The 57671-nt window shown below is 72.2% G+C and carries 42 protein-coding genes and 1 other RNA gene (2 of these 43 cut by a window edge); 17 read left to right on the top strand and 26 right to left on the bottom strand.

Annotation, left to right across the window (positions count from 1 at the left end):
- The 9 genes from CP975_RS13280 to CP975_RS13320 form a co-directional block, all read right to left on the bottom strand.
- On the bottom strand, window positions 1-2125 hold the 5' portion of the coding sequence (locus tag CP975_RS13280; RefSeq protein WP_055533309.1) for a HelD family protein. 278 nt of this gene lie to the left of the window's left edge; the window shows 2125 of its 2403 coding nt (coding positions 1-2125); the start codon lies at window positions 2123-2125; its stop codon lies off the left edge, out of view.
- Window positions 2126-2233: 108 nt separating this feature from the next.
- Window positions 2234-3031 (bottom strand): anti-sigma factor family protein, encoded by a 798-nt coding sequence (locus CP975_RS13285; RefSeq protein WP_055533300.1) that lies wholly within the window; start codon window positions 3029-3031, stop codon window positions 2234-2236.
- A complete protein-coding gene (locus tag CP975_RS13290; protein WP_078594902.1) occupies window positions 3028-3603 on the bottom strand; it encodes a sigma-70 family RNA polymerase sigma factor in 576 nt (191 codons plus the stop codon). Before CP975_RS13290 ends, CP975_RS13285 begins: the two co-directional genes overlap by 4 nt.
- Window positions 3604-3936: 333 nt before the next feature.
- The gene (locus CP975_RS13295) at window positions 3937-4524 is read right to left on the bottom strand and encodes a CGNR zinc finger domain-containing protein (RefSeq protein WP_150476900.1); all 588 of its coding nucleotides are present in this window, start codon (window positions 4522-4524) and stop codon (window positions 3937-3939) included.
- A 159-nt stretch (window positions 4525-4683) separates the two neighbouring features.
- Window positions 4684-5838: a uroporphyrinogen-III synthase gene (locus CP975_RS13300; protein WP_055533216.1), complete on the bottom strand. Its 1155-nt coding sequence runs from the start codon at window positions 5836-5838 to the stop codon at window positions 4684-4686.
- A 140-nt stretch (window positions 5839-5978) separates the two neighbouring features.
- Window positions 5979-7328 (bottom strand): MFS transporter, encoded by a 1350-nt coding sequence (locus CP975_RS13305; RefSeq protein WP_150476901.1) that lies wholly within the window; start codon window positions 7326-7328, stop codon window positions 5979-5981.
- Between the two features lie 189 nt (window positions 7329-7517).
- Window positions 7518-8552: a hypothetical protein gene (locus CP975_RS13310; RefSeq protein WP_246201495.1), complete on the bottom strand. Its 1035-nt coding sequence runs from the start codon at window positions 8550-8552 to the stop codon at window positions 7518-7520.
- On the bottom strand, window positions 8552-9211 hold the full coding sequence (locus tag CP975_RS13315) for a hypothetical protein (protein ID WP_167532692.1): 660 nt from the start codon (window positions 9209-9211) through the stop codon (window positions 8552-8554). Before CP975_RS13315 ends, CP975_RS13310 begins: the two co-directional genes overlap by 1 nt.
- Window positions 9212-9288: 77 nt before the next feature.
- The gene (locus tag CP975_RS13320) at window positions 9289-9843 is read right to left on the bottom strand and encodes a MarR family winged helix-turn-helix transcriptional regulator (RefSeq protein ID WP_055536441.1); all 555 of its coding nucleotides are present in this window, start codon (window positions 9841-9843) and stop codon (window positions 9289-9291) included.
- Window positions 9844-9960: 117 nt separating this feature from the next.
- On the opposite strand from CP975_RS13320, the gene CP975_RS13325 reads away from it, so the two are divergent.
- On the top strand, window positions 9961-10926 hold the full coding sequence (locus CP975_RS13325; protein ID WP_150476902.1) for an EamA family transporter: 966 nt from the start codon (window positions 9961-9963) through the stop codon (window positions 10924-10926).
- Between the two features lie 47 nt (window positions 10927-10973).
- Window positions 10974-11648, top strand: coding sequence for an NAD(P)-dependent oxidoreductase (locus CP975_RS13330; RefSeq protein WP_425474249.1), 675 nt, complete (start codon window positions 10974-10976; stop codon window positions 11646-11648).
- A 40-nt stretch (window positions 11649-11688) separates the two neighbouring features.
- Here CP975_RS13330 and CP975_RS13335 read toward each other — a convergent pair whose 3' ends face one another.
- From CP975_RS13335 to CP975_RS13350, 4 genes are all read right to left on the bottom strand, one after another.
- A complete protein-coding gene (locus CP975_RS13335; protein ID WP_055535682.1) occupies window positions 11689-12291 on the bottom strand; it encodes a hypothetical protein in 603 nt (200 codons plus the stop codon).
- Between the two features lie 274 nt (window positions 12292-12565).
- The gene (locus CP975_RS13340; RefSeq protein WP_150477876.1) at window positions 12566-14593 is read right to left on the bottom strand and encodes a bifunctional polysaccharide deacetylase/glycosyltransferase family 2 protein; all 2028 of its coding nucleotides are present in this window, start codon (window positions 14591-14593) and stop codon (window positions 12566-12568) included.
- A gap of 524 nt (window positions 14594-15117) precedes the next feature.
- Window positions 15118-15909 carry a hypothetical protein gene (locus tag CP975_RS13345; RefSeq protein WP_150476903.1) on the bottom strand — a complete coding sequence of 264 codons (792 nt, stop codon included), beginning with the start codon at window positions 15907-15909 and terminating at the stop codon, window positions 15118-15120.
- 174 nt (window positions 15910-16083) lie between these two features.
- Entirely contained in the window at window positions 16084-17037 is a 954-nt protein-coding gene (locus tag CP975_RS13350; RefSeq protein WP_281292884.1) for a LysR family transcriptional regulator, read from the bottom strand.
- A gap of 159 nt (window positions 17038-17196) precedes the next feature.
- Here CP975_RS13350 and CP975_RS13355 point away from each other — a divergent pair, with 159 nt between their 5' ends.
- Window positions 17197-18462 (top strand): MFS transporter, encoded by a 1266-nt coding sequence (locus CP975_RS13355; protein ID WP_150476904.1) that lies wholly within the window; start codon window positions 17197-17199, stop codon window positions 18460-18462.
- Here CP975_RS13355 and dacB read toward each other — a convergent pair.
- From dacB to ftsE, 6 genes are all read right to left on the bottom strand, one after another.
- Complete coding sequence (dacB, locus tag CP975_RS13360) at window positions 18386-19978, bottom strand: D-alanyl-D-alanine carboxypeptidase/D-alanyl-D-alanine endopeptidase (protein ID WP_055535772.1); 1593 nt, start codon at window positions 19976-19978, stop codon at window positions 18386-18388. The two genes, CP975_RS13355 and dacB, sit on opposite strands and share 77 nt — an antisense overlap.
- 80 nt (window positions 19979-20058) lie before the next feature.
- Window positions 20059-20447: a transfer-messenger RNA gene (gene ssrA / locus CP975_RS13365) on the bottom strand.
- 154 nt (window positions 20448-20601) lie between these two features.
- Entirely contained in the window at window positions 20602-21123 is a 522-nt protein-coding gene (gene smpB / locus CP975_RS13370; RefSeq protein ID WP_051819846.1) for an SsrA-binding protein SmpB, read from the bottom strand.
- An 18-nt stretch (window positions 21124-21141) separates the two neighbouring features.
- Entirely contained in the window at window positions 21142-22338 is a 1197-nt protein-coding gene (locus CP975_RS13375; protein WP_199783204.1) for a S41 family peptidase, read from the bottom strand.
- A gap of 78 nt (window positions 22339-22416) precedes the next feature.
- Window positions 22417-23334, bottom strand: a complete 918-nt coding sequence (gene ftsX / locus CP975_RS13380) for a permease-like cell division protein FtsX (RefSeq protein WP_030788116.1) — start codon at window positions 23332-23334, stop codon at window positions 22417-22419.
- A 61-nt stretch (window positions 23335-23395) separates the two neighbouring features.
- On the bottom strand, window positions 23396-24085 hold the full coding sequence (gene ftsE, locus CP975_RS13385; RefSeq protein ID WP_030788113.1) for a cell division ATP-binding protein FtsE: 690 nt from the start codon (window positions 24083-24085) through the stop codon (window positions 23396-23398).
- A 240-nt stretch (window positions 24086-24325) separates the two neighbouring features.
- On the opposite strand from ftsE, the gene CP975_RS13390 reads away from it, so the two are divergent.
- Complete coding sequence (locus CP975_RS13390; protein WP_055535777.1) at window positions 24326-24511, top strand: hypothetical protein; 186 nt, start codon at window positions 24326-24328, stop codon at window positions 24509-24511.
- Between the two features lie 169 nt (window positions 24512-24680).
- Here the strand turns inward: CP975_RS13390 and CP975_RS13395 are convergent, their stop codons facing one another.
- The 4 genes from CP975_RS13395 to CP975_RS13410 form a co-directional block, all read right to left on the bottom strand.
- A complete protein-coding gene (locus CP975_RS13395) occupies window positions 24681-25346 on the bottom strand; it encodes a hypothetical protein (RefSeq protein ID WP_150476905.1) in 666 nt (221 codons plus the stop codon).
- Between the two features lie 277 nt (window positions 25347-25623).
- Window positions 25624-26730 (bottom strand): peptide chain release factor 2, encoded by a 1107-nt coding sequence (prfB, locus tag CP975_RS13400; protein WP_150476906.1) that lies wholly within the window; start codon window positions 26728-26730, stop codon window positions 25624-25626.
- A 66-nt stretch (window positions 26731-26796) separates the two neighbouring features.
- Complete coding sequence (locus CP975_RS13405; RefSeq protein ID WP_150476907.1) at window positions 26797-28029, bottom strand: serine/threonine-protein kinase; 1233 nt, start codon at window positions 28027-28029, stop codon at window positions 26797-26799.
- Window positions 28030-28191: 162 nt separating this feature from the next.
- Window positions 28192-29886, bottom strand: coding sequence for a serine/threonine-protein kinase (locus tag CP975_RS13410; protein ID WP_055534137.1), 1695 nt, complete (start codon window positions 29884-29886; stop codon window positions 28192-28194).
- Window positions 29887-30318: 432 nt separating this feature from the next.
- Here CP975_RS13410 and CP975_RS13415 point away from each other — a divergent pair, with 432 nt between their 5' ends.
- Window positions 30319-33822 (top strand): FHA domain-containing protein, encoded by a 3504-nt coding sequence (locus tag CP975_RS13415; RefSeq protein ID WP_150476908.1) that lies wholly within the window; start codon window positions 30319-30321, stop codon window positions 33820-33822.
- A 185-nt stretch (window positions 33823-34007) separates the two neighbouring features.
- Here CP975_RS13415 and CP975_RS13420 read toward each other — a convergent pair whose 3' ends face one another.
- On the bottom strand, window positions 34008-34457 hold the full coding sequence (locus tag CP975_RS13420; RefSeq protein WP_055533329.1) for a PPOX class F420-dependent oxidoreductase: 450 nt from the start codon (window positions 34455-34457) through the stop codon (window positions 34008-34010).
- A 193-nt stretch (window positions 34458-34650) separates the two neighbouring features.
- Here CP975_RS13420 and CP975_RS13425 point away from each other — a divergent pair, with 193 nt between their 5' ends.
- The 5 genes from CP975_RS13425 to CP975_RS13445 all read left to right on the top strand — a co-directional run bounded on the left by CP975_RS13425 (window position 34651) and on the right by CP975_RS13445 (window position 42247).
- Window positions 34651-36048 (top strand): ABC transporter substrate-binding protein, encoded by a 1398-nt coding sequence (locus CP975_RS13425; protein ID WP_055533333.1) that lies wholly within the window; start codon window positions 34651-34653, stop codon window positions 36046-36048.
- A gap of 4 nt (window positions 36049-36052) precedes the next feature.
- Window positions 36053-37399 (top strand): carbohydrate ABC transporter permease, encoded by a 1347-nt coding sequence (locus CP975_RS13430; RefSeq protein WP_199783109.1) that lies wholly within the window; start codon window positions 36053-36055, stop codon window positions 37397-37399.
- A complete protein-coding gene (locus CP975_RS13435) occupies window positions 37396-38277 on the top strand; it encodes a carbohydrate ABC transporter permease (RefSeq protein WP_055533327.1) in 882 nt (293 codons plus the stop codon). The genes CP975_RS13430 and CP975_RS13435 overlap by 4 nt, the downstream gene beginning before the upstream one ends.
- Window positions 38278-38360: 83 nt before the next feature.
- Complete coding sequence (locus CP975_RS13440; protein WP_055533325.1) at window positions 38361-39413, top strand: hypothetical protein; 1053 nt, start codon at window positions 38361-38363, stop codon at window positions 39411-39413.
- Window positions 39410-42247, top strand: a complete 2838-nt coding sequence (locus CP975_RS13445) for a stealth conserved region 3 domain-containing protein (RefSeq protein ID WP_055533323.1) — start codon at window positions 39410-39412, stop codon at window positions 42245-42247. The genes CP975_RS13440 and CP975_RS13445 overlap by 4 nt, the downstream gene beginning before the upstream one ends.
- A gap of 23 nt (window positions 42248-42270) precedes the next feature.
- Here the strand turns inward: CP975_RS13445 and CP975_RS13450 are convergent, their stop codons facing one another.
- Window positions 42271-44355 carry a bifunctional glycosyltransferase/CDP-glycerol:glycerophosphate glycerophosphotransferase gene (locus CP975_RS13450; RefSeq protein WP_055533321.1) on the bottom strand — a complete coding sequence of 695 codons (2085 nt, stop codon included), beginning with the start codon at window positions 44353-44355 and terminating at the stop codon, window positions 42271-42273.
- Between the two features lie 118 nt (window positions 44356-44473).
- On the opposite strand from CP975_RS13450, the gene CP975_RS13455 reads away from it, so the two are divergent.
- The 4 genes from CP975_RS13455 to galE all read left to right on the top strand — a co-directional run bounded on the left by CP975_RS13455 (window position 44474) and on the right by galE (window position 52428).
- Entirely contained in the window at window positions 44474-48082 is a 3609-nt protein-coding gene (locus tag CP975_RS13455; protein WP_167532693.1) for a bifunctional glycosyltransferase/CDP-glycerol:glycerophosphate glycerophosphotransferase, read from the top strand.
- Window positions 48079-49635: a hypothetical protein gene (locus CP975_RS13460; RefSeq protein WP_055534871.1), complete on the top strand. Its 1557-nt coding sequence runs from the start codon at window positions 48079-48081 to the stop codon at window positions 49633-49635. The genes CP975_RS13455 and CP975_RS13460 overlap by 4 nt, the downstream gene beginning before the upstream one ends.
- Window positions 49636-49662: 27 nt before the next feature.
- Window positions 49663-51342: a glycosyltransferase family 2 protein gene (locus CP975_RS13465; protein ID WP_425474250.1), complete on the top strand. Its 1680-nt coding sequence runs from the start codon at window positions 49663-49665 to the stop codon at window positions 51340-51342.
- 102 nt (window positions 51343-51444) lie between these two features.
- On the top strand, window positions 51445-52428 hold the full coding sequence (gene galE / locus CP975_RS13470; protein ID WP_055534869.1) for a UDP-glucose 4-epimerase GalE: 984 nt from the start codon (window positions 51445-51447) through the stop codon (window positions 52426-52428).
- Between the two features lie 61 nt (window positions 52429-52489).
- On the opposite strand, the gene CP975_RS13475 is transcribed toward galE, so the two are convergent.
- Window positions 52490-53134, bottom strand: coding sequence for a TetR/AcrR family transcriptional regulator (locus CP975_RS13475; RefSeq protein ID WP_055534866.1), 645 nt, complete (start codon window positions 53132-53134; stop codon window positions 52490-52492).
- Between the two features lie 146 nt (window positions 53135-53280).
- Here CP975_RS13475 and CP975_RS13480 point away from each other — a divergent pair, with 146 nt between their 5' ends.
- From CP975_RS13480 to CP975_RS13490, 3 genes are all read left to right on the top strand, one after another.
- Window positions 53281-54207: an ABC transporter permease gene (locus CP975_RS13480; RefSeq protein WP_055534864.1), complete on the top strand. Its 927-nt coding sequence runs from the start codon at window positions 53281-53283 to the stop codon at window positions 54205-54207.
- Entirely contained in the window at window positions 54200-55003 is an 804-nt protein-coding gene (locus tag CP975_RS13485) for an ABC transporter ATP-binding protein (RefSeq protein WP_055534863.1), read from the top strand. Before CP975_RS13480 ends, CP975_RS13485 begins: the two co-directional genes overlap by 8 nt.
- Before the next feature lie 66 nt (window positions 55004-55069).
- Window positions 55070-57671, top strand: partial view of a bifunctional glycosyltransferase/CDP-glycerol:glycerophosphate glycerophosphotransferase gene (locus tag CP975_RS13490; protein ID WP_150476909.1) — the 5' portion only. The gene runs 986 nt beyond the window's last position; the window shows 2602 of its 3588 coding nt (coding positions 1-2602); it begins with the start codon at window positions 55070-55072; its stop codon lies beyond the right edge, outside the window.

Here is a 57671-nt window from a genome sequence, read left to right on the forward strand (position 1 = left end):
TGCCGCTCACCCGCTCCAGGAGCCGGGCCGCCTCCTCGCGCACGGACGCGCCGAGATCTCCCTCGCGTACGACGGCGAAACGGGGCTCCACGCCGGTCGAGCGGACCGCCGACGGCGACTCGGCGCCCGGCATCGCGAGGGCCAGGACCTTGGCGGCCAGCTCGGCGATCTCGGCGGGGTTGCGGTAGTTCACGGTGAGGGTGAAGCGGCGGCGCGGGCGGCTGCCCAGGGCCTCGTCACGGGCGGCCGCCGCCTCGTCCGGGTCGGACCACGAGGACTGCGCCGGGTCGCCGACGACCGTCCAGGTGGCGTGCCGCCCGCGGCGGCCGACCATGCGCCACTGCATCGGGGTGAGGTCCTGCGCCTCGTCGACGATGACATGGGCGTACTCGGTGCGCTCCGCCGCCAGGCGCTCGGCGCGCTCGCGCTGGGACTCCTCGCGCTGCGGCATCAGCTCTTCGAGGCCGGTGAGCAGGTCGAGGGGGTCCAGCTCCTTCTTCCTGCGGGGCCTGTGCGGCGTACCGAGGATCGCCTGGAGTTCGTCGAGCAGCGCCACGTCGTGCACGGACAGGGCGTCGCGCTTGAGGGAGCGGGCGACCTTGCGGATCTCTCCGGGGTTCAGCACGCGGCGGGCCCATCGCCCGAGGCGCCGCTCGTCGCCCATCGCGGCCAGGACCGCGCGCGGGGTCAGCTCCGGCCACCAGGCGTCCAGGAAGCGGATGAAGTCGTCCTCGGAGGTGATGTCGTCGTCGAAGGAGGAGCGCAGCTCGGCGGCCAGCTCCGGGTCCGAGTGGCGTCCTGCGGCCCCGGACTGCGACCACAGGGCGTCCAGGAGGAGCTTGCGGGCGCGGGGGCGCAGGAGGTTGACGGGGGCGGTGCCGCTCAGCGCTGCGCGGCGGATGCGGTCCAGCTGGTCGGCGTTCAGCTCCAGGCGCCGCCCGAAGGCAACGACCCTCAAGCGAGTGGGAGTGCTCCCTGCCGCCTCGCCTCCGGCTTCGGGCTCGGGGTCGCCGAAGGTGAGTTGCTCGTTGATCGCCGTGCGCGACCGCCGGTCCGCTGTGCCCGCCCGTTCCGCCCCGGCGGAACGATCGCTCACAGCTGTGCGGGCTGCCGGTCCCAGCTCAAGCGCGCCGCGCGCCGCTTTGCGCAGCACGTTCAGCATCCGCGAGGAGCCCTTGACGCGGGCCACCGCCGGGGAGTCGTAGACCGTGGCCTCGACGGCGTCGACCAGGGAGCCGACCGCGCGGATCGCCACCTGGCCCTCCTCGCCGAGCGAGGGCAGCACGCCCTCCGTGTAGGCGACCAGGAGCGGGGTCGGGGAGACGATGAGGATGCCGCCCGCGTAACGGCGGCGGTCCTGGTAGAGGAGGTACGCGGCGCGGTGCAGCGCCACCGCCGTCTTGCCGGTGCCGGGGCCGCCCTCCACGTACGTCACCGACGCGGCGGGCGCGCGGATCACCATGTCCTGCTCGGCCTGGATCGACGCCACGATGTCCCGCATCGAGTGGCTGCGGGCCTGGCCGAGCGCGGCCATCAGCGCGCCGTCGCCGATCACCGGAAGCTTCTCGCCGTCGAGGTAGGCGGTGATCTCCGGGCGCATCAGGTCGTCCTCGACGCCGAGGACCTTGCGGCCCTTGGAGCGGATGACGCGGCGGCGCACGACGCGGCCCGGGTCGACCGGCGTGGAGCGGTAGAAGGGGGCCGCGGCGGGCGCGCGCCAGTCGATGACGAGCGGGGAGTAGTCCGCGTCGAGGACGCCGATACGCCCGATGTGCAGCGTCTCCGCGATCTCGGCCGTGTTGTTCTCGCTCACGGCCCCCTCGGCGGGCTCGACGGCCGTGTACGCGCCGTCCGGGCCCTTTTTGCCGTCCTTGCCCCGGAGCAGGTCGATACGGCCGAAGAGGAAGTCCTCGAACTCGTTGTTGAGCCGGTTGAGATGCACCCCGGCACGGAACACCTGCGCGTCGCGCTCGGCGAGGGCGCCCGGCGTGCCGACCTGGGCGCGCTTGGCGGCGTCGTTCATCAGGAACTCGGCCTCGTGGATCTTCTCCTCGAGGCGCCGGTAGACCCGGTCGAGATGGTCCTGCTCGACACTGATCTCGCGGTCGCGCGTGCCTGACGGCATGACTGCGTTGACGTCGGCCACCGGGGCCCCTTTCAAGCGTGCTGCTGCCCCTGTTGAGCAGCCGTCCACCGTACGCGAAAGGGACCGTGCTTGTGCACCTGTCCGCGCCTACACGTCGACCTCGACCAGACGGTCGCCGTCGAAGGTGGTCACTTCGAAGTGGTCGATCTCGTCGCGGTTCATGGCGGCGCCCCCGTGGACGTACAGAGGGCTGCGCGACCACTTGCTCGGGCTGTCCTTGATCCCGTAGCCCCACTTGGGCACCGACCAGGTGGTGACCGTCTCCTTCTCGCCGTTCTTGCCGACCGCGACGAGGGAGCACTTGAGCGGGCCCTTGACGTTCTTCAGCTCCAGGACGGCGTGGGTCCCCCAGGACTTCTCCTCCGTGCCGACCGTGGCGCTGACCTTCGTCGCCGGGTCCGTGGCCGCCGCCTTCTCGTCCATGTGGTGGAAGAAGGCGTCCTCGGCGGGGCTGGTGGGGTGCGGGTCGGCGGCGAGGTCCGTCGAGCCGCCGCCGTCGCCGGTCACCGCGAGGACCGTGAGCGGGCCGCCGACGATCAGCGCGACCGCCGCCGCGACCAGGAGCAGGCCGCGCCTGCGCCGCCGCTCGCGCCTGAGCGACACCTCGCCCGCCAGGCGCTCGGCGAGCCGCGGGCCGGGGCGCGCCGCGAGCTGTTCGCCGATCTCCGGTACGCCGTGGCCGCCGGGGAGGCCCGCGAGCGCGGCCAGCATCGGCTCCACGCCGGAGAACTCCTCCAGCTGCCGCGCGCAGAAGTCGCACACGGCGAGATGCGCCTCGAACCGCGTGGCCTCCGCCTCGTCCAGGACGCCGAGGGCGTAGGCGCCGACGGTCTCGTGAATGGTGTCGTCCTGCCACTCGCCATGGTGGCCGTAGGACCCGGTCATGCCGTCACCCCCCGCTCCTCGAGTGCGAGCTTCATCGAGCGAAGCGCGTAGAAGACCCGCGAGCGGACCGTGCCGCTGGGAATGCCCAGCGTCTCGGCCGCCTCATTGACCGTACGTCCTTTGAAGTAGGTCTCCACAAGTACCTCACGGTGCGCGGGAGTCAGGTCCTCCAGCGCGTCGGAGAGCGTCATGAGCCACAGCGCCTTATCGATCTCGTCCTCCGCGGGTATGACCTCCAGCGGCGACGGATCGACCTCCTGCGGCCGGGCCTGCCGGCTGCGGTGGCCGTCGATGACGATGCGCCGGGCGACCGTCACCAGCCAGGGGCGTACCGAACCGGTCGCCCGATTGAGCTGACCGGCGTTCTTCCAGGCACGGATGAGTGTTTCCTGTACGACATCCTCCGCACGCTGACGGTCCCCCGCCACCAGGCGGAGCACGTAGGCGAGCAGCGGGCCCGCGTGCTCGCGGTAGAGCGCGCGCATCAACTCCTCGTCAGGGCCGGGAGGTCGACCGAGACGGTGCCGGGGCGGCTGCGGGCGTTCATCGGCCACGGCGGAATCTTTGCGCACGTCTGCCTCCGGTGTCCGCGGTTCGAGCGGGTCGAGCGGGTCTGGCGGGTCTCACGTCGGAGATACGTGCGGACGGCGCGGGGTGTTCAACGCGCCGCCGATGAATACGGATTCAGGTGGGAGTGGGGGCCGGGGCGGTCATATGCGGGCGGGTATGGGCTGGTTCGGAGGTGGGTGGGTGGCGGGGTGACTTGGGGGGCATGGGCGGCTTGGGGGCGGGGGCGGTCGGCTCGGGTGCGGGCGGGCCCGGCGGTCAGCGCAGGCTCGGTCCGTGTCGGGTGGGTCGGGGGTGGGTGGGCCCCGGCAGGCCGGGCGCGGGCGGCGTCGGTGGGGTCAGGTGCGGGCGAGGGCCGCTCTGCGGCGGTGGCGGGCCACGCGTTCGCGGTTGCCGCAGACCTCGCTGGAGCACCAGCGGCGGCGGTGGCCGCGGGACGTGTCCAGGTACACGATGGGGCAGTTGTCGCCCGCGCACTGGCGCAGCAGGGCGCGGGCCGCCGGGTCCGTGAGCAGGTCGACGGCGTCCCTCGCGACGCACGCCACGAGCGCCGCGCACTCCGGGGCCTCGCGCAGGGCGCGGGCCAGGGTGCCGTCGGCGGTGCGGACCGCGCAGGGGGCCGGGGGCGCCGGCGCGGCAAGTGTGTTGACGCGCTCCAGGGCGCCGTCGGCGGGCGCCCCCTCGATCTCGCCCAGCACCAACTGCTCGATGGCGGAGCGGAGTTCGAGGAAGGCGGTGAGCCATGGCGGGCCCGCCCCGGGCAAGGAGGCGCCCGTCGGCACCAGGCCGGCACCCACGAGCCAGGCGCGCAGCCTCGTCACGGAGTCGAGCCGCTCCACGGGATGGCGCGTCGCCACGAGGTCCAGACAGCTCCGCCCGGAGTCGAATCGCAGCTCGTACGGAGCCGGGGCCGTGCCCAACGCCATGCGCCTGTCACCGCCTTGGGGGTCACCGGTGAGTGAATGCCGTGGTGCACCCCCTACAGTGCCCGTACCCCGGCGGGTCCGGAACCCCCGCCACCGGCGCCCGTCCGACGAACCGTCAGATACTGTCCTATTCCCCTACTGCCCTGATCTCCTGCCGCCCTATTCCCCGTACTTGGAGTCGGCCACCGGATCGACCGCGAGGCGGTACCCCCGCTTGACCACCGTCTGGATCAGCTTCGGCGCGCCCAGCGACGTACGCAGCCGGGCCATCGCCGTCTCCACCGCGTGCTCGTCACTGCCCGCACCCGGCAGCGCGCGCAGCAGCTCGGCGCGGGCCACCACCCAGCCGGGGCGCCGGGCGAGGGCGCGCAGAAGGGCCATGCCCGCGGGAGGCACGGCCCGCAGCTCCTCGTCGACCAGGACGGCGTGGCCGCGGATCTCCACGCGGTGCCCGGCGATCGGCAAGACCCGCGCACGGGAGGGCAGTTCCTGGCAGAGCAGCTGTACGAGGGGGCCGAGCCGGAAGCGTTCGGGCTGGACGGTGTCGATGCCGAGGGACTGGAGCGGCAGCGCGGTCACGGGCCCCACGCAGGCGGCCAGCACGTCATGGCCGAGGGCGGCGAGGAACTCGGCGCCCATGCCCCGCTCCTCCGCGCGGGCCAGCAGCGAGGCGGCGGCGGGCGCGCTGGTGAACGTCAGCGCGTCGACGCCCTTCGCGACCGTCGCGTCGAGCAGCCGGTCCACGGGCGCGAGGTCCTCCGGCGGCAGCCACCGGTAGACCGGCACGCCGACGACCTCGGCTCCCCCGGCCCGCAGCGCCTCGACGAAGCCGGGCAGCGGCTCGCCGTGCAGTTGCAGCGCGACGCGGCGCCCTTCGACGCCTTCGCCGAGCAGCCGGTCGAGGACCTCCGCCATGGACTCGGACGAGGGGGACCACTCCTCGGTGAGCCCGGCGGCGCGCACGGCGCCCTTCACCTTCGGCCCGCGGGCCAGCAGCTCGACCCCGCGCAGGCAGCCGAGCAGAGCCTCGCCGTACCCCCAGCCGTCGGCGGCCTCGATCCAGCCGCGGAACCCGATGGCCGTGGTGGCGACCACCACGTCGGGGGCGTGGTCGATCAACTCCTTGGTCGCGGCGAGCAGTTCACTGTCGTCGGCGAGCGGCACGATGCGCAGGGCGGGGGCGTGCAGGACGGTGGCGCCGCGCCGCTGGAGCAGCGCGCCGAGTTCGTCGGCGCGGCGGGCGGCGGTCACGCCGACGGTGAATCCGGCGAGGGGGCCGTGCGCTGCCGGGGAGTTCGCTGGGGTCGCGTGCATAGGGCTGTCTCGTCTCGACTGTCTCGTCTCGTCCCGCTCGTGGCTCGTGGAGGGCGGATCGTGGCTCGTGGGCGGCGGACGACCGAGCCTGTCAATGGCGCGTGACGGGCTCGGATCACAGCGATGTCCGCCGTGTTACGTCACACCTCGGCGTAGCTGAGCTGCGGCTTCGCGTCCGTGTCGGCCCCGGCGCCCGTACGCGTACGGGCGGACGCCTTCCCCCGAAGGTATACGGCCCAGGTGACCACCGAGCACACCCCGTAGAAGGCGAGGAACGCGACGAACGCCCCCGTGCCCGACCCCACGGTCTGGAAGGACTGCCGCAGGGCGAGGTTGATGCCGAGCCCGCCGAGCGCGCCGAGGGCCCCGATCAGACCCATCGCCGCCCCGGACATCCGCCGCCCGTGGGCCGCGGCCTCCTCCCCCACGAGCCCCTTGCCCTCGGCCTTGGCCTGGAAGATGCCGGGGATCATCTTGTACGTAGATCCGTTGCCGAGCCCGGTGAGCACGAACAGGGCGATGAAGGCGCCGACGAAGAGCGGCAGCGACTCCCTGACCGAGGCCAGCACAACGACGCCGGTCGCGGCCCCCATGCCGACGAAGTTCCACAGGGTGATGCGCGCCCCGCCGTGCCGGTCGGCGAGCCGTCCGCCCACGGGCCGGATCAGCGAGCCGAGCAGCGGGCCGATGAAGGTCACCTGCGCGGCCTCCAGCGGCGTACGCCCGAACTGCGTCTGGAGGACAAGACCGAAGGCGAAGCTGTAACCGATGAAGGAGCCGAACGTCCCCACGTAGAGGAACGCCATGATCCACGTGTGCGTGTCCCGGGCGGCGGCCTTGACGGCCCCCGTGTCGTTGCGCACGGAGGAGATGCTGTCCATGTAGCGGGCGGCGCAGAAGGCGGAGACGAGGATCAGCGGGATGTAGATCCCGAGCACCACCCGCGGCCCGCCGCTCGCCCCGATGACCGCGAGCCCGACGAGCTGCACGACCGGTACGCCGATGTTGCCGCCCCCGGCGTTGAGCCCGAGCGCCCAGCCCTTCTCCCGCAGCGGGAAGAAGGAGTTGATGTTGGTCATGCTGGAGGCGAAGTTGCCGCCGCCCACGCCGGTGAGCAGCGCGCACACCATGAAGGTGGTGTAGGAGGTCCCCGGCTCCATGACGACGAAGGCGGCGACGGTCGGGGCGAGCAGCAGCGAGGCCGCGATGACGGTCCAGTTACGGCCGCCGAAGCGGGCGACGGCGAAGGTGTACGGGACGCGGACGACGGCTCCCACCAGGGTCGCCATCGACACCAGGAAGAACTTTCCGGCCGGGTCGATGCCGTACTCGGGCCCCATGAACAGGACCATCACGGACCACATGCTCCAGATGGAGAACCCGATGTGCTCGGAGAGCACCGAGAACGCCAGATTCCGCCGGGCGACCCGCTCCCCTCCCTCCTCCTTCCAGAACCGCTCGTCCTCCGGGTCCCACCGCTCGATCCACATCACACGCCTCCACGGCTAGTCCACGGGCCTCGGCCGGCGCCCGCGAAGGTGCCGACGGTCCCGAAGGTAGGGAGGACGCGTTTCGGCCCTGTGGCGCGGAGTGACCGTCGGGGAACGTTGCTCTCACGTGGGGCGGGGCGGGGTGGTGAGGGCGGCGGTGAACGCCGGGCGGCGGGGCCCGGCGTCCGGTCACCGGTTGATGGACTGGATCTCCTCGACCTCTACCTGCTGGTCCGCGCCGAACCGGCCCTCGGGAAGGTCTCCGCCCTCGCCGGTGGTGCTGGTCCAGCTGATCTTCCAGGTGACGGTGGCCTGGAGGTCGTACGAACCGTCGCCGGAGGAGCGCAGGTACTTCACGCCGCACGGTGGGTCCGTGTCCGCGGGGGTGCCCTTGGCGCGGGGCACGCCGATCCGGTGGTCCTCGATCGGGCATTCCCCGGATGCGGGATACGTCTCGGCGTCCTCCGTCCCCGGCGCGATCGAGAGGGACACGGGTTCGGCGGTCGTGGTCGCGGAGAGGTCCGAGCCCGGGATGCTCGCGGTGACGGAGACCTTCTTGAACTTCGCCTTGTCCAGCCAGACCCAGGTCGGGAGATTGACCTTCGTCGTTCCCTGCGGGGCCATCGTGATCTCGGTGCTCGGTACGGGGAGTTCGTCGTAGGCGTACTCGGCGAGGACCTTGGGGGTCACCGCGAGGGGTTCCTCGGGAGTCGTCCCCTCATCGACCCAGAAGGGCTGCTTGTCGCACGCGCTGGCCTCGGGGTCGTCCTTGCGGTTCGGATTGACCGCCGCGGCCCAGAACATCCCCTTGCCCTGCTTGTCGAGGTTGTAGTCCTTGTACGGCTTGCCCTCCTTGTAGCGGTTGTCGAGGTAGTCCCCGACGAACTCCCCGACACCCTCGAAGAGCGGTACACCGTCGCCGAAGCTCCGCCACGCCTTGACCGTCTTCTCGATCTCCTTCGGCGAGAAGGCGGGCTCGTACCAGCAGGCGGGCGGATTCCAATTGCTGTCCGCCGACGAGAGATTCCCGGTCCGGGCCGAGCGCGTATCGCCGTTGACCGACGTCTGGACCTTCGTCTGGACGGTGATGGTGCGGCCGTTTCTGCCGCCCTTGGCTTCCTTCGTGGGGCTTGTGGTGTTCGTTCGGTCCGCCCAGGCCATCGGTGTGGCCTGCACGGTGAACAGGACGGCCGTGCATACGGCCAACGCCACGCTTTTGCGCATCACGGCTGGCAGACCTCGCTCCCGCGCTCCGCCGTGCTCTTGGTCACCTGCCACACCCCTTTGGAGTTCTTCCGGAGCCGGTCGCTGTAGAAGACGTACGAATTCTTCGTGGCCTTGGTGACGTTCGTCTTCTTCGTCTTGCGGTCCTTCGTGTAGCCCTTGGACTCGTCGGCGCAGTACGTGAGCCCGGCCGAACCGTCCTTACTGAAGGCGACCTTGCGGTTGAAGTAACGCACCGTGCCGGTCACCGTCGTGCCGTCCTTGATGAATCCGCTGACCCACTCCACCGTTCCGAGCAGAGCCGAGTCCTTGCTGTAGAAGACGATGGCCTCGGACTTGGGGTCCTGCTTCTCGATCGCCTCGTCAATGGCGCGGAGGTACTCCGCGTTGTCACGCAGCACCGCGTCCGTCCTGGCGTCGCCAGTGGTCTCGGGAGTGAAGACGAGTTCGTCACCCTTCGGCAAGGTGACCTTGGGCCGCTCGATCCCATCGGCCGAAGCCGAGGCCGACGGAGACTTCTTCGACCCGTCTCCCGAGTCGGCGCCCGCGATCTTGTCGTTGTCCTTCGCTCCTCCGTCGCCGCCTCCACAGGCGGAAAGCGAAAGGGCGGCGACCGCGGTCATGGCGGCCGCTGCGAGCAGGGCGGGTCGGCGGTTCACGGTCAGCTCCTGGTGAGACGGGAGTTCTCTGGAGTGCACCAAGCTATCCAGGAGGGAGAGGCGAGGTCACGTCGAGGTCAGCCCAGGTGCGTGTCCCCGAGTGACACCAACAGGCGGCGCAACGCCCAGTCGAGGGCCTCGCGGTCGGCGGGGGTGAGGGCGGTCAGCATGCGCTGTTCGTTGGCGATGTGGTCGACGACCGCTCGGTCGACCAGGTCCAGGCCGGCCTCGGTGAGGCGGACGCGGATGGCCCGGCGGTCGGCGGGGTCCTGACGGCGTTCGATGAGGCCCTTGCGCTCCAGCTTGTCGAGGCGGTTCGTGATGGCACCGGAGGTCACCATCGCGGTCTTGAGGAGGCCGCCCGCGGTCAGCTCGTGCGGGGCGCCGACCCGGCGCAGCGTGGCGAGGACGTCGAACTCCGCGAACTCCAGGCCGTACTCGGTGAAGACCGTCTTCATTCCCTTGCTCAGCAGGTGATCGGCGCGCTTGATGCGGCCCACCAGGGCCATCGCGTCCAGGCCCGCGAGGTCCAGGTCCGGGCGTTCGCGGCGCCACTGGGCGCGCAACTGGTCGATGGCGTCGGCGCGGGGCTCGTCCGGGGTCTCCTGCTGGGCTGTCTCTTGCTCGGCCATGGCGGCACAGCTCCAAATCTCTCAACGTTCAGATACTTGACGTTCGCGGATCGGGGGTCCATATTTATCTCAACGTTGAGAATAACAGCGTTCAGGGGAAGAGCGAGGGGAAGCGTCATGGTTGTCAGCAGGATCAGCATCGCGGAGCGCGGGTCGTCGACGCAGGGCCACGCTGGGGCACCCAAGCCCCCGGCATCCACATCGGCTCCCGCTCCCCGCTCCCCCTCCGCGAAGGCGGTGGCCGGCATCGCCGCACTGGCGGCCATCGGCCCGGCGACCTGGGGCACGACCTACGTAACGACCACCGAACTCCTCCCCCCGGACCGCCCGTTGCTCGCCGCGGCCCTGCGCGCGCTGCCCGCCGGGCTGATCCTGCTCGCGCTCACCCGACGGCTGCCGCGCGGCGACTGGTGGTGGAAGGCGGCCGTGCTGGGGGTGCTCAACTTCGGCGCGTTCTTCCCGCTGCTCTTCTTCGGTGCCTACCGCCTGCCCGGCGGCGTCGCCTCGACGGTCAGCGCGGTCATGCCGCTGCTGGTGGCGGGCTTCGGAGCCGGCGTCCTGAAGGTGCGGCCCACCCGCCGTACGCTGGCGGCGGGCCTCGTCGGTGTCGTGGGCGTGGGCCTGCTGGTCCTGCGCGGCAGCGCGGCGGTCGACGCCGCCGGGATCGTCGCGATGCTGGCGGCCACGACGCTGATGGCCCTCGCGGTGGTGCTCAGCAAGCGGTGGGGCCGACCCGACGGAGTCTCCCTGCTCACGCTCACCGGATGGCAGCTGACCGCGGGCGGCCTGGTCCTTGCGCCCATCGCCCTCACCGCCGAGGGCCTGCCCGACCACCTCACGGGCGCCAACCTCGCCGGTTACGCCTACCTCGGCATCATCGGCACGGCCATCGCGTACGCCCTGTGGTTCCGCGGCATCGAACGCCTCCCCGCCTCCTCGGTCTCCTTCCTCGGCCTGACCAACCCGGTCGTCGCCACGCTCGCGGGCCTGCTGCTCCTGGGCCAGACCCTGACCCCTTGGCAGCTGGGCGGCCTGGTCCTGGTCCTGGCGAGCGTCGTCCTGGGCCAGAGCCGCCGCGCGTAGCACCCCCCCGGGCCACCACCCCCCTGAACTGAACAGAGGAGCACCCCATGCACACCCCCACCCCCACCCCCCGCATCCGCATCACGGTCTTCGGGGCGGCGGGAACCGCAGGAAGCCGCGTCGTGACGGAGGCCCTGTCCCGGGGCCACGAGGTGACCGCCGTGGTCCGCGACGCCGCCCGCTTCCCCGAACTGCACCCGGACGCGACGCACCGCACAGGTGACGCGGGAAACCCGGACCACGTGGCGGAGTTGGCCGCGGGCCAGGACGTCGTCATCAACGCGACAAGACCCGCCCCGGGCCGCGAAGCCGACCACGCGGCCGTCATCGGAGCCCTGCTGGCGGGCCTGGCCGAGGCCCCCGGCGCCCGCCTCCTGGTGATCGGCGGCGCGGGCAGCCTGACGGTCCCCGGGACGGCGGGAACCCTCGCGATCGACGACCCCCGCTACGTCCCCCCGGCCTGGCGCCACATAGCGGCGGCCTCCAACGCCCAGTACGACGCGCTCCGCACAGCACCCACGGACGTGAACTGGACCTACCTGAGCCCTTCCGCGGTCCTGGAACCAGGCACCCGCACCGCCGCGTTCCGCCTGGGCGAAGACGAACTCCTGGTGGACGCGGAGGGCAACTCGTCCCTCTCGATGGAGGACTTGGCGGTAGCCCTCCTGGACGAGACGGAGAACCCACGACACCCCCGTGCCCGCTTCACGGCCGGGTACTGAGAGCCGGGCACTCGCCGACGCGGAGGTTGCGCGCATCCGCCTACTTCGCCGGGAACTTCCAGACAGCAGGCTCGCCCTCACTGTCCTCGGGGGCCCAGTGGACCTCAATCTCCTTGGTGCCGACCGGGACCAGGTAGGTCTGGCAGAGCACGTGGCTCTCGCCCTTCTTCCAGCCCTCCAGCTCCAGTTCGTCCTCGCAGCCGGCCGCGTCCTCGGAGGCGCCGATCAGGAGGCCGCCGCGGACGCCGTCGGCGTAGATCTCCGCGCCGTCGCCCACGTCGGGGACGTCCGCGAGCGGGGCGCCCGCCTTGTGCGTGTACTTCACGTGGGCGACCGCCGCGACCAGGCCCTTGGCCTTCTTCGGGTCCGAGACCAGCTTCTTGGCCTCGGCCTCCGTGCCCAGGTCGACCTTCTGCGCGGCGACCTCGTACGTGACGGTCGCGCTCTCCTCCTTGACCTTCGCCGTGGTGCTCTCACCGGCCGCGAGCGCGGAGGGCGCCTTCGGCTTCGCCTGGGAGTTGGCGGCCTCGCCCTTCGGCTTGTCCTCCGACTTCTTGTCGTCCCCACCGCCACAGGCGGTCAGCGCGAGGGCGAGTACGGCGACGGGCGCGGCGAAGCGCAGCGCGGTCTTCTTGCAGAGCAAAGTGATCTCCTGGCAGTGACGGGCCCGCCGCTCGGCAGGGGGCCCGGCCCCTGCGAGCGGCAGGAAGAGCCGTCAGCTTAGGAGTTGGCCGCGCGGCCCGTCGGTAGGGGAGGCCTGGAGCAAGGGGCGTCCCAACGCCCCTTTTTCCGCCTGCATTTCACGCCATTACGGTCGCCGGTGAACGCCTGGCGGTCGCACTTTGCAAGGATCCGAACGCAAATCTCTTCACAATCGCTCCACTTCGCTCTCCTTCACTTCACTGCTGCGACCTTCGCTAGGCGCGGGCGGACAACACCCCCGTACGCCGCAGCTTCTGCCAGCGGAGGCGGCCTCCCGTGAGGGCCGTGATCCAGGACTGGAGCAGTACGACGTACATCAACTGCCGGTAGAGCAACTGCTGGAGAGGCAGTGAGATCAGATGGGTCATGCGTTCGCGGTCGAGGCGGAAGGCGTACGCGGCGCAGAAAGCCTGCACGGCGAGCACTCCGAGCCAGGCGGCGATGGTCTTCTGCGTGGGGCCGAAGACCAGGCCATAGAGGAGGAACACGTCGATGAGGGGCGCCAGGAGCGGGGCGAGCACCATGAAGAGTGAGACCAACGGCAGGCCTACACGGCCGAAGCGCCCGGAGGGGCCGGACTCGACGAAGGCGCGGCGGTGCTTCCAGATGGCCTGCATCGTGCCGTACGACCAGCGGTAGCGCTGGGACCAGAGCTGCTGCACGGACTCCGGGGCCTCGGTCCAGGCCCGCGCCCGCTCCGCGTACACGACCCGCCAGCCGTCGCGGTGCAGGGCCATCGTGATGTCGGTGTCCTCGGCGAGCGTGTCGTCGCTCATGCCGCCGACCCGCTCCACGGCGGACCGCCGGAACGCGCCGACCGCGCCCGGGATGGTCGGCATGCAGCGCAGCACGTCGTACATCCGGCGGTCGAGGTTGAAGCCCATCACGTACTCGATGTGCTGCCAGGCGCCTATGAGCGAATCCCTGTTGCCGACCTTCGCGTTGCCCGCGACGGCGCCCACGCGCGGGTCGCCGAAGGGCTGCACGAGTTCGCGGACGGTGGACTCCTCGAAGACGGTGTCGCCGTCCATCATCACGACGATGTCGTGCCGGGCGTTCGCGAGGCCCCTGTTGAGGGCGGCCGGTTTGCCCGCGTTGAGCTGGCGCACGACGCGTACGTTCGGCAGCCGCAGGCCCTCCACGATCCGCGCGGTGCCGTCCGAGGAGCCGTCGTCTATGACGAGGACCTCGATGGGGTGGTCGCCCGCCATCAGGGAGCGGACGGTCGCCTCGATGCACTTGGCCTCGTTGTACGCGGGCACCAGGACCGAGACCGGTTCGGTGACCGGGGCGCCCCAGTGGAAGTCCCGCCGCCGCACCCGGCGTGCGTGCGCGGCGGAGAGCAGCAGCATCAGGCCGAACCGGGTGAGGACGAGCACGCCCACGACCGCGAGGGCCACGACGAGGGCGTCGGTGATCTGCGCGGAGGCGCCGACCAGGAAGACCCAGGCCTTGCCCTTCCACAGCTCGACGCCGCTGACCCGCGTGTGCGCGCTGGGTGCGTCCAGGGCCTCCGTGAGGTTCCCGAACTCGTACCCCTTCTCGCGCAGTTCGGGCAGGAGCCGGTCGAGCGCGGCGACGGTCTGTGAGCGGTCGCCACCGGAGTCGTGCATGAGGACTACGGCACCCTCGCCGTCCTGGGGCGTGGCACGCCGGACGATCTCGTCGACGCCCGGGCGCTTCCAGTCCTCGCTGTCGGCGTCGTTCACGACGGTGAGGTAGCCGCGGTCGCCTATGTGCCGGGCCACCGGATAGGAGTTGTTGTCCATGGCGTCGGCGAAGGAGGAGTACGGCGGCCGGAAGAGGGAGGTCCGGATCCCGGCGGCCCCGGCGAGCGCGAGCTGGTTCTGCGACAGCTCCCAGTCGATGCGGGACGCGGACTGGTAGGCGAGGTCGGGGTGGTTGAAGGTGTGCAGGCCGACCTCGTGGCCCTCGTCGACCATGCGCCGGACGAGGCCGGGGTGGCGCGAGGCCATGGTGCCGGTGACGAAGAAGACGGCGTGCGCGTCGTGCTTGTCGAGGACGTCGAGGACCTTGGGGGTCCACTCCGGGTCCGGCCCGTCGTCGAAGGTCAGCACGAGCCGCCGTTCGGGCACGCGCAGGGTGGCCTCGCGGCCGCCGCGGGTGTCTATGACGGGGCCGCCGTCGAGGATCTCCCGCGGTACCTGATCGGTGGGCGCGGGCGGCCGGACACGGTGGTCGGCGAGGATCTCGCTGTGCACGTACCCGCGCAGCATCAGCATGGCGAGCAGCGCGATGAGCAGCAGCGAGGGCAACGAGTAGCGCAACGGCAGGCGCCGCCGCCGGGGGGCGCGGGCGGCCGCCGCCTTGCGGGGGCGGGTTCTGCGGGGACGGGTCCTGCGGGGGCGGGCGTTGTCGGGCGTGGCGTTGCCTCCGGCGGCGCTGCCGGGTACGGCCTTGCCGGGCGTGGCGCTGCCGGATGGGGCCTTGCCGAGATGGGCCTTGCGCGGCCGCGCCCTGCCCGGCCCGCGGCGCTCCTCGCTGGCGGGTGGGGTGTGGCCGACGGGGATGTGGTCGACGGGAGTCTGCCCGGCGGGCGGGACGTGACCAACCGGAACCTGCCCGACAACCGGAACCTGCCCGACCAGCGGGACGTGACCAACCGGAACCTGCCCGGCGGGCGGGACGTGGCCGAGGGAAGTGCCGAGACCGTTCGGAGCAGGGCCGCCGGGCAGAGGCCGGTCACCGTGCGCGGCACGGCCGTCCTCGGTGCCGTCCGCCCACCCCCAGTCAGTGGTGCGGGAGTTCATCGCTGGGCGTCCCCGGAGGAGGACGACCGGGGGTCCGCGGGCGGCTGCTGGGCGGCGGGCGGGGTGAAGTCGGCGGGTACGTCACCGTCGCCGGGGACCGTCGGCTGCGCGGGCGGGGCGGGGGGCCGGGCGGCCGGTGCCGTGGGTCCGGACCCCGGTTCCGCCGCGCCACCCGTCGGGGCCGGGCCTGGGCCGCCGCCACCGTCCACGGGACCCGAACCCGGACCCGGCTTGCCGTCCGCCGCGGCGGGCGCCGCGGCGGGCGAGCCCCCCTCGTCCCCCCGGCGGGAGTCGCCGGACCCACCGGGCCGCGCCACCGCCTCGGTGCCGTCCACAGCCCCCCGCGACGGAGCGCCCGCACCGGCCGACGCTGACGGATCGGCGGGGTCATCGGGGTCGGCCGAGTCGGTGGAGTCGGCCGGCTCAACGCGGTCATACGGGCGCCCGGACGCGTCCGCCGTGCCCGCGGGCCCGTCGCCCTTGCCGGGCTTCCCGCCCTCGGGGGCCTGCACCGGCAGCCAGGGCGCGTGAGAGCTGCCCGAGAACAGCGTGCCCACGATGACCAAGGCATAGACCGCGCAGGCGACACCGATGATCACGCCTATCCGGCGGTACCTCCGCCCGCGGCGGCCCGTCTCGTCGACGAAGACAGGACCCTCAACCGCACCGCCCGCACCGGCCCCGGTCGCCAGATCCGCCAGCGTCCGCCCGAGACCGTCGATCTGTACGGTGACCTCGTTCGGATCATGGGTATGTCCTGGTAGCGCATCTTCTCGCCACGTCTCCATGCGTACGCACAACCCCCCACATCACAGAACTCGGCATCTCAGAACGCGGGTGCGCGTACGACTCCAGGCCCCTTGCCGTCCGGACCGGGCCCCCACCCGACCCGAGCGCCGCCCCTATCACATCCCGCCCGGGCGATGAATGTAGCGCACCGGAGTGACAGGCGTGGTTATCAGTCAGATCTGACTCATCATGATGAGTGCATCTGTGGCCGGAACCCACCCATCCGCAGGCTTCTCCAGCCATCCTTCGGCGGCGGCAAGCTCCGCGGCAGCGGACCGTACCGCTGTAACTCCCGGATGAATCAGACCTTTTCGCCATACGAGCGACACGGGCGAGAGCGGTACGGGATCGATCAGCGGCCGCAGCTCGGCACCCGGCATGGCCGGAAAGTCCACCACGACCAAGGCCGGATTGCGCTTCTTCGCCATGATCCGCCCGAACTCCTCGGGCCCCACCGCCAGCGGCGCGGGCGGCGCGACGCCGATGCCGCGCCCCGCGAAGAGCCGGTGCGCGAGGTCGGTCCACTCCAGCGTCCGCGGGTTGCCCGCCCCCGCGTACACGGTCTCCCCCGCGAGGGCGTCCAGCGGCACGGCGTCCAGCTCGGTCAGCGGGTGGTCGCTGGGCAGCAGCACCGCCATCGGCTCGTACCGCACGGGCTGCTGGGCGAGCGCGGACCGCAGTGCGGGGTCGAGCCCGGCGTACCGCCCGAAGGACATGTCGAGCCGCCCGGCGATCATCTCGGCGGCGGCACCCGTGAGGCCGCTCTCGAAGCGGGCCATCAGCTCGCACTCCGGGGCGAGTTCGCGGGCCCGCTCCAGGATCCGCCCGAAGACGAGCCCGGGGCTGTTCAGATCGACGAGCAGCGGCCGCGCGGGCCCCGTGAAGGCGGCGACCAGCTCGTCCTGCGCCGCGAGGACCCGCCGCGCGTACGGAAGGAGCCGCTCGCCGTCGGCGGTGAGCGCGACCTGCCGTGTCGTACGGGAGAACAGCTCGGCGCCCAACTCGCGCTCCAGGCGCCGCACATCACGGCTCAGCGCCTGCTGTGCCACGTACAGCCGGGCGGCGGCCCGGGTGAAGTGCAGCTCTTCGGAGACGGCGACGAACGCGCGCAGCAGGCGCGGATCCACGTCACGAGGCAGAGCGGGCCCATCGGCGGGGCGTGTACGGGGATCGGACGGGCGTATGCCGGGCTCTGCTGTCACCGCTGGAACTTACAACGTGGACGCGTGAATCGGCGCCCAGAAGGTGTTGGACCCCGCGGGCCCCCCGCGGCGAGCCTGAGACGCATGCCCCCCGCCAGACCCCGCACCACGCCCCGCAATCCCTACACCCGCCTCTTCGCGATACCCGGAGCCACCGCCTTCACCCTCGGCAACCTCATCGCCCGCCTGCCCATGGGCATGTTCAGCGTGAGCGCCGTCATCATGATCTCCGGCGCCCGCGGTTCGTACGCGCTGGCCGGCGCCGTCACCGCGACCGGCCTCGCCGCGACCGCCGTCGTGGCTCCCTGGACGGCGCGGCTCGTCGACCGCCACGGCCAGGCACGCGTCGCCGTGCCCGCCACCGCGATCGCCGCGCTCGGCTCGCTCTCCCTGCTGCTCTGCGTGCGCTACGGAGCGCCCGACTGGACTCTCTTCGCGTCGTACGCCGCCACGGCCACGACCCCCAACACGGGCGGCATGTCCCGCGCCCGCTGGGCGTACCTCCTGAAGGGCGACGCCCCTGCCGTACACACCGCCAACTCCTTCGAACAGGCCGCCGACGAACTCTGTTTCATGCTCGGGCCCGTCCTCGCCGCCTTCCTCTGCGGCGCGCTCTTCCCCCAGGCGGGCACCCTGATCGGCGTGGTCCTGCTGCTGACCGGCGTGCTGGTCTTCGCCGCCCAGCGCGCGACGGAACCGCCGCCCCAAGGACGTACGCACTCCTCCGAAGGCGCGCGATCGCCTCTCCGCGCGCGCGGGATGCCCGCCCTGTTGGTCGGCTTCCTCGCCACCGGCGCCGTCTTCGGCTCCCTTGAGGTCGTCACGATCGCCTACGCCGACGAGCGAGGGCACAAGGCGGCGGCGGGCGTGATACTCGCCCTCCAGGCCGCGGGCTCCTGCGCGGCGGGCCTCGTCTACGGAGCCGTGAAACCGCGCGGCCCGCTCGTGCGCCGCCACCTCCTGTGCGGTGCGGCGATGGCGGCCCTGATGACGCTGCCGCTGCTCGCCGTGACGCTCACGGGCTCGCTGACCGCCCTCTCCGGAGCGCTGCTCGTCGCGGGGATGGCGACGGCGCCCACGATGGTCACCGGAATGACGCTGGTCCAGCACCGCACTCCCGAGGGGCGGCTGAACGAGGGCATGACCCTCGCCGTGACCGGGCTCCTCGGGGGCATCGCGTGCGGCGCGGCGGGCGGCGGCTGGGCGGTGGAGCGCCTGGCGCCCGCCGCGGGCTACTGGGTGCCGGTGGCCGCCGCCTGCCTCGCCCTGCTGCTCAGCAGCGCGCAGGCTTGCGCCACGAGCACTCCACGTCGCCGTACCGCTCCGCCGCCCGCGTCGAGCGAGGCATGACCGGCACGGCCTCGTCCTCCGTGGACGACGCGAGGGTCACCACGATCGCGTCCTCCAGCGCCTTCACCGAGGGGGCCAGATGGTTGTTCAGGATGATGCTGAACACCAGCTCACGCCCGTTCCTGTCCTTCACGTAACCGGAGAGGCCGGACGCTCCCGTCAACGTCCCCGTCTTGGCACGGGCGTTGAGGGCCGCCGGGGTCCCGCACATCCGCGAGCGCAGGGTGCCGCCGACGGACTTGCCCGGCCCGCAGGCCACCGGCAGGGACGCGTACCAGTCGGCGAACCACGGCTCCCCCTTGGCAGAGCGCAGCAGCTTGACGTACTGGTCCGCGGGGGCGTTGTCCTTGCGCGACAGACCTGAGCCGTCGACCTGGCGCAGCTTGCCCGGGTCGACGCCGGCGGTCTTCAGATAGCCGCCGATCGCGGCGATACCGTCGTCCCAGCTCCCGGGCCGCCCGGTGGCCTTGTGACCCATGGCCTTGGTGAGGCTCTCCGCGTGCATGTTGTTGGAGAGCTTCATGAAGGGGACCATGAGGTCCTTGAGCTGCATGGAGTCGTGCGAGGCGAGCTGCCGGGCTCGCCCGGGGGTGGCGATTCCGGCCCTGGTCGGCCCGCTCACCTTCACGCCGTGCGCGGCGAGCGCGTCCCGGAAGACGGCTGCCGCGTACCCGGTCGGCTCCCAGACGGTGACCCACTCCTTGGTGACGGCTCCGCCGACCGGGACCGTGCCGCTGACGGTGATGGTGTTCCTGCCGTGCTGCCGCTCCACGGCGACGGTGTCGGCGCCGCCCGACGCGACGGTGGTCGCCCGCAGGTCGATGTCCACGTAGTCGGTCTTCGGCGTGACGCTGACGCGCGGCTCGTCCCCGGCCCGCGCGCCCGGCGCGACCTCCACGACGACCGTCCCGGTGTCGTAGTCCGTGTCGGGAGCAAGGCTCAGGGCGCTGATCTGCGCCGCGTAGTACGCGGACTCGTCGTCGGCGCTCCAGGTGTCGCCGACGCGCTTGGCGTCGAAGCGGGTGTCGTCGGCGATCAGGCGCCCCGAGACCCGCCGCACCCCCAAGGCGGCGATCTGCGCGGCGAGCCCGTCGTAGTCCTTGGCGAGCGTCGTCGGGTCGCCCGTGCCGCGCAGATACAGGTCTCCGTGCAGCACGCGGCCCCGCCGCCGTCCGTCGGCGAGTACGTCGGTGGTGAACCGGTGGCCGGGTCCCAGCAGCTCCATGGCGGCGGCCGAGGTGAGCAGTTTGGTGTTGGAGGCGGGCATGAGGCGCCCGCTGGACCGGTGCTGGTAGAGGACGTCACCGGACGCGGCGTCGGCGACGACCACACTGGCCACGCCGCCCTCCATCCGGGAGTCGCCGAGGATGGTGTCGATGGCCTCCGGCAGGCCGGACCGGTCGGAGTCCGCGCCGGCCGGGGAACCTGCGGAGAGCGTGGCCGCCGCGACGGCGAGCACGGCGGGCCAGATCCAGTGGCGCATACGGTGGTTGACGCGTCGCACGGGTCTACTCATGACCCAGGAGGATAAACCCGGGCGACCAACGGAAGAAGCCCCCTGGCCGGGGGCCAGAGGGCTTCAACCTCACATGGGAATTGTGGAGATGGCGGGAATCGAACCCGCGTCCAACGGTGCTGAACCAGGGCTTCTCCGAGCGCAGTTCGCTGCGATTTTCTCGGCCCCGGAGATCTCGCGAACAAGTCTCCGACGGGCCCAGTCACTGTTTGATTTCCCGTCGAACCCCGTGACCGGGTTCGACGGTTTAGTTCCCTAGATTATGCCAGGGTCCGGGTCGGGAACACCCCCGGGCTGACACCCATTTAGGGTCCTTCAGTCACTGCTTATTAGGCAGCGAGGGCGAAGGACTGGGAATCGCTCTTGGAATTGGCGATTATTTGTTGCGACATATGGTTTACGAGATCATTGCCGCTTCCTCGGCTCGCTTCCCCTGCTTCGACATCCGCTGTCGAAACCGATCATCCCCATGTTGTTTTTTCAATGTTCCTTCAAGGTGGGCCCCTGCTGAGCGGGGACCCGGTAGCCCCTGCTGTGAGGAGCACGACCCATCGTACGTGACCAACGCCCGACGGTGCCAGCCTATTCCTGAGGGCCCGGCTTCCTGAGGGCCCGGCCGGAGGCTAGGCGATCCCCTGGCGCCGCCGCACCGCCGAGATCGCGCGGTTCGTCTCGCGCGTGTCCTGCTTCTCGCGGAGCGTCTGCCGCTTGTCGTACTCCTTCTTGCCCTTGGCCAGCGCGATCTCGACCTTGACCCGGCTGTCCTTGAAGTACAGCGCGAGGGGCACGATCGTGTGACCCGTCTCCTTGGACTTGGACTCCAGCTTGTCGATCTCCGCCCGGTGCAGCAGGAGCTTGCGCTTCCGCGTGGCGGAGTGGTTCGTCCAGGTGCCCTGCACGTACTCGGGGACGTGGATGTTGTGCAGCCACGCCTCGCCGCGGTCGATGTGCACGAAGCCGTCCACCAGGGAGGCCCTGCCGAGCCGCAACGACTTGACCTCGGTGCCCATCAGCACCAGGCCGCACTCGTAGGTGTCCAGGATGTGGTAGTCGTGCCGCGCCTTCTTGTTCTGCGCGACCATCTTGCGGGCGGGGGCCTTCTCATTGGCCTTCGCGGCCTTGCGCTTTACCTTTTCCTTCGCCATAGTCCGGCCATTTTCGCACTACGAGGGGGGTCCGAGGCCAGTCAATACTGTCTCGGCCCGCTTCTCGGCCCCGTACTCGACCTCGAGGTCCGGTGTGATGCCCCGCCCGTCGACGGCCCGCCCCGAAGGCGTGCGGTAGTGGCCGACGGTCAGCTCGGCGACGGAACCGTCCGGAAGGCGGCTCGGCATCTGGACCGACCCCTTGCCGAAGGTCCTGGAACCCACCACGACCGCGCGGCCGCGGTCCTGGAGGGCGCCGGTGAGCAGCTCGGCCGCGCTCATCGTGCCGCCGTCGACGAGCGCGACCACCGGTCTGCCGGTGTCGCCGCCCCGCCGGGCGTGCAGCGCCTTCTGCTCGCCCCGTACGTCGTACGTCGCCACGAGGCCGCCGTCGACCAGCGCGGACGAGGCGGTGACCGCCTCCGAGACCAGGCCTCCGGAGTTCCCGCGCAGGTCGAGCAGGATGCCGGCGCCCTCGGGGGCCTCGCGCACCGCGGTCCGCACGGCCTCTCCTGAGCCCTTGGTGAACGCGGCGACCTTGATCAGGACCGCGCCGCCGCGCAGCTCGGTGACGGTGACGGAGTCCGTGGAGAGGCGGGCCCTGTGCAGCGTCTCGCTCCACGCGCGCGTGCCGCGCGCGAGGCCGAGGCGCACCGGGGTGCCGGCGCGGGTGCCGCGCAGCAGGCCGACGACCTCCGTGACGGGGCGGCCGGTGACGCGCTCGCCGTCGATGGAGCGCAGCCGGTCGCCCTCGCGGATCCCCGCGCGCTCGGCGGGCCCGTGCTTCTGGACCCGGGAGACTTCGATGCGCCCGTCGGCCGCGCGCCGGGCCCACAGTCCGACGCCCGTGTAGGCGCCGTCGAGGGCCTGCTCGAACTCCCGGTACTCCCCGTGCGAGTACACCGCGCCCCAGCGGTCCCCGCTGCGGCTGACGGCTTCCTCGGCGGCCTTCTTGGCGGACTTGCCGTCGGCCATGGCGTCGGCGGCGGCGTCCGCGGCCTCCTCGGCGGTGTCGGCGCCGCCCCTCAGCGGGGGCGAGGCGTCCGAACGTACCGAAGGAGGAGGCCTTTTCCGGCCGTCGTCCGCCGCCTCGCTCCAGGAGCCGGTGGCGGCCCCGGTGGCGAGGACGCTCGCGAAGACCAATGTCAGCGTCGCCCCGCGGCGGATGCGGCGGGGCACTGAGCACCGATCGGCGAACCGGTCGAGACCTGACATGACGGTGAGTCTAGGACAACGAAGGGTGCCGTACGGCGGGTTGAACCGTACGGCGCCCTGGAACGACGAGGGTACTTGTCACACCTTGAGGTACTTGCGCAACGCGAAGAACGCGGCAAGCGCGGGCATCAGAAGACCGATCGCGAGCACCAGCGGCAGCTTCGCCAGGACGGCGTCCCAGCCGATGAAGTTGATGAGGTTGATCTTCTCGGCGAGCGCGAGACCGTGGTCGATCATGAAGTAACGCCCCACGACCAGCATTCCGCAGGCGAGCGCGCCGCCGATGAGACCGGCGACGGCGGCCTCCATGATGAACGGCATCTGGATGTAGAAGCTGGAGGCGCCGACCAGCCGCATGATGCCGGTTTCACGTCTGCGGCTGAACGCCGAGACGCGCACGGTGTTGACGATCAGCATCAGCGCGACGACGAGCATCAGCGCCATCACCGCGAGCGCCGCCCAGTTCATGCCGTTGAGGAGCCCGAAGAGGTTGTCCAGGTAGCCCTTCTGGTCCTGCACGGCCTGCACGCCGTCACGGCCCGAGAAGGCGGTCGCGACGACCTGGTACTTCTCCGGGTCCTTCAGTTTGATGCGGTACGACTCCTGCATCTGGTCGGGCGTGAGGGAGCTGGACAGCGGGGAGTCGCCGAACTGCTCCTTGTAGTGCTTGTACGCCTCGTCCGCCGACTCGTGGGTGACCTTGTCCACGACCGGCATCTTCTTCAGATCCCCGAGGATCTGGTCCTTCTGCTCGTTCGTGACGGCGCCCTTGGCGCACTTCGGGTCCTGCTCGGCGTCGGCCTTGTTGCACAGGAAGATCGAGACGTTGACCTTGTCGTACCAGTAGCCCTTCATCGTGCTCACCTGGTCACGCATGAGCAGCGAACCGCCGAAGAGGGCGAGCGAAAGCGCTACGGAGACGACGACCGCGAAGGTCATCGTGAGATTGCGACGGAGACCGACGCCGATCTCCGACAGGACGAACTGGGCGCGCATGGCGGCCTTTCAGTGCTCAGGTGGATCAGGTGGAACAGACAGCGGTCGGGCCGCGCGGATGTCAGTGCTGGTAGCCGTAGACGCCGCGCGACTGGTCGCGCACGAGACGGCCCTTCTCCAGCTCGATGACCCGCTTGCGCATCTGGTCCACGATCTGCTGGTCGTGGGTGGCCATCACGACGGTGGTGCCGGTCCGGTTGATCCGGTCGAGCAGTTTCATGATGCCTACGGAGGTCTGCGGGTCGAGGTTGCCGGTCGGCTCGTCGGCGATGAGGAGCTTGGGACGGTTGACGAACGCGCGCGCGATCGCCACTCGTTGCTGCTCACCACCGGACAGCTCGCCGGGCATCCGGTCCTCCTTGCCGCCGAGGCCCACGAGATCGAGGACTTGGGGCACGGACTTGCGGATCTCGCCGCGGGACTTGCCGATGACCTCCTGCGCGAAGGCGACGTTCTCGCCGACGGTCTTGTTGGGCAGGAGGCGGAAGTCCTGGAAGACCGTGCCCAACTGGCGGCGCATGTGCGGCACCTTGAAATTGGACAGGCGCGCGAGGTCCTTGCCGAGGACGTGTACCTGGCCGTGGCTGGTGCGCTCCTCGCGCAGGACGAGCCGCAGGAAAGTGGACTTTCCGGAGCCGGAGGACCCCACCAGGAAGACGAACTCGCCCTTTTCGATCTCTAGGGAGACATCCCTGAGCGCGGGGCGGGTCTGCTTGGGATAGGCCTTGGAGACGTTGTCGAAACGGATCACGGATGCACCACGGGTTGCCGGGGGTAGGTGTGCGTGACCCTACGCGAAGGCGGTGCGCGAGCGCAGTCGGCGTCCGGAGTTGCGCGATTTGTCGTGGAAGTGCCGAGGTACGGAACGTGCCGAAACCGGCGGGAGGCGGCGGGCCGCGCCGAAACCCGCGGAAGCTGGCACAGTGGTAAGGGGAACGATTGGGTTCCCCGTAGCGTTGGGCAGGCTGAGACTGTGCGGGAGGAGAAGCGCATGACCCTGGATCGGTTGGTATGCGCGAACTGCGCAGCGCCCGTGAGTGAAGGCCGATGCCCCGTGTGCCGGGCCAATCGCGAGCGCATACAGCAGGAAGGGCCCTTCGCGGGCCTCAATCCCGCGGCACTGATAGCGCTGCTCGTGGTACTGATCGCGGCGGTCGCGCTGCTGGCGCGCGCGTAGGCACGCCGCGCCGACGGCACACCCCGTAGGCGACGGAGAAGGGCCCGCAGCTCAGGAAGCTCCGGGCCCTTCTTTTACGTACGTACGTCCCAAGGACGTACATCGCGTACGTGCCGTACATGCCGTACGCCTCGATACCTCGGGTACGCGGCGTACGTCAGCGCCTGTGTCAGGCGGCGGCGCCACGGTTGCCGACGAGGCGCGGCAGGATGCGGAAGCCGATGCCACCGGCGATCATCGTGGCGGCGCCGATCACCAGGAAGGTGATCTCGGCGGCGCCGGTCTCGGCCAGCTCGCCCTTGTCGCCCTTGTTGCCGCCCTGCTCGACCGGCTTGGAGCCGGTGTCGGAGAGGCTGTCCTTGCCCTGGCCCTGCTCGACGGGGTTGGAGCCGCCGGCGGGGTCGGTGTCGTTGCCCCCGCCGTTGCCGCCGCCGTTCCCGTTGCTGTTGCCGTTCCCGTTGCCGCCGCCGTTCCCGTTGCCCTCGTTGCCCGGGTCACCCGGGTCCGAGGTGGGCCGGCCCGGGTCGGTCGGGTCCGAGGTGGGCGGGTCGGTGGGGTCGGGCTCGGTCGGCTCCGGCGGCTCGGTCGGCTCGTTGGTCGGCTCGGGCGGGTCCGTCGGCTCCTCGGTCGGGATGCCCGGGTCCGAGGGGTCGTCGTCGGGCTCGACGTCGACGTCGACACCGACACCGCTGTCGTCCGCGTGGGCGCCGACGCCCACGGGGCCGAGGTCGACGTCGAGGGCCGAGGCGGCACCCGCGGCGGTCAGCGAGGCACCGGCGGCGATCACCGCACCGGCGGCTATCCGCGCGACACGGATCCGCGTCTTCTTGGTCATCTGGTTGCTACCCCCAGTAGCTGAATCGTCAGAGAGGCAGCGTCCGAGGCGGCGTTCCGGGGCGAACGATCAGCCCCCACAGATCCCACACACCCCAGGAATACGCATACCACTCGCTAGCCTTTCCACTTTTCAGAGCAGCGTCAAGGTCGTTGCGGGCGCGATGTCCGAAATCAGGGCAGTTGACCGTCGTAGGGAGATGTGACTGTGACGTAAAAGGCAACTGCCGCCTCATGGGCGGCAGTTGCCTTGTCGATAAAGCCGCTCTGGGCGGCTTTTACTTCTCCTGCTGCTTGCGCCAGCGAATTCCAGCTTCCAGGAATCCGTCGATCTCGCCATTGAAGACGGACTCGGGATTACCGACCTCGAACTCCGTACGCAGGTCCTTGACCATCTGGTACGGGTGGAGGACGTACGAACGCATCTGGTTGCCCCAGGAGTTGCCGCCGTCACCCTTGAGGGCGTTCATCTTCGCCTGCTCCTCCTGGCGGCGGCGCTCAAGGAGCTTCGCCTGGAGGACGTTCATCGCGGTCGCCTTGTTCTGGATCTGCGAGCGCTCGTTCTGACAGGAGACGACGATGCCGGTGGGGAGGTGGGTCAGCCGCACCGCGGAGTCGGTGGTGTTGACGCCCTGGCCGCCCGGGCCCGAGGAGCGGTACACGTCGATGCGCAGCTCGCTCTCGTCGATCTCGATGTGGTCGGTCTGCTCGACGACCGGGAGGATCTCGACACCGGCGAAGGACGTCTGGCGGCGGCCCTGGTTGTCGAACGGCGAGATGCGGACGAGACGGTGGGTGCCCTGCTCGACCGAGAGCGTGCCGTAGGCGTACGGGACCTGGACGGCGAAGGTGGTCGACTTGATGCCGGCCTCTTCCGCGTACGAGGTCTCGTACAGCTCCGTCTTGTAGCCGTGGCGCTCCGCCCAGCGCAGGTACATGCGCTGGAGCTTCTCGGCGAAGTCGGAGGCGTCGACGCCGCCGGCCTCCGCGCGGATGGTGACGAGCGCCTCACGGGCGTCGTACTCCCCGGACAGGAGGGTCCTGACCTCCAGCTCGTCCAGCGCCTTCCTGACGGACTCCAGCTCGGACTCGGCCTCGGCACGGGTGTCCGAGTCGTCCTCCTCCTCGGCCATCTCGAACAGCACGCCGAGGTCGTCGATGCGCCCGCGCAGCGCCTCGGCCTTCCTGACCTCCGCCTGGAGGTGGCTCAGCTTGCTGGTGATCTTCTGTGCCGCTTCCGGGTCGTCCCACAGGGACGGTGCGGCCGCCTGCTCCTCGAGCACGGCGATATCGGCCCTCATCTTGTCGAGGTCCAGGACGGCCTCGATCGACTCCATGGTCGAGGAGAGGGACTTGAGCTCTTCGGATACATCGACGACTGCCACGACTCCAGCCTAACGGCTGCGGCAACCGACCTGGCCCCGAGTGGGGTGAGCAGGGCCGGGAGCGGGTCAGGGGGAGACCGGGGAGGAGGTGTCGGGGGCCGAGGGGGGCGCGTCGGAGGAGCTGGCGGCGTACACGCCGACCCCCGCCGCCGCGGCGAGGACGACCCCCGCCACGCCGAGCGTGATCCGGCGCCGTCGCGCGGAGGCGCGGTGCTTGGCGGAGCCGGGGCGGGCCGCGCCGGCCGCCCGCGGCGCGCGGGCCGTGCCGCGGGCCCCGCCGGCCAGCTCGTCGGGTCCCGGCACCCGCATCGAGGTGTGCGTGTCCCGGTTGGAGTCGGCGGGCGCCGAGCCCGGCACCAGGGGGACCGCGCCCCGCCGGGGGGAGGGCTCGCGCGGCTCGGGGGCCGAGTCCTCGTACGCCTCCTCGGCCTGCGAGGGCTCCGTGTCCGGCTCGTCGACGTCCAGCGGCGGCATCCCCGCGACCAGCGGCAGCAGCTCCCGCAGGCGCGCGGCCAGCTCGGAGGCGCGCAGCCGGGACGCGGGAGCCTTGGCGAGGCACTGGACGAGGAGCTGCCACAGCTCCTCGGGGATGCCGGGGAGCGGCACCACCGTCTCGGTGACGTGGCGCCGCAGGACCGCCCCCGGATGTCCCCCGCCGAAGGGAGTGAAGCCAGCGAGCAGTTCGTACAGGACCGTGGCGAGGGCGTAGATGTCTACGGCGGCGCGCGGCGGCAGGCCCTCGATGATCTCGGGGGCGAGGTAGTCCGGCGTACCGATGATCTTCGTCGCGCGGGTCCGGCGCGGGGAGTCGATCAGCTTGGCGACGCCGAAGTCGGTGAGCAGGGCGGGGTGCGCCCCGCCGGGACCGAGGGGGCCCTGCATGTCCAGGAGGACGTTCTCGGGCTTGACGTCGCGGTGCACGATGCCCGCGGCGTGCGCGGCCGCGAGCCCGTCGGCGACGTCCGCGACGATGGCGACCGCGGCCTCGGGGGCCATGCGCCGCTCACGGTCGAGGCGGGTGCGCAGGTCCGTACCGCGTACGAGGTCCATGACCAGCGCCAGGTCGTTGCCGTCGACGACGAGGTCGTGGACGCCCACCACGCGCGCGTGGTCGAGGCTGAGCAGAGCCGTGCGCTCCTGGACGAAGCGGCCGACGAGTTCCTGGTCGGAGGCCAGGTCCTCGCGCAACAGCTTGATGGCGACGGGGCCTTCGGGCCCCTCGCCGAGCCACACCGTGCCGGCGCTGCCACGGCCCAGGATCTGGTGGGCGGTGTACCGGCTGCCGATCTTGCGCGTCAAGACTGCTCCTACGGATGCGTGTTGGCGACAAAACTACGCGGCCTTGCCGCCAACCTTCACTCCGGGAGCAGAAATCACTCTGCTGATGTCGACAAATCCCCAGAGCCGTCCGGGGATCGCCCCACGCGGGTGCGCCGCCAGGACCTGTCCGGCGGACAGGTCCTAGTTGCCGCCGAGCTTCCCGATCCAGCCACTGACCGTGCCGTACCAGTCCGTCAGCTGTTCCCAGTAGCCCTTCGTGGTGCCGATCCAGTCCTGGAGCGGGCTGAACTCCCAGACCAGCCAGCTCGCCACGAAGAGGATGAGGATCGTGAACAGACAGCCCTTGAGGCAGCCGAGCCCCGGGATCCGCATCGGGTTGGCGCTGCGCTGACGCGGCTGCCTCGGCTCGCGCGCGGGGCGCGGGGCGGGCTGCTGGGGCGGCGGCGCCTGCGGAGGCGCGGCGTACTGCTGCGGCTGGTGCTGCGGCTGATGGTGTTGGGGCTGCTGGTGCTGGGGCGCGGGAGCGTACTGCTGCTGGGGGCGCTGCCCGCGCGGCTGCTGCGGGGCGTACTGCTGCGGGCGCGGCGGCTGCTGCTGGGGCCGGGCCACCTGGCGCTGGGGGCGCCGGCGCAGCGGGTCCTGGTCGGGGTCCAGGTGCGCCTGGTACTGCGTCTGTTCGTTGCGGTCGCGGGCCGCGGCCATCTGGCTCTGCCAGGGGTGCGGGTCGTTCGGGTTCGCGCCGGGGCCGTTCGGCGGGACCGGCGGCATGACCGCGGTCGGGTCGGCGCCGCCACCGCGGTTGGCCGGCAGTACGGAGGTGGGGTCGGCGTCACCGTGACCCTGGCCCTGGCTGCCGGTGCTCTGCATGACGCTGGTCGCCGCGTTCGGGTCGTACGAGCCCGCGTTGCTCGGCAGGACCTGCGTGGGGTCGGCCGCGCCCGGGGCGTCCGGCACGGGGGCCGGCGACGGGTCCGGCATGAGCAGGGCGCCCACGCCCTCCGCGGCGGCGATCTGCGCCGGGGTGGAGTGCACGCCGACGCCCTCGGCGACGGCCCGCAGGCCGCGGGCGAGGTTCACGGCGCTGGGGCGGCGGTCCGGGTTCTTGTCGAGGCAGCGCTCGATGACCGTCCACAGCGGGTCCGGGACGGTCGAGGGGCGGCGCGGCTCGGCGCTGAGGTGCTGGTGCAGGACTTCGAGGGCCGAGCCCCCGGCGAACGGCGGGCGGCCGGTGACCAGCTCGTACAGCAGGATCCCGGCGCCGTAGATGTCGACGGCGCTGGTCTGCGGGCGGCCCTCGGCGGACTCCGGCGCGACGTACGCGGGCGTGCCGACGAATTCCTGGGTGCGGGTCAGGCCCGGGGAGTCCGCGAGGCGCGCGATGCCGAAGTCGGTGAGCATCGGGTGCATGCCCTGGGCGTCCTGCTTGAGCAGGACGTTCGCGGGCTTCAGGTCGCGGTGGACGACGCCGTCGGCGTGGCTCGCGGCCAGCGCGTCGGCGATCTGGGCCGTCAGAAGGGCCGCGGCGACCGGCGTGAACGGGCCGTTCTCGCGCAGGTAGCGGTGCAGGTCGGGGCCGTCGATCAGGTCCATGACCAGGGCGAGGAGGTCGCCCTCGACGACGAGGTCGCGGGTTCTGACGATGTTCTCGTGAGTCAGCCTGAGCAGGACGGACCGCTCCCTGAGGAAGCGCATCACCACGTCCGCGTCGTTGGCCAGCTCTTCCTTGAGGACCTTGATCGCGACGGTTTCGCCGGGCTGGCCGGCGACGGCCGCCTCGGCACCCGCGGTCTCCCGCTGGCGGGCTCGCCAGACGGTGCCCGTGGCGCCGCGCCCGAGCGGCTCCTCGAGCAGGTACTTGCTGCCTACCGGCCGCACGTCATGCGCTCCCTGCTGATCTGGCTGGTCCCGTCCGGACGCTGGTCCTGTCCGGGGGTCTGAGATGTTCCGACCCACTGTAGTGCTGCCGAACGGGGCACCGGTCGATCCGATTCCGCCCGGCCGTTCCCGTGGCTCGCTGTCCGGGGGGAAGACGCCCGCCCGTGGCCATTGGTTGCCGTGGAGTGCACGGTGCGACCTTCCTCTCGACCTTCCTCCACGGACCTTCGCATGTGTCCCCAACGGTCCAAGCAGGCACTTTTCCGAGCAGAGGCGACCAATCAAGATCACTTACCGGTGGCCGCCGGGCGTGTTGTCGGTCGCAGGTGCGAGGATGCCTCCAGTACTGGCCACGTGCCCGTGTGCGGTGGGGGGAAACACAGCGCGAGTCCCCGTGCCGGGCGCCCAGCGCAGAAGGGACCGCTGACGGCGATGCAGATCCGGCTGACCGTCCTCGGGCCGCGCAGCGGCCAGCCCGAGCAGCAAGGCCGCCCCCCGGCGGCGACCGGCGTCCACGGCGCCTGTGACGTGCTGGTCACCGCGCCCGCCGGGACCGCCCTCGCCGCGGTGGCCTCCGGCCTCGCCACGGCCGTCGCGGGCAGCGACAGCCCCCTCGTGCTGTACGCGGGCCCCGAGCGCCTGGACGCCCAGCGGTGCACGCTCGGTGAGCCCCCCTTGATCGACGGCGCGGTGCTCTCGCTGGGCGCCCCCGCCGAGCCCGGCCCCGAGCCGGCCGGTGCGGCCGCCCAGTTGCACGTGGTGGCGGGGCCCGACGCGGGCGGTGTCCATCTGCTGCACGGCGGCCAGATCCGGGTCGGCCGCTCCGCCGACGCGGACGTGCCGCTGGACGACCCCGACGTCTCCCGGCTGCACTGCGCGGTCACCCTCGCCCAGGACGGCCGCGTGACGGTCACGGACCTCGGCTCGACGAACGGCACCTCGGTGGACGGCACGGAGGTCACCGACCGCCCCGTGCGGGTCTCCCCCGGCTCCCTGCTGCGGATCGGCGAGTCCGCGCTCCGGCTGACCGGCGGCGGCCTCGGCGCGGCCCCGGGAGCGGGCGGCATCCTCTCGACGGCCCCCGACGGCGAGGGGCACGTGCGCGTGCGGGTCGCCGCAGCCCCCCAGCCCGCGTTCCTCGCGCCCTCACGCCCCCCGGAGGGGACCGCCCACCACGCGTACGGCTCGGCGGACTGGGGCGCGGCGGGAGGCGACGGCACCCACCGCCCGTCCGGCGCCCACGGGACCCACGGCGCTTCGGGGGCCCACGGCACTCCAGGGGCGTACGAGACGCACGGGCCGCACGGCTCGCAGGGGGACGGCCCGTCGCAGGCCTACGCCGGCGGGCCCGGGGCGTACGCCCCGGGAGGCGGCCCGGGTGCCGTGCCGCCGCAGGGCGGCGTGCCCGACGCCGAGCGGACCCGCGCCGGGACCCCGCCGCGCGGCACGACCGTCCCGCGCGCCCTGCGCAAGCGGAGCGGCCTCTCCGCCTGGGCCCGGCGGCTGGCCGGGGGCCGGGGCAGCGAGCAGGACGAGGGCGCGTACGAGAGCTATGAGGCCTACGCCGACGACGAGGACGGGGCCGACGGCGGTCTCGGGGCGCCTGAGCCCACGCCGGAGGACCTCGCCGTGGCCGCCGCCGCCCGGACGCCCGAATCCTGGCCGGATCCCGCCACCCTGCTTCTCACGGCGCTCGGCCCCGGCCCCCGTCTGTGGGAGCGCGGCCCCGGTCACCCGGAGGCGCTCGCGGTGCGGCTCGGCACGGTCGACCGGGTGGCCCCCGGCGATCAGGCGCCGCTGCCCGCCGTGCCCGTCACGGTGAGCCTGCGGGAGGCGGGCGCGCTCGGCCTCGCCGGGCCCCGGGAGCGGCTGACCGGCCTGGCCAGGGCCGTCGTCGCCCAGCTCGGCGCGCTGCACTCCCCCGACTGCCTGGAGATCGTGCTGATCAGCACGGACCGCACCCGCACCACCGCGGAACGCACCGCCGAGTGGGCCTGGCTCGGCTGGCTCCCCCATCTGCGGCCCACGCACGGCCAGGACTGCCGGCTCCTCCTCGCCTACGACCGTGATCAGGCGGCGACGCGCACGGGCGAGCTGATCCGGCGCCTTGACGACCACATCGCCGATGAGGGCGTCGCGAATGCCGGGAAAGCCGGTCCTTTCGGAGGCCCCGATCCCCTCGGAGGCCCGGGCTCCTTCGGAGAGCCCGGTTCCTTCGGGGCGCCCGGTTCCATGGAGTCCGCTGCCCGGGAGCCCGCGTGGCGCACTGTCGTCATCGTCGACGGCGACCCCGGGTCGGCCGCGCTGCGCGAGGCGACCGTCCGGCTCGCCGGTGAGGGCGCGCGGGCCGGGATCCACGTCGTGTGCCTCGCCGAGACCGAGGCCGCCTCACCCGCCTCGCCGGTCCTCGACACGTACGAGGCGGCCTGCTCGGTGTCGCCCGCCTTCCGCGCGTGCGGTGCCGTCGCGCTGCTCAGCGGAGACGTGGCGACCGCGCTGCGCCTGATGCGGACGGCGGGCGGGCGCCCCGCGGGGCACGGCACCGTCGCCGCCGTGGACGCGGTCTCGGCGGCCTGGGCCGAGCGGTTCGCACGGGCGCTCGCGCCGCTGCGGACGGACGGCACGGCCGGTGAGGGCCACGCGCGCGTGTCCGCGCCGCTGCCCCAGGCGGCCCGGCTGCTGGACGAGCTGGGGCTCGCCCGGGCCACGCCCGCCTCGCTGATGGCGCGCTGGGCGGCCGCGGCCGACGACGCGGAGGCGCTCGGCGGGCGGGCCGTCGCGGTGCTGGGTGCGGGACCGCGCGGGCCCGTCGTCGCGGATCTCGCCGCAGACGGGCCGCATCTGCTGGCCGAGGGGCCCGCGGGCAGCGGGCGTACGGAGTTGTTGCGCTCCATCGCCGCGTCCCTGGCCGCCGCCGAGCGGCCTGACCGGCTCGGCATGGTCCTCGTCGACGGGCGGGACAGCGGGGGTGCGGGCGGGGCCGCCGGGCGGCAGGGCGCGGGGCTCGGGGTCTGTACGGACCTGCCGCACGTCACCACGCACCTGGTGGCCAACGACCCGGTGCGCATGCGGGAGTTCGCGCAGTCCCTGGCGGCCGAGCTGAAGCGGCGGGCGGAGCTGCTGGGCAGGCTCGGATTCGCCGAGTGGCATACACAGCGGGAGGTCTCGGGGCGGATGGTGGCGCAGAGGTCGCCGTCGTCTTCCGGGGCGGGCGGGGCCTCCGGCGCTTCTGGGCCTTCCGCGGCGGGCGGGGCCTCCGGGGCTTCCGGGGCGCCATCCTTCGGGGCGTCGTCCTCCGGGGGCGGCGCGGAGGGCTCCGCCGCTGTGCCCGCGCAAGGGGGCGACGGTGATCTCGATCCGACGCCCACTTCCACGATGCGGTTGCGGCCCGCGGCGGCGCGGCAGCGGGCCGAGCCCGGGCCTCCGCTGCCGCGGCTCGTCGTGCTCGTCGACGACTTCGACGCGCTGCTCGCGCCCGCCCTCGGCTCTCCGGGGCGGCCGGCGGCCGGCTCGGTCGTGCGCGCCCTGGAGGCGGTCGCGCGGGACGGCGAGCGGCTCGGCGTGCATCTCGTGGCGGCCACGGGGCGCAGTGAGCGGATGCCGGAGACCGAGCTGGGGCAGCGGGCGTCGCTGCGCGTGGTGCTCGACGCGGTGGCCTCGGGGCCTGAGGAGCCCGCGCCGGGGCGGGGTGAACTCCGCTCCCCCGACGGGCGGGCCACCGCCTTCCAGGCGGGGCGGGTCACCGGGCGGATTCCCCGTACGGCGACGCTGCGGCCCACGGTCGTGCCGTTGGAGTGGGAGCGGATGGGGGACCCGCCGGCGCGGCGGCCCGTGCGGGAGCTGGGGAACGGGCCTACGGATCTGGCCTTGCTGGCCAGTGCGTTGGAGCGGGCGGCACGGTCCGTCTCGGCGGATCAGGTGCCGTCGCTTCTTTAGGCGGTGGGGGTGCTTCTGTTCCGTCCCCTGTGCCGCGGGGGCGCTTGCGTGCCGTATGCCCCTTGAATCCGTTCCCGGCGCCGGGGCGTTGTGCCCACCCTTCCCCAAGCTCTCGGCTCCGCTCGACCAGGGGAGACCCCAATCGCCCTGCGGCACGCCTGCCCACAACGGGCGGGCCGATGCCCTCAGCGGATCGTCGCCCCGTACACCCTCTCCACCCGCATCGTGATCAGTACGCGTCGCTCCGCGACCATCACCTCGCGGTACTCGTCCCAGTCCGGGTGTTCTCCCGCTGCCTTGCGGTAGTACTCCACCAGGGCCTCCACCTCGGGGCCCGCCGGGTCCGAGCCGGGGCCCGTGAGGGTGACCGTGCCCTCTGCCGTGGCCCAGGCCATGCCGTCCGGGTGGGTGACCTCCAGCGCGGCCCGCGCGTCGCGGCGCAGGTTGGTGGTCTTCGCGGTGCCCGCGGTCGTGGAGATCCGGAGGAGGCCCGTGGCGCGGTCGTACGACGGCAGAACCGGGGAGAGCTGCGGGCGGCCGTCGGCCTTGATCGTCGCGAGTACGCCGAGGCGGCTCCCGGCGAGCAGCGCGTGCGGGTCGAAGGCCTGAGCGGAGCTGGCGGTGGCTTCAGTCATGTCGGGGCCAACCCGCGCCCCGGTGGTGCCTATTCCCCCCCAGTGGTGCGACAAGGCCGGGCAAGCAATGATGACGGCACGTCACAACGCCATCACGATCGATGAGTTGACACCGCAGGCCATCTTGCCGCCCCTCCCCGCGCGGGCGTAGACAGACCGCACGGGACTCGCCAGGGAAGAGAACGGGGCAGTGATGCGCAGCACTCTTCGCAGTACACGCAGGGCGCCACAACATCGGCGCACCACCGCCAAATTCGCCGCTGCCGTCGTCGCGGGGGCGCTCGCGCTCACCGTCACCGCGTGCGGTGGCGACGACAGCGACGACGGGAAAAAGGGGGGCAAGGACGGCGGCAAGGGCGACGGCGCCTCGGTCCAACTGCCCAAGCTGGACGGGGAGAACGTCTCGGTGTCCGCCGTGTGGGGCGGCTCCGAGCGCAAGGTCTTCCTGAAGGTGCTCGACGAGTTCGAGGAGCGGACGGGCGCCAAGGTCTCCTTCGTGCCCGCCCAGGACCCGATCATCAGCTTCCTGGAGTCCAAGGTGGCGGGCGGGCAGCCGCCGGACGTCGCGATGCTGCCGCAGGTTGGCGCGATCGAGCAGGCCGTGGCGAACAAGTGGGCCAAGCCGGTCGGCGCCGAGGCGCAGAAGCAACTCGCCAAGAACTACGCCAAGGGCTGGCAGGACCTGGGAGCCGTCGACGGCAAGCAGTACGGCGTGTACTTCAAGGCCGCCAACAAGTCGCTGGTCTGGTACAACACCCGCGTCTTCGAGAACGCGGGCGTCAAGGCCCCGAAGACCTGGGACGAGTTCATGAAGGCCGCCCAGACGATCTACGACTCCGGTGTGCCGCCGGTATCGGTCGCGGGCGCCGAGGCGTGGACGCTGACCGACTGGTTCGAGAACATCTATCTGTCGCAGGCGGGCCCGGAGAAGTACGACCAGCTGGCCCAGCACAAGATCAAGTGGACGGACCCGTCCGTGAAGGACGCGCTGACCACGCTCGGTGAGCTGTTCGGGAAGAAGGGCTTCGTCGCGGGCGGCGCGGACGGCGCGCTCCAGACCGAGTTCCCCGCTTCCGTGAAGCAGACGTTCAAGGGCGGCGACCAGCCCAAGGCGGGCATGGTCTTCGAGGGCGACATGGTCTCCCTGCCGATCTCCGAGACCAAGGCGAAGGTGGGCACGGACGCGAAGGTGTTCCCGTTCCCGGCCGTGGGTGACGAGTCGCCGGCCGTGGTCGGCGGCGACGCGGCCGTCGCGCTGAAGGACAGCAAGGGGGCGCAGGCGCTGCTGACCTATCTGGCCTCGCCGGACGCCGCGCGGATCTGGGCCGAGGCGGGCGGGTTCATCTCGCCCAACAAGAACCTGGACATGGCGGCGTACCCGAACGACGTGCAGCGCAGCATCGCCAAGGCGCTCATCGCGGCGGGCGACGACATCCGCTTCGACATGTCCGACCAGGCCCCGCAGGCCTTCGGCGGCACGCCGGGCAAGGGTGAGTGGAAGGCGCTCCAGGACTTCCTGAAGAACCCGAAGGACGTCGAGGGGACGCAGAAGACGCTGGAGACGGCCGCCGCCAAGGCCTACAAGGACTGACGCGATGGCGTCCGCGAACGCCGGGGGCACTGCCAAGGCGGCGCCCCCGGCTCCGACCCCGCGCAAGAGCGTGACCGGCACCCGCAGGATGGTGGCGGTGCTCTTCCTGCTGCCGGCCCTGGTGCTGCTCGGCGCGCTCGTCCTCTACCCCATCGGGTACTCGCTGTTCCGCAGCTTCTTCGACTCGTCGGGCGACTTCACGGCGTTCGGCAACTACAAGACGCTGTTCACGGACGACAGCATTCTGACCGCCATCAAGAACAACGCGGTCTGGTTGGTCGTGGCGCCCACCGTCGCGACCGCGCTCGGCCTGATCTTCGCCGTGCTGACCGAACGGGTGCGCTGGGGAACGGCGTTCAAGCTCGTCATCTTCATGCCGATGGCGATCTCGATGCTGGCCGCGGGCATCATCTTCCGGCTCGTGTACGAGTCGGACCCCGACCGCGGTGTCGCCAACGCGGTGGCGGTGAGCGTGCACGACACGTTCGCCGAGTCGTCGGCGTTCCCGCAGGCGCACCCCAGCACGAAGTCGCCGCTGAAGTCGGCCGGTGACGGGGCCTTCATCACCAAGGAGCCGGTCGAGGCGGGCACGCCCGTGGTGCTGCCGCTGACCGGCGTGCCGCCGAACGAGATGCCGGACGACGCGAAGGCGGCCGAGCCCGCGCGGGCCGAGGCCGGCCAGGTCACCGGCACGGCCTGGCAGGACTTCACGCGCGGCAAGGGCCGGGGGAAGGTCAACGCCCCCGACACCGCCGAGCTGGGTTACGCGGGCATCAAGGTCGAGGCCGTCAAGGACGGCGAGGTCGTGGCGTCCACCGAGGCCGGGGCGGACGGCACCTTCGCGCTGCCGAAGGAGGCGGACGGCGCCCAACTGCGCTTCCCCGCCTCGAACTTCCGCGAGCCCTACAACGGCGTGGACTGGCTGGGACCGTCCCTGATCACCCCCGCGGTCATCGGCTCGTACCTGTGGATGTGGGCCGGTTTCGCGATGGTCCTGATCGCGGCGGGCCTCGCGAGCGTGCCGCGTGAGCTGCTCGAGGCGGCGCGGGTGGACGGGGCCAACGAGTGGCAGGTGTTCCGCCGGGTGACGGTGCCGCTGCTCGCGCCGGTCCTCGCGGTGGTGCTGGTCACGCTCATGATCAACGTACTGAAGATCTTCGATCTGGTCTTCGTGATCCCGCCGGGCTCCTCGAAGGACGACGCGAACGTCCTCGCGCTCCAGCTCTACAACTCGGCGTTCGGCGACCGTGACGCGGGTGTGGCCAGCGCCATCGCGATGCTGCTCTTCCTCCTGGTGATCCCGGTGATGCTGTTCAACATCCGGCGCATGCGGCGGGAGGGGCGACGATGACGACCCAGACGGAGATCGTCAAGGGCAAGCAGTCCCTCGGCGGGCGGATCGCGTCCGCGCTCGGGGGCACCGCGCTGCGCGTGTTCCTGGTGCTCGTCGGACTGTTCTGGCTGGTGCCGACCATCGGGCTGCTGATCGGCTCGCTGCGCACCTCCGCCGACATGAGCGAGAGCGGCTGGTGGAAGGTGTTCGGCGCGCCCTCGCAGATGACGCTGGACAACTACTCCAACCTCCTCAAGGACGAGACGATCACCGACTCGATCCTGTCCAGCGTCATGATCACGGTCCCGGCGACGCTGCTCGTCGTGGTCCTCGGCTCGCTCGCCGGATACGCCTTCGCCTGGATGGACTTCCCCGGCCGCGACTGGTGGTTCATCGGCGTGGTCGGGCTGCTCGTCGTCCCCGTGCAGGTGGCGCTGCTGCCGGTCTCCGAACTCTTCGGCGAGATCGGCATCTTCGAGACGACGGTCGGCGTGGTCCTCTTCCACGTGGCCTTCGGCCTGCCGTTCGCGATCTTCCTCCTGCGGAACTTCTTCGCGGAGATCCCCCGCGAACTGCTGGAGGCGGCGCGCCTTGACGGGGCGGGTGAGCTGCGGCTGTTCCTGCGGGTCGTGATGCCGCTCGGGACGCCCGCGATCGCCTCGCTCGGCATCTTCCAGTTCCTGTGGGTCTGGAACGACATGCTGATCGCGCTGATCTTCGCCGACTCGGAGAGTCCGCCGATCACGGTGGCGCTCCAGCAGCAGGTGCGGTTCTTCGGCGACAACGTGCACATCCTGGCGCCCGGCGCGTTCATCTCGATGGTGATCCCGCTGGCGGTGTTCTTCGCGTTCCAGCGGCAGTTCGTGTCCGGGGTGATGGCGGGCGCGGTGAAGTGACTCGCGCGCGGGCCGCCGCCTCCTTCCGTGTGTAGCGGCCCGCGTGGTGAGACGTACGGGGTAAAAGTGGGCAAAGTGTATAAATGCATTACTTTGGGTTCACGTCACCGCGCCGCCCAGGACCCCCGCCGCCCGCCCTGCGGCGGTTCCGCGCCGGCGCGCGCAGCACGCGGTTCCGGCTGGAGCGGGCCACCGCGGGACGGGTACGCGGAGCGGCCTGGCGCGCCGGGCCCCTGCTGACGCCCGTACACCTCTCGCTCCGGGACAGCCGCACGCTCAATCTCGCGCTCACCGCGGAGACCGAGGGCGCAGACGGGGCCGACGACGCGCCGGACCGGGCCCGGCTGCTGATCACGCGCGGCCACCGCAGACACGTCGTCCCCCTCGCCCTTGAGCGGCACTCCGCCGGGGCCCCGCTCCTCACCGCCACGGCCACGCTGCGGGACCTGCGGGACGGCGTGTGGCGGCTCACCGTCGAGACGCGGGGTGCCGACGGGCGCGTACGGCGGCGGGGAATCACGCCGGCCGGGGACGGCGCGCCGCCCTGGACGCCGACCGTGCCGCACGCTCCCGACCCGCTGACCGGCACTCTGGTGCGGATCGTCAGGACCCGCAGCGGGCGCGCCGTGCTCCAGGCCACGCGGTCACGGCCGCGCGCGGAGCTGGTGCGGTTCGAGCCGCGCGGGGACGGGATCACCGTGCGCGGACGGCTGGTCGGGGCGGCGTCCCCGCCCCGGCGCGCGGAGGCCGTGCGCCGCAGGGACAAGGTCGTCGTACCCGTCGAGGTGGCGGAGCGGGGGCAGGACGGCGCGTTCACGCTGCGGGTGCCGCTCGGCGCGATGACCGGGGCCGGGCCGGGGCAGTGGGTGTGGGACTTCCGGGTGGACGGGCTGCCGCTCGGGCGGTGGCTGTCCGACGTACGGGACCCCTCGGCCGCCTATCCGACCCCCTTCCGCGTCTTCGCGCTCCCCGACGGCGCGCTGGTCCGCGCGCACGCCCACTTCACCCGGACGGGCGCCTTCGCGGTGACGTGCTGGGACATCACCGACCTCACGCGCGAACCGGCCGCCCTCGCCTCCGGACCGAAAGGCCGCACGCCCGACCCCACACCCGAGCCCGCGAAGGAGACCGCATGAAGATCACGTACCTGCTCGGCTGGGGCGACGAGATGGGCGGCACCGAGCTGGCCACCTACACCCAGGCCAAGCACCTCGCCGAGCGCCCCGGCGTCGAGGTCGAGGTGATCTCCGTCTTCCGGACCCGCGCCGAGCCGTTCTTCCCCGAGGCGCGCGGCCTGCCCGTCCGCTACCTCGTGGACCGCACCACGACACCCGAACGGCCGGTACGGGAGACGGACCTGGACGACGCCGCGTGCCGCACGCTCGCCGCGCTGCCCAGCGAGCTGATCAGGCCCGCCTGGGAGGACACCTTCGACCGGCTCTCCGACATCGAACTGACCGCCGCGCTCACCGCCGTCGACACCGACGTGCTGGTCAGCACCACGCCCGCGCTGCTCGCCGCCGCCGTGACGCTCGCACCCGCGCGGGTCGTCACCGTCCATCAGGAGCACCGCCCCACCCAGCGGCGCGGCCCGTCCGGCGAACCGCTGCTCCTGCACGCCCCGCGCCTGGACGCCCTGGTCACGCTGACCGAACGCACCCGCGACTGGATCGCGGAGTCCCTCGGCCCCACCGCGCCGGAGCTGGCCGTCATCCCGAACGCCGTTCCGGACGGCTTCCGGCCGCGCTCCGACGGCGAGGGCAAGGTCATCGTCATGGCGGCGCGGCTGACCGGCGAGAAGCGCGTCGACCACGCCGTCCGCGCCTTCGCACAGGTCGCCGACGCGCACCCGGAGTGGACGCTGCGGATCTTCGGCGGCGGCCACCGCGAGCGGCAGCTGCGCCGCCTCGTCGACGGGTTCGGGCTGCACGACCGGGTCGAACTGCTCGGCCCCTGCCAGGACATGGCCGCCGAGTGGGCCAAGGCGGGGCTGAGCCTGATGACCGCCGGGCACAACGAGGCGTTCCCGCTGGTGCTCCTCGAAGCGCTCGCCGCCGGGGTGCCCGTCATCGCGTACGACGTGCTGACCGGGCCCGCGGAGATCGTGCGCCACCGCGTCGACGGACTGCTCGTGCCACCCGGCGAGGTCGGTGAACTCGCGTGCGCGATGGACGAGCTGATGGGCGGCGACGCGGCCAGGCGCGCCTACGCCCGCGCCGCCCGCGAAGGCGTCTACGCCCGCTTCTCCTCGGCGGACGTCACGGCCCGCTGGGAGGAGCTGTACACCCGGCTCGTGGCCGGGCGCGACCGGCCGCGGCGCCTTGCCGGGCGCGCGGACCGCGTGGCCCTCGGCGTCGCGTCCGGCGGCTGCGGCTTTCGGCCCACCGCCCCGCACACCTTCGACGCCGCGGCCGCCGCCGACGAGCGGGCCCGCGAGGACGAGATCATCGCCGCCGACACCACGGGCCGCGTCATCCGCTCGGTGGGCCGCCTCGCCGAGCGGCGCGACGACGTGCTCGCGCCGGACATGGCGCGGTGGAACCTCCGGCTCACCGCGTCCGCCCTGGAGGCCGAGGACGTGCCCTACATCCTCGTACGCACCAACGACGGCACCGCCCACACGCTGGCGGTGGCCGCCGACGACAAGGACCGCGCGCTGAAGGCCCTGGCGGGGGCGCTGCGCGGGCAGCCCGTCTACGCCGAGCTGGTCAATCCGCGCGACGCGGCGCCCGGGGCCGTCCTCGCCGAACGCCTCGACGGCATCGGCGAGTTGTCCGGCGTCAAGGTCTTCAAGCCGGTGACCACCACGACGCTCTCGCTGCGGCACGGCGCGGGGCTCGCCTGCACGGTGGCGTTCTGGCCCCGGGCGGCCCAGGGGACCCCCGCGGCGGAAAGCGGCTTCCGCGCGCCCTTCGGGACGACGCTCGCCGGTGCCGTGCTGCCCTCGCTCACGCCGACGGCGACCCTGCGCGTGGCGGACCGCGACTACCCCACGCTTGAGGTGTTCACCGAACTCCTCGTCAAGGACGTCGACTTTCCCGTCGACGCCGTCTACACCTGGGTCGACGACTCCGACCCCGAGTGGCGCGCCCGCCGCGCCGCGGCCCGCGGCGGCGCCGGGCGGGAGACGGCGGACGACGGAGCCGTGCGCTACCGCAACCGCGACGAGCTGCGCTTCAGCCTGCGCTCCCTGGCGATGTACGCGCCGTGGATCCGGCACGTGTACCTCGTCACGGCGGGGCAGGTCCCCGACTGGCTCGACCGGGACCACCCCGGCCTGACGGTCGTGGACCACCGCGACCTCTTCGCCGACCCCGACGCGTGCCTCCCGACCTTCAACTCGCACTCCATCGAGTCCCAACTGCACCGCATCGAAGGCCTGTCGGAGCACTTCCTGTACTTCAACGACGACATGTTCCTCGGCCGCCCCACCAACCCCGACACGTTCTTCCTCAGCAACGGCCTGGCCCGCTTCTTCTGGTCCTCCGCGTCCGTGCCCGCCCTGCCCCTGTCCCCCGACGACGAGGGCTATCTGGCGGCGGCGAAGAACAACCGCGAGCTGCTGCGCCGCACCTTCGGCAGGACGACGACGCACAGCTTCTTCCACGTGCCGTACGCGCTGCGCCGCAGCGTCCTGACGGAGATCGCCGAGCGCTTCCCCGAGGAGACGGCGGCCACGGCCCGCAGCCGCTTCCGCTGCGCCGACGACTTCGCCCTGGTCTCCTCGCTGCACCAGCACTACGCGTACCTCACGGGGCGGGCGGTGCCGGGCTCCATCTCGTACGACTTCGTGGACATCGGCGACCGTGCCGACCACGCGCGGCTGGGGCGGCTGCTCCAGAACCGGGACCGGACGGCCTTCTGCATCGGGGAGTCGCCCGACAGCGGCATGGCGGACGAGGAGATGGCGCTCGCCATCAGGTCGTTCCTGACGGCGTACTTCCCGGTGCGCTCGCCCTACGAGGCCTGAGCCCGGGAAATCTCAGGGCAGGATCAGGGCAGGAAGAGCCGCCGGACGACGCGTTCGGCGGCCTTCCCGTCGTCGTAGGGGCAAAAGCGCGCCCGGAACGCGGACCGCAGCTCCGCGGCCTCCGGGGTGTCCCAGCCGCCGCCGCGGAACAGCTCGGCCAGTTCGTCCTCGGTGGTGGCCACGGCCCCCGGCGTCTCGCCCGCCCGCCCGGAGAGCAGGTCGAAGTAGGTGCCGCGGGCCAGGCGGTAGGCCTGCCAGTCGGGGGCGTACGTCACGATCGGGCGGTCCAGGCAGGCGTAGTCGAACATCAGTGACGAGTAGTCCGTGACGAGCGCGTCGGCGGCGAGGCACAGGTCCTCCACGCGCGCGTGCCCGGTGACGTCGATGAGCTGCGGGTGCGCGTCGAGCCCGGCGTCGGCGCCGTAGAAGTAGTGGGCACGCACGAGCACGACGTACTGGGGGCCGATCCTCTCGGCGAACCGCCTGAGGTCGAGGCGGGGCAGGAAGCCCTTCTGGTAGTCGCGGTGGGTCGGCGCGTACAGCAGCACGGTCCGTCCGTCGCCGACGCCCAACTGCGTGCGGATGCGGTCGATCTCTCTCTCGCCCGTCGTGAAGTACACGTCGTTGCGCGGATAGCCCGCCTCCAGCGGCTCGTAGGCGGTGGAGGGGTAGACGCGCTCCCAGATCTCCGTGGAGTGCGGATTGGAGGAGAGGCTGTAGTCCCACTGGTCGGTGTGGTCGAGGACCTTCTGGAAGCTGATGCCGTGCGTGCCGGCCGGGTAGCGGCGCTGGTCCAGGCCCATCTTCTTCAGCGGGGTGCCGTGGTGGGTCTGGAGGTAGACCTGACCGGGGCGCTTGGTGAATCCGCCGGGGAAGCTGGAGTTGTTGATGAGGTACGTGGCTGTGGCCATCGCCTGCCAGTAGCGCCGGGAGCCTTCGACGACGTAGTCGACCCCGGCGGGCACCTTGTGCTTGTGGCGGCCGGAGACCACCCACACGCCCCGGATGTGCGGGGCCAGTTCGCGGGCCTTGGCGTGGATGGCGGCGGGGTTGCAGGAGACCGCGCGGTTCCAGTAGGCGCCATAGACCGCGAGGTGCGGGTCGAGGGAGCGGTGCAGGTCGGCGCGGTAGGCGGCGCGCATGGCGCGGGCGCGCAGCTTCTTCTTCTGCTCCTTGAGCCGCCGCGAGACGCGCAGGCGCCGGGACTCGGCCTTGCGCAGGCTCTCGTGGGCCGTGAAGGAGCCGGTGGCGAGGGCCTTCTCCCGCGGAGTGCGGGGCTCGGTTCCCGCGGGCGCGTACGTGCGGTGGACGCGGGCCGCCTCGCGGAAGAAGTCGCGCCGGTCGCCCGCGCGGATCCGCCCGGGGTCGTCGAGGACGGCGAGGAGGTGGGCCGCGGCGTGCGGCAGGAGCCGGGCGCGGTCGGCGGGCCCGGCGGCGGCGAGGAGTTCCTCGTACCGTCCGACGACGGCGAAGTGGTGTCTGCCCGGCGTCTTGGAGAAGCTGCCGCCGCGCCGCTCGCGCCAGCGCACGCAGCTCCGGTCGAGGACGACGAGGCGCTCGCCCGCGCGCAGGGTCGCGGTGTGGACCGGCACCACGTCCTCGTACGCCCCTTCGGAGAAGGACAATTGCCGCTCGCGCCAGAAGCCGCGCCGGAAGACGCGGTTCCAGGCGGCCGGGGTGACAGACAGGGGGTCGCCGGTGAGAGGGCCGCCGCCTGGGCGGACGGTCTCCCACCAGTCGACGCGGTCGTGCGCGAAGAGCAGGACGTCCGGGTCGCCCCGTTCCGCGAGGGCCGCGTCGAGGGCTTCGAGGGCGCCCGGCAGCAGGAGGTCGTCCCCGTCGAGGAAGAGGAGGTAGTCCCCGGTGGCGCGGTCGGCGCCGATGTTGCGCGCGGGGCCCGGGCCCGCCTGGGCGGGGACGCGCAGCAGTTGCACACGCGGGTCGCGCTCCGCATACTCCGCGGCGATCGCGGCGCAGGCGTCGGGCGAGGCGTCGTCGACGACGGTCAGTTCGAGGTCGCCGAAGGACTGGGTGAGCACCGAGTCCAGGCATTCCCGCAGGTAGCCCTGGACGCGGTGGGCGGGGACGACAACCGAGAAGCGCGACATGACAACCGACCGTAACCAGCGGGACACGGCCTGTCGAAGACCTCCCGTCACTCATTGGGGTGACAGAAGCCGAAGGGACTGACCGTCGGGAGCGACGAGCGGGCAAATGGGGCTAAATATGCCGTACTCCCATGAAAGGCCGGTCGCCGTGCAGCCCCGTCTCAGCGTCGTCGTGCCCATCTACAACGTCGAGGAGTTCCTGGAGGAGTGCCTGGAGTCGATCGCCCGGCAGACCGTGCAGACCGCGCAGACCGGGCGTACTTCATCCGGCCCCGGGCGACCGGGCGGGCCGGAGGGTCCCGGCGGCCTCGAATGCGTCATGGTCGACGACGGCTCGACCGACGCCAGCCCGCTCATCGCGCGTGCGTTCGCCGCCAGGGACCCCCGTTTCGTCTATGTCCGCCAGCGCAACGCCGGGCTGAGCGCGGCCCGCAACACCGGCGTGCGCAAGGCGTCGCCCACCGCCGAGTTCCTCACCTTCGTCGACAGCGACGACGTCGTGCCGCACGACGCGTACGAGCGGATGATCGCGAGCCTGGACGAGACCGGCTCGGACTTCGCGAGCGGCAACGTCTGGCGGCTCACCGAGCGCGGCCGCTCACAGGCCTGGCAGTACAAGTGGCTGACCGAGCCGCGCGCCCGTACGCACATCTCGCGCGACTTGGACCTGCTCTCCGACCGCGTGGCCTGGAACAAGGTGTTCCGCCGCTCCTTCTGGGACCGGCACCGCTTCGCCTTCCCCGAGGGCAAGCTGTACGAGGACACGCCCGTGATGATCCCGGCGCACTTCCTCGCCGGGTCCGTGGACGTGCTCAGCGACCACGTCTACTACTGGCGGGTCCGCGAGGGCTCCATCACCCGGCGGCGCACCGACGTCAAGGGCGTGCGCGACCGGATCGCGGCGTGCGCGCACGTCAGCGGCTTCCTCGCCGAGCACGCGCCGGAGATGAAGAAGACGTACGACGTCTCCTGTCTGCGCGACGACTTCGTGTACTTCCTGGAGGGACTGCCGATGGGCGGCCCCGAGTACCGCGCGGCGTTCATGGCGGACGCGGCGGCGTTCCTGCGCCGCGCGGACCCGTCCGTGATCACCGGCCTACCCGTCGACCTGCGCGTCAAATGGCAGCTCGTCCGCGAGTCGCGCACCGCCGAACTCATCGAGCTGCTCGCCTTCGAGCAGGCCAACGGCACCGCCTTCCACGTCCGCGGCGCCCTGCGCCGCAGCGCCTCCTACCCGGGCGTCGGCCGCGTGCCCGAGAAGCTGGCGCGGATCGGGCGGGGCGAACTGCCCGTTGTGGCGCGGGTCGGCGAGGCCCGGTGGGACGCCGAGGGGAAGCTGCGGATCAACGGATACGCGTACGTACGCAATCTGGCGGCGACCCGCCCCGGGCACTCCCTCAAGGCGGGGCTGCTCAAGTCGGCGCACAGCAGGGGGCAGTTCCGCCGCGTGCCGACGAGGACGGTCGCCGCGCCGCGGGCCACCGAGGAGTCGCGGCAGCGCCTGCACTGCTACGACCTGTCCGGCTTCGAGATGACCGTCGACCCCGACCAGCTGAAGACCGGCGGGAGGTGGCGGCCGGGGAACTGGCTGCTCGGCGTGGTCGTCGCGGGCCACGGCACGGTGCGGCGCGCGGCCGTGCGGTCCGCCGACGGGGCGTCCGCGCAGTCCCTGGTGCGCGAACTCGGCGACGGGCTGCGCCTGGTCCTCGGCTTCAGCAAGGGCCGGCTCGTGCTGCGGGTCCAGGAGTACGCGGCGCGCGTGGACGCCCACCGGCGCGACGGGGGCGACGTCGTGCTGAGCGGGATCCTGCCGGGGCGCGTGCGGCCGAGGGCCCTGCGGCTCACCCACAAGCACTCCGGCACGGACTTCGACTATCCGGTGGCGCTCGCTGACGACCGCTTCGAGGTCCGGGTGCGGCTCGCGGACCTGGCGGGCGTGCCGCCCACGCCGCACCTCGCGCCCAAGGAGGTCGAGCCGCCGCACGGCGACCGCTGGCAGGCCAACCTCGTGCTGCCCGACGGCAAGCTGAAGTCGCTGGCCGCGACGTTGGACCTGGCCCCGGGGCGGTACGCGTCGGAGACGGGCCGTGAGCTGTGCGCCACGGCCAACGACCAGGGCCAGCTGATCGTCGAGCTGACCCGGCAGCCGATCGCCGACCGCGTCGCGTGGGGCCCGGACGGCACGCTGACCGTCGAGATCCTGGCGAGCGGGTCCGGCTGGCCCGAGGCGGAGTTCGTCCTGCGGCACAGCAGCCGCGACGAGGAGCTGACGGTCCCCGCCGAACGCGTCGGCGAGCGGCTGCGCGCGGTGGTCGCGCCGGGGGGCGGGGCGCTGCGGGAGGGGCGGTGGTACGCGTTCCTGCGGGACGCGGGGGCGGGATCCGGGGCGGAGTCCAGGGCGAAATCCGGGGCGGAGTCCGGCGAGGGGGCCGGGCCGCAGGAAGACGGGCGGCGGGAGGACGGCATGCCCGTGCGGCTGCTCGCCTCCGTGGCGGCGGGGCTGCCCCTTCACCAGGTCGCCCAGAAGCGGGAGTTCACCGTCGACCGGCGCTTCGGGGACCGGCTGCTCGTCGAGGCGGGGTCCGTCCTCGCCCGCTCCGAGCGCGGGGCCTACCGGCAGCACCGGCTGCGCACCGCCCACTATCCGAGCCACCGCGAGCGGCCGCTGACGGACGCCGTCCTCTACTTCGACGGCGACTCGCCCCGCGCCGTCCACGAGGAGCTGGTGCGGCGCGGCGCCGACGTCGAGCACCTGTGGGTCACGCACGACCAGCAGACCCACGTACCGGCCGGCGCGAGAGGCGTGGAGGAGCACAGCGCCGCCTGGTACGAGGCGCTGGCCCGCTGCCGCCGCATCGTGACGGCGGGCCACCTCCCGGACTTCTTCGAGCGCCGCGAGGGCCAGACCGTCGTACAGACCTGGAACGGCGCCCCGCTCAAGCGCATCGGCACCGACCTCACCGGCACCCTCTACGCCGACCACGGCCACCTCGACGCGCTGCCGAGGCTGTCGCGCCAGTGGGACGTGCTCGTCTCGCCGAACCGCTTCTCCACCCCGCACCTGGGCCGCGCCCTCGCCTACGACGGCGAGGTCCTGGAAGCGGGCTCGCCCCGCAACGACGTGCTGTTCGGCGACGACCGCCGCAAGACCGCCGAGCGGGTCCGCCGCGATCTCGGCCTCTGCCCGGACAAGCGGATCGTGCTGTACGCGCCGACCTACCGGGACCATCTCGCGTACTCCCCGGGCCGGTTCCGCTACGAGCCCGCGCTCGACTTCCGCGCCGCCGAGTCGGTGCTCGGCGACGACCACGTCCTGCTGGTGCGCAAGCACCCGCTGACGGCGGGCCGGCTGCCCGGCGCCCGCGCGCCCTTCGTACGGGACGTGTCGGCCCACCCCCGCGCCGCCGAACTGCTCCTGATCGCCGACGTGCTGGTGACCGACTACTCCTCGCTGATGTTCGACTTCGCGCACACCGGGCGCCCGATGCTCTTCCACGCGTACGACCTGGAGCACTACCGCGACACCGTGCGCGGCTTCTACCTCGACTTCGAGACGAGCGCGCCCGGTCCGCTGCTCGCCTCCACCGGCGAGGTCGTCGAGGCGCTGCGCGATCTGGACGCGATCGCGGCCCGGCACGCGGACGCGTACACGGCGTTCCGCGAGGCCTACTGCGACCTCGACGACGGCAGGGCCGCGGCCCGCGTCGTGGAGAGGCTGATGCGGTGACCGGCACGCTCCTCGCCCGCAGGACCGCCTTCGGCGCGACGGCGCTGGGCGGCGGCCGGCGGTGGCGCCCCTCGCCCTTCCTGGTCTTCGGCGGCCTGTTCTGGCTGGTGATGTCACTGGCGTTCTGGCGGGTGCCGATGTGCTGCGACTTCGGGCAGCACGCGGCGGTGGTCGAACGGCTCAAGGACGACCTGCTCCATCCCGCGCACCCGATGGCGGACCTGCCGGGCGACGGCAGCGCGTACTACTCGCCGTACGCGGTCGCCCAGGGCCTGTTCGCCAAGGTGACGGGCCTCGCGGGCTGGCAGGTCGTGAAGCTCTCGGGCCCGCTCAACCTCCTGGTGCTGCTCACCGGCATCGGGCGTTTCGTGCGCGGCCTCACCCCCCGCCCGTGGGCGCCGGTCCTCGCGCTGTTCGCGATGGTGCTGCTGTGGGGCACGCGCATGGCGTGGTGGAGCGGCTATCTGGGCCTGATGTCGATGACGGGGAACCTCGGCTACCCCTCGACGTTCGCGATCGGGCTCGCGTTCTGGGCGTGGGCGTGGGCCGGTTCGCTGGCCAAGGGCCTGCGGCGAGGGCTCTGGCCTTACGTCGGTCTGGGCACCCTGTGCGGGCTCGTCCTGCTCATCCACCCGATCTCGTCGGTGGCGGCGGTGCTCGGCGTGGTCGCGTTCGCGGCGTCCGACCGGAGGGCGTGGGAGTGGGCGGGGCTCGGGGCGTGGGCGGCGACCGGTCTGACCGCGGCGGCCGTGGCGGCGCTCTGGCCGTACTTCAGCGTCTTCTCCCTCGTCGGTGACGAGAGCGTCGACTGGATCCACCGCCAGCTCTACACCGAGATGCCCCAGCGCTTCTGGCTGGCGCTGCTCGGCCTTCCGGCCCTGTGGCTGCGGCTGCGCAGGGACCGCAGGGACCCCCTGGTGCTGATGTTCGCCCTGGAGTGCGCCGTCGTCGCGTACGGCTGGGTCAGCGGTCACTACACCTACGGCCGCATCCTCGGTCTGACGCTGGTCCCGCTCCAGTTCGCGCTCGCCATCGAGCTGGCCGCGCCGCGGCCCTGGGGGTGGCGGCGGGGCGCGCTCGCCGGGGCGACGGCGCTCGGGGCGTGCGTCGGGTTCTTCCAGATCCAGGCGGGCGCCGTCGTGCCGCGCGCGCTCGACCCGATCGGCTTCGACCAGCCGCCGCGGTGGCCCGGCTACGGCTGGGCGGTCGGCCATATGGGCCGGGGCGACGTCGTCCTGACCGACGGCTACCGTCCCACGCGGTCCGTGCCCGGCCTCGGCGCCAATCTCGTCGCCCCCGCCTGGCCGGACGCCTCGCTCGCCGAGGAGGTACGCAACCGCCGGCTCGCGGCCGTGCGCGCCTATCTCGCCCCCGACTCCACGCGTGCGGAGCGCTCGGCGATCGTCCGCCGCTACGAGGTGCGGTGGCTGCTGCTCGGCCCCGACCAGAAGGTGCCGCCGGAGGCGGTGGTCGTCGACTGGAGCCGGCGGACCGGCGAGGTGCTGGCGCGGGTGGGCGGGGCCACTCCGGCGAATGCCCCCCTAATCGGATAATTACGAGCAACCTATAAAATTTCCTCCGTGGACCGCACCCTGTCTCACCCGACTGCCCAGAACTCACCCGCCCCTAACTCCCGCACCTCCCGGGTCTCCGTCGTCGTGATCGGCTACAACGACGCGGCCCACATCGCCGACGCGGTGCGCTCCGCGCTGGCCCAAGGGCCCGTCGTCCGCGAGGTGATCGCCGTCGACGACTGCTCGACGGACGGCAGCGCGGAGATCCTGGCCGCCCTCGCCGAAGGGGACCGGCGCGTGCGGGTGATCCGCCGGGCGAGCAACAGCGGCGGCTGCGGCACCCCCCGCAACGACGGGATCGACGCCGCCAGCGCGCCGTACGTGATGTTCCTCGACAGCGACGACGTGCTGCCGCCCGGCGCGGCCGTCGCGCTGCTCGCCGCGGCCGAGCGGCACGGCTGCGAGGTCGCCTCGGGCCTGTGCGTGCGCCGCGAACTGCCCTCGGGGCGCGAGGTGCCCTGGCAGCCGGAGCTGTACGCGAAGGCCCGGCTCGTCGCCCGCCCCGAGCTGCGCACCCGCCTCGTCCACGACACGCTCTGCGTCAACAAGCTCTACCGCGCCGACTTTCTGCGCGAGCACGGCATCCGCTTCCCCGAAGGCCGCTTCATCTACGAGGACTTCGTCTTCACCGCGCGCATGCTCGCCGCGGGGCCGCGCATCGCGCTCGTCCCCGACACGGTGTACGTGTGGCACGTGCGCCGCGCCGCCGCCAAGCTGTCGATCTCCCTGGACCGCGCCGGGATCGCCAACTGGCAGGCCCGCATGGAGGCGCACCGCCAGTCCGTGGAGATCCTGCGGGACGCGCGCGGCGCCGGGGGCAAGCGGCTCGCGCGGGCGGCCCGCGCCAAGTTCGTCGACCACGGGCTGCGCATGTACACCCGGGAACTCCCCGCGCGCGGCGAGGAGTACCAGCGCGAGTGGTGGTCGCTCACGCGCGCGTACCTGACGACGTTCGACGCCGCCGACCTCGACGCGGCGCCCGCCCCCGGCCGCGTCATCGCGCGCGTCATCCTCGCCTCCGGGCAGCCGCGCGACCTGGCCCGGCTGAAGCAGGTGGCGGCGCGGCCCGCCCGGCTCGTGCCGCCGTATCCGAGGGCGGCCGACGCCACCCCGGTCTGGGCTGACGACCTCCCCCACGTCACCCTGGAGCACCTGCTCGTACGCCCCATGCGCCTGCTGCCCCTTGCGGTGGACGGCGAGCTGCGCCCGCGCGCGGGCGGCACCCGGCTCACGCTGCGGCTGCGCGAGCTGTACGGGCGGGTGGCGCAGGCGGGCCCCGCCACCGTCGACGTCGAGCTGATCCACCGGCAGAGCGGGCTGCCGGGCCTGCGCAGGACGGCGGCGTTCGGTCCGGAGCGGCCCGGTGCCACGTGGACGGCCACGGTCCTGCTCGACCTCGGCGCGCTGGACGGGGCGGTGTGGGACGTACGGCTGCGGCTCCACTTCGACGACGGGACCTCGCGCGACACGACCGCGCGGGCCGTCGCCGGGCCCGGACTGCTGCGGCGCACGGTGGTGCCTGGCGGGCGGCGCGGCATCCTGCTCGTCCAGCCGTACGCCACCCAGGCGGGGAACCTCTCGCTGCGGCTCGCGCCCGGGGTGCGGGGCGTCGCCGGGGTCGTGAAGCGGCGGCTCGCCCGGTGGTTGCGCCGGGCCCGCTCCGTGGCGGGGGCCCGCGGGCGCTGACGCGGCCCGTACGGGCTCTCTGCGAGACTGCGGGTCGCCCTTACCGGACACCGGACACACAGAACGCAGAACACACGCACGACAGGACGGGACAAGACGACCATGACCTGGCTGATCACCGGCGGCGCCGGATACATCGGAGCGCATGTCGTCCGCGCCATGATGGAGGCGGGCGAGCGGGCCGTGGTCTACGACGACCTGTCCAGCGGTATCGCCGAGCGCGTCCCGGCGGGCGTCCCCCTCGTGACCGGCTCGACCCTGGACGCGGACCTGCTGGCCCGCACCCTGAAGGACCACGCGATCACCGGCGTCGTCCATCTCGCGGCGAAGAAGCAGGTCGGCGAATCGGTGGAGCGGCCCCTGCACTACTACCGGGAGAACGTGGAGGGCCTGCGGGTGCTCCTCGAAGCGGTCGTGGAGGCCGGTGTGCCCTCCTTCGTCTTCTCCTCGTCCGCCGCGGTGTACGGCATGCCGGACGTCGACCTCGTCACCGAGGAGACGCCGTGCCTGCCGATGAGCCCGTACGGCGAGACGAAGCTGGCGGGCGAGTGGCTGGTGCGGGCCGTGGGGCGCGCGCACGGTCTGGCGACGGCGTCCCTGCGCTACTTCAACGTGGCGGGCGCGGCCACGCCCGAGCTGGCCGACACCGGCGTCCTCAACCTCGTGCCGATGGTCTTCGAGAAGCTCACGGACGGCGAGGCCCCCCGCATCTTCGGCGCGGACTACGCCACCCCCGACGGCACGTGCGTACGCGACTACATCCACGTCGTCGACCTGGCCGAGGCCCATGTGGCGACGGCCCGCAAGCTCGCGTCGGCCGCGCCCGGCACGGACCTGACCCTCAACATCGGCCGGGGCGAGGGCGTTTCGGTCCGCGAGATGACGGACCTCATCAACGACGTCACGGGCTACGACACGCCCGCGGAGGTGACCGGCCGCCGCCCGGGCGACCCGGCCCGCGTGGTCGCCGCGGCGACCCGCATCACCACGGAACTGGGCTGGTCGGCCAAGCGGGACGTACGCGACATGATCGTGTCGGCGTGGGCCGGCTGGGTACGGCTGCGCCCGGAGGCGGGGCGCGACTGACACAGTCAGTGCGCGGCGGCCATCCTGCCGAACGCGGGGTCCGCCGAGCCCCCGCCGCGCCTCAGAGCGCCCGCAGCCCCGCCGCCGTGGCCGCCGCGAGCCTGCCCAGGTAGCCCTTGGGCAGGTCGGCCCGCACCACCACGGAACGCCAGTAGAGCGGTCCCGACACCAGGTCGAGGGCCAGCTCCTCGTCCACGCCCGCGCGCAGTTCGCCCCGCTCGACGGCCGCCCGCACGATGCCGCTCGCGACCCCGTGCTGCCCCTCCCGCAGCGCCTTCTGGAGGGCTTCGGCGATCTCGGGGTTGCGGGCCGCCTCCGCCTGGAGGTCCGGGATGATCTGGGAGGCGACGGGGTGCCGCAGCGCGCGCGAGGTCACCTCGTACAGCAGCCGCAGATCCCCCTCCAGGGAGCCCGTGTCCGGCGCGGGCAGGCCCTGGACCGCTATGGCCGAGACCAGGTCGAGCACGAGGTGCAGCTTGGAGCGCCAGCGGCGGTACACGGCCGTCTTGCCCACGCCCGCGCGGCGCGCGATGCCCTCGATGGACATGCGGGCGTAGCCGACGGAGGCCAGCTCCTCGAAGACCGCGGCCCGGATCGCCTCGGTCACGTCCTCGCGGAGCACGGCGGCCCCGGCGGGCGCCCTGCGGCGCGGCGGTTCGCCGCGCGGTCCGCTCGCCTGTTCACCCTGTGGCCTGCTCGTCGTCATACGGACAGCATAAACAGCGCGAAGCGTCACGACGATACGGTTGCGTTCCGACGTATCGTCGCCCTACGCTCGGCGTGGCGACGATACGGGCCCGTCCCGACGTATGCCGCAGCCTCCCGACGCCTCCCCGAGCGAAAGCCACGGATGTGAGCCAGGTCCTCGACGCACCCCCGCCGCCCCGTACGACCAGCACGGCGGCCGCCGCCCTCTCCCCCGCCGAACTCGCCGCCCGGCACGGCCTGACCGTCAGCGGCGCCCGCCCCTCCCTGCCCGCCTACGTCCGCCAGCTGTGGCAGCGGCGCCACTTCATCACCGCCTTCGCGACGGCCAAGCTGACGGCTCAGTACAGCCAGGCGAAGCTCGGCCAGCTCTGGCAGGTGATGACGCCGCTGCTGAACGCGGCGGTCTACTACTTCATCTTCGGCGTCCTGATGGACACCAAGCGGGACGTGGCGGACTACGTCCCGTTCCTGGTCACCGGCGTCTTCGTCTTCACGTTCACGCAGCAGTCCGTCATGGCGGGCACCCGCGCCATATCGGGCAGCCTCGGCCTGGTCCGCGCCCTGCACTTCCCGCGCGCTTCGCTGCCCATCTCATACTGCCTGCAACAGCTCCAGCAGCTGCTCTTCTCCATGGGCGCGCTGGTCGTGATCCTGCTCTGCTTCGGCGTCCCGCCGACGGTGTCCTGGCTGCTGGTGGTCCCCGTCCTGGCCCTCCAGTTCACGTTCAACACGGGCCTCGCGCTCGTCATGGCCCGGCTCGGCAGCAAGACGCCGGACATCGCGCAGCTGATGCCGTTCGTGCTGCGGACCTGGATGTACGGGTCCGGGGTGATGTGGAGCATCGACGCCGTCCTCAAGGACCGGCACCTGCCGCACGCCGTACAGGTCCTCCTGGAGTGCAATCCGGCCGCCGTGTACATCGATCTGATGCGGTTCGCCCTCATCGACACCTTCCACGCGGACCAGTTGCCGCACCACGTGTGGGCCTGGGCGCTCGGCTGGGCGCTGCTCGCCGGGATCGGCGGGTTCATCTACTTCTGGAAGGCAGAGGAGACGTACGGCCGTGGCTGAGACCCCACAGGTACAGGGGCGGGAGCACAACGCCCCCACCGTGATCGTCGACGCCGTCGACATCGTCTACCGCGTCCAGGGTGCGGGCGCCACGGCGGGCCGGGGCGCCGCGACCGCCGCGCTCGGCCGCATCCTGAGGCGGGGCGGCACCCCCGGCGCCCGCACCGTCCACGCCGTCAGGAACGTCTCCTTCACCGCCCGCAAGGGCGAGGCCATCGGCCTGATCGGCACCAACGGCTCGGGCAAGTCCACGCTGCTCAAGGCGGTCGCGGGCCTGCTGCCCGTCGAGCGCGGCCGGATCTTCACCGACGGCCAGCCCTCCCTCCTCGGGGTCAACGCGGCCCTGATGAACGACCTGACCGGCGAGCGCAACGTCCACCTCGGCGGCCTCGCCATGGGCATGTCGCGCGAACAGGTCAAGGAGCGCTGCCAGGAGATCGTCGACTTCTCCGGGATCAACGAGAAGGGCGACTTCAGCACACTCCCCATGCGCACGTACTCCTCCGGCATGGCGGCGCGCCTGCGCTTCTCCATCGGCTCCGCCAAGGACCACGACGTGCTGCTCATCGACGAGGCGCTGGCCACCGGGGACCGCTCCTTCCAGAAGCGCTCCGAGGCCCGCATCCGCGAGCTGCGCGAGCGCGCGGGCACGGTCTTCCTGGTCAGCCACAACAACAAGTCGATCCGGGACACCTGCGACCGCGTGCTGTGGCTGGAGCGCGGCGAGCTGCGGATGGACGGCCCCACGGCGGACGTACTGAAGGAGTACGAGCGTTATACAAACCAGGACAGGTAGCCCTTTTGTCGCACCAATGCGCGCATCCTTACACTATGGGAGCGTTTAGCAACAGAAGGAGTACGCGTGCAGCCACGGCTGAGTGTTGTCGTCCCCGTCTACAACGTCGAGCTGTACCTCGACGAGTGCCTGGAGTCCCTGGCGGCCCAGACCTTCACGGACTTCGAAGTGGTCATGGTCGACGACGGCTCGACGGACGGCAGCGCGGCCATCGCCGGGGCCTTCGCGGCGGCCGACCCGAGGTTCCGGCTGATATCCCAGGAGAACAAGGGTCTGGGCGCGGCACGCAACACCGGCGTGCGGGAGATGTCCCCGCACAGCGAGTACCTCGCCTTCGTGGACAGTGACGACACGCTGCCCGCCACCGCGTACGCACTGATGATCGAGACGCTGGACGAGACCGGGTCGGACTTCGCGGCGGGCAACGTCACCCGCTTCCGCTCCGCCGGGTACGTCCAGTCGCCCGTGCACCGCGTGCCCTTCGCGACGACCAGGCTGCGTACGCACGTCTCGAAGTTCCGCCCACTGCTGACCGACCGCACCGCGTGGAACAAGGTCTACCGCCGCTCCTTCTGGGAGCGGCACCAGCTCGCGTACCCGGAGGCCATGCTCTACGAGGACGCCCCCGTCAGCGTCCCCGCGCACTACCTCGCGGACTCCGTGGACGTCCTCAGCGAGCCGATCTACAACTGGCGCGAGCGGGAGATCGGCGAGCGCTCCATCACGCAGAACCGCACCAATCCGCAGGGGCTGATCGACCGTGTGAGGTCGATCCGCATGGTCCGCGAGTTCCTGCTCGCACGCGTCGCCGACGACCCGATGTACGCCGAGCACCTGCGCGTCTACGACCACAACGCGCTCGCCGAGGAGATCCCCCTCTTCTGGCGGGTCCTGCCGGGCTCCGACGCCGCGTACCAGGAGGCGTTCCTTGAGCACGTGGGCCGGCTCGTCCGCGAGATCGGGCAGGACGCGGTGCGGGCGCTGCATGTACCGCACAAGCTGAAGCTGTATCTGACCGTGCACCGGCGCCTGGACGAGCTGATCGGCCAGCTGGAGTTCGAGAAGGAGCACCCCGGCTCGATCCCCGTGACCGGCACGCTGCACCCGAAGGCCGACTACCCCTTCCTGGACACGGCCGCCCCCGCGCCGGACGCTGTCCTGCGCCTCGACCCGGAGCTGCGGCTGCGCAGCCGCCTCGACGAGGCCGCCTGGCACGACGGCAAGCTGTGGCTGTCCGGCTGGGCGTTCGCCCGCCAGCTCGGCGCCGAGTCCCGGAGCAAGGCGCTCAAGTCGCTGATCCTGAAGGAGAAGGGCAGCCGCCGCACGGTGCTCGTGCCCGCCCGCAGCCACCTCGACCCGGAGGCCACGGTGGCCTCCGGCGCGGAGTTCCGGCACGCCGACTGGGCGGGCTTCGGGGCGCTCGTGAACCCCTCGCGGCTGCGGCGGCGCGGCAAGTGGGTCGACGGGCTCTGGTACGTACGGATCGCCGTGGCCGGCACGGGCGCGACGCCCCGGCGCGGGCCGCTGTACGGCGCGGGCACGGGCTCCGGTCAGACGCCTCCCGCGCACTGGGTCACCGAGGACGTCCGCGTCGCCCCCCAGATCCAGAACGGTGAGCTGGCCATCCGGGTGGAGACGGCGCACGCGCGTGCGCTCGAGGTCCGCGCCGACGGCCCCGGCCTTCTCGTACGCGGCGTCCTGCGCACGGCCCCCGGCGGCGAGGCCCGCCTGCGCATGCGCCACCGCGAGTCCGGCACGGTCCTGACGGTGCCGCTGGACCTCGACACCCCGAGGGAGGGCCGCGTCCCCTTCACGGCCAGGGTAGACACGGCGGCCCTGAGGGACGCCCGCGAGGACCACGAGCGGCTGCGCCCGACGCAGGCGGAACGGTCGATCGGGCGGTGGGACATGTCGGTGGAGATCGTCACCTCCTCTGGAGCCGAACCCACGTCGACCCGCCTAGCCCTGATCCTGGACGACCGAGAGGGATTCTCCGGCGCCCAGTTCCCCCACGCCGACCGCACGGTCTACGCCCGGCGCAGCCCGGGAGGCTACCTCCAGCTCTGCGACCAGCCGGTCCAGCCCTTGGTGGACCACATCTCCGTACAGCCCGACGGCACCGTCACCCTCACCGGCAGCTACCCGGCACCCGGCGCCCACGACCTCGCCCTCGTCCTCCGCCAGACCTGGTCGGGCCACGAGTACACGTTTCCGGCGAAGGCGGCCGACGGCCGGTTCGAGGCCCGCTTCGTCCCCGCCCCCACCCACCACCACGCGGGCCGGACCCCCCTGCGCGCCGGCTTCTGGTGGCCGTCCGTCCAGAAGCCGGACGGCACCCGCACCGCCGTCCAGCTCGCCCCGCCGGTCCACGCCCACCTCCCCCTGGAGGCCGCGGCGCACGGCAAGCGCGTGGAGCTCCAGGCCCGCCAGTACGACCAGCTGGCGCTGATGGCGCACTCCGAGCTGCGCCCCGACGAGCGCAGCCGCTACCGCCAGACCCGGCTGCGCACGGAGACCTACCCCGCCGCCCGTCACGAACCGCTGCGCGAGGCCGTCCTGTACGACGTCTTCGGCGGCCGCATGTACGGCGACTCCCCGCGCGCCATCCACGAGGAGATGGTCCGCCGAGGGCTGCCGGTCGAGCACCTGTGGGTCGTCAAGGACGGCC

Origin of the sequence: Streptomyces alboniger, from assembly GCF_008704395.1 — a bacterium.
Lineage (GTDB): Bacteria > Actinomycetota > Actinomycetes > Streptomycetales > Streptomycetaceae > Streptomyces > Streptomyces alboniger.

What these genes read in the sequence shown, in the direction of transcription:
- CP975_RS13475 (WP_055534866.1), bottom strand. Translation starts at nt 53,134, where the DNA reads ATGACGACGAGCAGGCCACAGGGTGAACAGGCGAGCGGACCGCGCGGC.
- CP975_RS13375 (WP_199783204.1), bottom strand. Translation starts at nt 22,338, where the DNA reads ATGTCAGGTCTCGACCGGTTCGCCGATCGGTGCTCAGTGCCCCGCCGC.
- CP975_RS13435 (WP_055533327.1), top strand. Translation starts at nt 37,396, where the DNA reads ATGACGACCCAGACGGAGATCGTCAAGGGCAAGCAGTCCCTCGGCGGG.
- CP975_RS13445 (WP_055533323.1), top strand. Translation starts at nt 39,410, where the DNA reads ATGAAGATCACGTACCTGCTCGGCTGGGGCGACGAGATGGGCGGCACC.
- CP975_RS13305 (WP_150476901.1), bottom strand. Translation starts at nt 7,328, where the DNA reads ATGTGGATCGAGCGGTGGGACCCGGAGGACGAGCGGTTCTGGAAGGAG.
- CP975_RS13340 (WP_150477876.1), bottom strand. Translation starts at nt 14,593, where the DNA reads ATGCTGATGCTGCGCGGGTACGTGCACAGCGAGATCCTCGCCGACCAC.
- CP975_RS13330 (WP_425474249.1), top strand. Translation starts at nt 10,974, where the DNA reads ATGCACACCCCCACCCCCACCCCCCGCATCCGCATCACGGTCTTCGGG.
- CP975_RS13310 (WP_246201495.1), bottom strand. Translation starts at nt 8,552, where the DNA reads ATGCGCAAAAGCGTGGCGTTGGCCGTATGCACGGCCGTCCTGTTCACC.
- CP975_RS13345 (WP_150476903.1), bottom strand. Translation starts at nt 15,909, where the DNA reads ATGGAGACGTGGCGAGAAGATGCGCTACCAGGACATACCCATGATCCG.
- CP975_RS13450 (WP_055533321.1), bottom strand. Translation starts at nt 44,355, where the DNA reads ATGTCGCGCTTCTCGGTTGTCGTCCCCGCCCACCGCGTCCAGGGCTAC.
- CP975_RS13300 (WP_055533216.1), bottom strand. Translation starts at nt 5,838, where the DNA reads ATGCACGCGACCCCAGCGAACTCCCCGGCAGCGCACGGCCCCCTCGCC.
- ftsX (WP_030788116.1), bottom strand. Translation starts at nt 23,334, where the DNA reads ATGCGCGCCCAGTTCGTCCTGTCGGAGATCGGCGTCGGTCTCCGTCGC.
- CP975_RS13395 (WP_150476905.1), bottom strand. Translation starts at nt 25,346, where the DNA reads ATGACCAAGAAGACGCGGATCCGTGTCGCGCGGATAGCCGCCGGTGCG.
- galE (WP_055534869.1), top strand. Translation starts at nt 51,445, where the DNA reads ATGACCTGGCTGATCACCGGCGGCGCCGGATACATCGGAGCGCATGTC.
- CP975_RS13355 (WP_150476904.1), top strand. Translation starts at nt 17,197, where the DNA reads ATGCCCCCCGCCAGACCCCGCACCACGCCCCGCAATCCCTACACCCGC.
- CP975_RS13320 (WP_055536441.1), bottom strand. Translation starts at nt 9,843, where the DNA reads ATGGCCGAGCAAGAGACAGCCCAGCAGGAGACCCCGGACGAGCCCCGC.
- CP975_RS13325 (WP_150476902.1), top strand. Translation starts at nt 9,961, where the DNA reads ATGGTTGTCAGCAGGATCAGCATCGCGGAGCGCGGGTCGTCGACGCAG.
- CP975_RS13430 (WP_199783109.1), top strand. Translation starts at nt 36,053, where the DNA reads ATGGCGTCCGCGAACGCCGGGGGCACTGCCAAGGCGGCGCCCCCGGCT.
- dacB (WP_055535772.1), bottom strand. Translation starts at nt 19,978, where the DNA reads ATGAGTAGACCCGTGCGACGCGTCAACCACCGTATGCGCCACTGGATC.
- CP975_RS13295 (WP_150476900.1), bottom strand. Translation starts at nt 4,524, where the DNA reads ATGGCGTTGGGCACGGCCCCGGCTCCGTACGAGCTGCGATTCGACTCC.
- CP975_RS13390 (WP_055535777.1), top strand. Translation starts at nt 24,326, where the DNA reads ATGACCCTGGATCGGTTGGTATGCGCGAACTGCGCAGCGCCCGTGAGT.
- CP975_RS13420 (WP_055533329.1), bottom strand. Translation starts at nt 34,457, where the DNA reads ATGACTGAAGCCACCGCCAGCTCCGCTCAGGCCTTCGACCCGCACGCG.
- CP975_RS13285 (WP_055533300.1), bottom strand. Translation starts at nt 3,031, where the DNA reads ATGACCGGGTCCTACGGCCACCATGGCGAGTGGCAGGACGACACCATT.
- CP975_RS13425 (WP_055533333.1), top strand. Translation starts at nt 34,651, where the DNA reads ATGCGCAGCACTCTTCGCAGTACACGCAGGGCGCCACAACATCGGCGC.
- CP975_RS13415 (WP_150476908.1), top strand. Translation starts at nt 30,319, where the DNA reads ATGCAGATCCGGCTGACCGTCCTCGGGCCGCGCAGCGGCCAGCCCGAG.
- smpB (WP_051819846.1), bottom strand. Translation starts at nt 21,123, where the DNA reads ATGGCGAAGGAAAAGGTAAAGCGCAAGGCCGCGAAGGCCAATGAGAAG.
- CP975_RS13440 (WP_055533325.1), top strand. Translation starts at nt 38,361, where the DNA reads ATGCATTACTTTGGGTTCACGTCACCGCGCCGCCCAGGACCCCCGCCG.
- CP975_RS13455 (WP_167532693.1), top strand. Translation starts at nt 44,474, where the DNA reads ATGCCGTACTCCCATGAAAGGCCGGTCGCCGTGCAGCCCCGTCTCAGC.